This window comes from Variovorax saccharolyticus (assembly GCF_030316765.1).
Classification (GTDB): Bacteria; Pseudomonadota; Gammaproteobacteria; order Burkholderiales; family Burkholderiaceae_C; genus Variovorax; species Variovorax saccharolyticus.
Genome location: NZ_JASZYT010000006.1, coordinates 113,092 through 166,908 on the forward strand (window position 1 = coordinate 113,092; position 53,817 = coordinate 166,908).

Sequence of the window (53,817 nt, forward strand, 5' to 3'; positions counted from 1 at the left end):
AAACCGCGCCGTTGACGATGCCGTCCTGCCCGAGCAACAGGGCAATCTGCAAGTCCATTGAAGTCTTTCCAAAATCGAGACGCCGATTCGCCTTGGCAACCTCGAGGCCGGCGAAGCCAGGCCCCTTGGTGGAACACCGCGGAACCGGCTTTGCCGGGCCGCTGGTGTTGCCCCCGGCAGGGGGTGGGCGGCTACACGAAGTGAGCCAACCTGGGGGCGAGCGTCAATTCGCGGGAGGGATGTACTTCCAGGCGCCGTTCTCGATCTTGACCATCACGCGTGCGCGCTGGTCCAGGCCCAGGTGGTCGTTGGCCGTCATGTTGAACACGCCATGCGCACCCGGCAGTTCCTTGACCTGCTCCAGCGCATCGCGCAGTGCGGCGCGGAACTCGGGCGTGCCCGGCTGCGCCTTCTTGAGCGCGACCGGCACCGCGGCGGCCATCAGCAGGCCGGTGTCCCAGGCGTGGGCGCCGAAGGTCGACACCGAGCCCTTGCCATTGGCAGCCTCGTAGGCGGCGACATAGGCCAGCGCCGACTTCTTCACGGGGTTGCCCGCAGGCAGTTGCTCCGCCACCAGCACCGGGCCGGCCGGCAGCAGGGTGCCTTCGACGTCTTTGCCGCCGACGCGCAGGAAGTCGGCGTTGGCGACGCCGTGGGTCTGGTAGACCTTGCCCGTGTAGCCGCGCTCCTTGAGGCTCTTCTGCGGCAGTGCGGCCGGCGTGCCCGAGCCGGCGACCAGCACCGCATCGGGCTTGGCCGACATCAGCTTGAGCGTCTGGCCCGTGACCGAGGTGTCGGTGCGCGAATAGCGCTCGTTGGCGACGATCTTGATCTTCTTCAGGTCGGCGGCCTTGCTGAACTCCTGGAACCAGCCTTCGCCGTAGGCATCGGAGAAGCCGACGAAGCCGACCGTCTTGACGCCGCTGGAAGCCATGTGTTCGGCGATCGCGAGCGACATCATGATGTCGTTCTGCGGCGTCTTGAAGACCCAGCGCTTCTTGGCATCCATCGGCTCGATGATGCGGGCCGAGGCAGCCATCGAGATCATCGGCGTCTGGCTCTCGGCGGCGACGTCGATCATGGCCAGCGAGTTCGGCGTGGTCGTCGAGCCGAGGATCACGTCGACCTTGTTCTCGGAGATCAGCTTGCGCGTGTTGTTGACCGCGGCCGTGGTGTCGCTGGCGTCGTCGAGCACGATGTAATTGACCTTCTGGCCGCCGATGGTCTTGGGCATCAGCGCGATGGTGTTCTTCTCGGGAATGCCGAGCGACGCGGCCGGGCCGGTGGCCGACACGGTGACGCCGACATTGATGTCGGCCTGGGCCAGCGCCGCGGCCAGCAGCATGGCTGCGAAGGCAATGGGTTTCAGAAGCTTCATACGGGTGTCTCCGGTTTTTCGAGGGGGTTGATGAAAGGGTTGAATGGATGCGCCATGCGGCTGCTCAGCCGTCGAAGGCGGACACCCGAAGCGGCAGCTGCACCGCCGGCAGTCCGCCGAGGAACAGGTCGGCCACCACGGGCGCCATCGTCTCGTAGTCGAGTTCGCCGTCCGGTCGCATCCAGATGAACATCCAGTTGATCATGCCGAACAGCAGCATGGTCAGCGGCTTGGCCAGCGCGGCCTGCTCGAGGTCGGGCCGCAGTTCGGCAACCACGCGCGCGAAGCCGGCGACCACGGTGCGCTGGGTGCCGAGCACGCGCTCGCGGTCGTCTTCTTCGAGGAACTTGACGTCCTCGGTGAGCACGCGGTGCGCATGCTTGGCGCCGGCGTATTCCTCGACGAAGCGGCGGATCAGCTCGCGCAGCCGCACGTCGGGCGCCAGGCCTTGCTGCTCGACATCGGCCACCAGGTCTTCGAGGCGCGAGACATGGTTCTCGGCGATGCTCACCAGCAGGCTGTATTTGTCGCGGTAGTAGTGATAGAGCAGGGCCTTGGAAAAGCCGCAGGCCTCGGCCACCTGGTTCATGGAGGTGGCCGAATAGCCGCGGTTGGCGAACAGCAGCGCCGCATGCGCGAGGATCATCTCGCGTTGATCGTCGTATCCGGCAGAGCGTCCGCGGGCCATGGCTTCCTTGGGGTGGGTTTCAGCGTTCGTCGAACGAGAGCACCACGCGCTCGGTCAGCGGATGCGCCTGGCAGGTCAGCACGAAACCGGCCGCCACCTCGTTCTTGTCGAGTGCGAAGTTTCGCTCCATTCGCACCTTGCCCTCGACCACCTTGGCGCGGCAGGTGCCGCAGACGCCCGAGGTGCACGAGAAAGGCACTTCCATGCCGGCCGCCGAGGCGCAGTCGAGGATGCTCGGCTGGTCGCGGCGGAACTCGATCTCGCGCTGCAGGCCGTCGCGCACGATGACGATCTTCGCCACCTCGGCGTCGCCGGGCTTCGCCTCGTGGATCACGGCGCCCACCGGCGCGCCCTCGGGCGCGGCGACGCCGAAGCGCTCGATGTGGATGCGCTCCTCGGGCACGCCGGCTGCGAGCAGCGCGGCCTCGGCCTCGTCGTTCATCTGGAACGGGCCGCAGATGTAGGCGTGGTCGATGGCGCCGGCCGGCACCACGCTCGACAGGAAGTCGCCGAGCTTGGCGCGGTCCATGCGGCCCATGTTGAGCGGCGCGTCGGTCGGCTCGCCCGAGAACACGTGGTGCAGCACCAGCCGCGTCATGTAGCGGTTCTTCAGGTCCTCGAGCTCTTCCTTGAACATCGTGGACTGCAGCTTGCGGTTGCCGTAGATGAGCGTGAAGCGCGACTGCGGCTCGCGCGCCAGCACCGTCTTCATGATCGACAGGATCGGCGTGATGCCGCTGCCGCCGACGATGCCCACGTGCTGGCGCTTCGATTGCGGCTCGATCGGCACGAAGAAGCGGCCCTGCGGCGCCATCACGTTGATCGTGTCGCCGGGCTGCAGCTGCTCGTTGATCCAGTTCGAGAAGGTGCCGCCCTTGACCTTGCGCACGCCGACGCGGAGCTCGCCGTCGTCGACGCCGGCACAGATCGAATAGGAGCGGCGCAGGTCCTGGCCGTCGATGTCCTTGCGCAAGGTGAGGTACTGGCCCTGGGTGAAGCCGAAGGCCTCGCGCAGATCGGTCGGGACGTCGAAGGAGACGATGACGGCTTCGTCGGTGTCGGGCTCGACGGCGCGGACGCGAAGCGGGTGGAAGATGACGCTCATTTTGTTGCTCCCCCCCAGTCTTGCTCGCTTCGCGTAGCCGCCCACCCCCTACCGGGGGCGCCGCCAGCGGCCCGGCAAAGCCGGTTCCGCGGCAGCTCCCGACCAGGAGCAGCCGCCATGCGGCGCTCCCATCCAGGAATACCGCGGAACCGGCTTCGCCGGGCCGCTGGTATTGCCCCCTGCAAGGGGGTGGGAAGCCACACGAAGTGGGCCGACATGGGGGTGTTTTTCATATGGGCTTGAAGTGCTCGAAGGGTTCGCGGCAGCTCACGCAGCGGTACATCGCCTTGCAGGCGGTGGAGCCGAAGGCCGACAGCCGCTCGGTGTTGCTGCTGCCGCAGCGCGGACAGGCGATCGCGTCGACGCGGCGGCCGAAGAAGCGGATCGGCACCGTGCCGTCGGTCGAGGCCGGCCCGGGGGGCGCGATGCCGTAGTCGGACAGCTTCTGGCGGCCGTCGGCGCTGATCCAGTCGGTGGTCCAGGCCGGCGCGCGCTGCAAGGTGACATAGGCCGGGCCGAGGCCGGCCTTGGCAATCGCCTCGAGCACGTCGTGCTCGATCACCTCGGTGGCAGGGCAGCCCGAGTAGGTCGGCGTCAGCACGACCTCGAGCGCGTCGCCGTGCTCGATCACGTCGCGCACGATGCCGAGGTCGCGCACCGACAGCGCCGGCACCTCGGGGTCGAGCACGGTCCCGAGCACGTCCCAGGCCTGCGCGCAGCGCGTGTCGAGCGCGGCGGGGGCAGTCACCAGACGCCTCCGGGGAACGAGCGCTGCAGGTGCTGCATCTCGGCCAGGATGTAGCCCATGTGCTCGCTGTGGACGCCGTGCTTGCCGGTGCTGCGGAAGGCGGCTTCCTTGGGCTCGGCCAGCGCGGCTTCGCCGAGGATCGTGCGCATCTCGGCGCGCCAGGGCGCCTCCAGTTCCGACCAGCGCGGGCCCAGGCCGGCGGCGGCCGCGGCCTCGTCGACCGCGTCGGACTCGAACATCTCCGGCGCATAGAGCCAGAGGTCGGCCAGCGCGCGCTCGACGCGGCGGCGGGATTCTTCCGTGCCGTCGCCCAGCCGCACCACCCAGTCGGCCGCATGCTGCTGGTGATAGCGCGCTTCCTTGACCGCCTTGCCGGCGATGCCCGCGAGCTCGGCATCGGCCGAGTCGCGCAGGCGCTCCCACAGCAGCTTCATGAGCGTCGCGACCATCGCGTTGCGCAGCACCGTGAAGGCGAAGTCGCCGCGCGGCAGCTCGACCAGGGTCAGGTTGCGGTAGTCCTTCTCGTCGCGCAGGAAGGCCAGCTGGTCCTCGTCGTGGCCGAGGCCTTCGATGCGGCCCGCGTGCGTCAGCACGGCGCGGGCCTGGCCGATCAGGTCGAGCGCCATGTTCGACAGCGCGATGTCTTCCTCGAGGATCGGTGCGTGGCCCGACCATTCGGCGATGCGCTGGCCGAGGATCAGGCAGGTGTCGCCGAGGCGCAGCAGGTACTGCACGGCGGGCGTGGATTCGATGGCGATGGAGGCTTGCATGGTCGGACGCTCACATGTGGTCGACGGAACCGGGGAGCTTGTAGAAGGTCGGATGGCGGTAGACCTTGTCTTCCATCGGATCGAAGTACATGTCCTTGTCGGCCGGGTCGCTGGCGACGATCTGGTCGGAGCGCACCACCCACACGCTGGTGCCTTCCTGGCGCCGCGTGTAGACGTCGCGCGCCATCTGGATCGCCATCTTCGGGTCGGCCGCGTGCAGGCTGCCGCAATGCTTGTGGTCGAGGCCCGAGCGGCTGCGCACGAAGACCTCCCAGAGGGGCCATTCGGCGGCGGAGGCGGGAGTCGGATTCGTCATGGGGTCGTTCCTTGATTCGGGTTCGTTGGCAGCGCGGCTCAGGCCGCCAGGGGGGCGGGCTCGGCGCGCTTGGCGGCATGGGCGAGCGCGGCATCGCGCACCCAGGCGCCGTCTTCCCAGGCCTTGACGCGGGCGCCCAGGCGCTCGCGGTTGCAGGGGCCGTCGCCGCCGACGACGCGCCAGAATTCGCTCCAGTCGATGGCGCCGTGGTCGTGGTGCTGGCGCTCCTCGTTCCACTTGAGCTCGGGGTCGGGCAAGCTCACGCCGAGCACCTTGGCCTGCTCGACCGCAGCATCGATGAACTTGGCACGCAGGTCGTCGTTGCTGAAGCGCTTGATGCCCCAGCGCATCGACTGCGCCGAGTTGGGCGACTGGTCGTCGGGCGGCCCGAACATCATGATCGAGGGCCACCACCAGCGGTTGACCGCATCCTGGACCATCGCCTTCTGTGCCTCGGTGCCGTGCTGCATCATGGTCAGCAGCGCCTCGAAGCCCTGGCGCTGGTGGAAGCTCTCCTCGCGGCAGATGCGGATCATGGCGCGCGCATAGGGCGCGTACGAGCAGCGGCAGATCGGCACCTGGTTCATGATCGCGGCGCCGTCGACCAGCCAGCCGATGGTGCCCATGTCGGCCCAGGTCAGGGTCGGGTAGTTGAAGATCGAGCTGTACTTGGCGCGGCCCGAATGCAGCGCATCGACCATCTGGTCGCGCGAAGTGCCGAGGGTCTCGGCAGCCGAATACAGGTACAGGCCGTGGCCTGCCTCGTCCTGCACCTTGGCCAGCAGGATCGCCTTGCGCTTGAGCGTGGGCGCGCGCGTGATCCAGTTGCCTTCGGGCAGCATGCCGACGATCTCGGAGTGCGCGTGCTGGCTGATCTGGCGCACCAGCGTCTTGCGGTAGTGCTCGGGCATCCAGTCCTTGGCTTCGATGAAGCCGCCCTCGTCGATGCGGGCGTCGAAGCGCTGCTCGAGCTGCATCTCCTCGGCAGAGCGCACCGGCTTCTTGCCGTCGCCGGGCTCCTTGCCCATCGTGTCCATCGCTTGCGTGTACATGGTGTGTGTCCTTTCGGAGGGCTTATTTGGGACGGGAATCGACCACGCGCCTGGCCTTGCCGGTGAGCGTGCGTTCGATCGAATCGGGAACCAGCACTTCCACCTGCGTGGAGATGCCGACCAGGGTCTTGATGCGCGACTGCAGCCACTGCGTGATCTCGCGCCGCTCGGCCTCGCCGGTGGCGGACGCCGCCTGCGGCTGCAGCTCGCACTGCACCTGCACCGTGTCGAGCAGGCCGTCGCGGCTGACGTTGATGCGGTACTGGCCCGAGAGCTTGGCGTGCTGCAGCACGATCTCCTCGATCTGGGTCGGGAAGACGTTGACGCCGCGGATGATCAGCATGTCGTCGGAGCGGCCGACGATCTTGCCCATGCGGCGGAACGAGCGCGCCGTGGGCGGCAGGAGCCGCGTGAGATCGCGCGTGCGGTAGCGGATGATCGGCAGCGCCTCCTTGGTGAGCGAGGTGAAGACCAGCTCGCCCTCCTCGCCGTCGGGCAGCACTTCGCCGGTCTCGGGGTCGACGATCTCGGGGTAGAAGTGGTCTTCCCAGATCACCGGACCGTCCTTGGTCTCGATGCATTCGCTGGCCACGCCCGGGCCCATCACTTCGGACAGGCCGTAGATGTCGACCGCGTCGATGCCGGCCTTGCCTTCGATCTCGCGCCGCATCGCCTCGGTCCAGGGCTCGGCGCCGAAGATGCCGACCTTGAGCGAGCACTCGCGCGGATCGAGGCCCTGGCGCACGAACTCCTCGACGATCACCTGCATGTAGCTCGGCGTGACCATGATGAGATCGGGCTTGAAGTCGCGGATCAGCTGCACCTGCTTTTCGGTCTGGCCGCCCGACATCGGGATCACGGTGCAGCCGGCGCGCTCGGCGCCGTAGTGCGCGCCGAGGCCGCCGGTGAACAGGCCGTAGCCGTAGGCCACGTGCACGATGTCGCCGCGGCGGCCGCCGGCAGCGCGGATCGAGCGCGCCACGAGGTCGGCCCAGTGGTCGATGTCCTGCTGCGTGTAGCCGACCACGGTCGGCTTGCCGGTGGTGCCCGACGATGCATGGATGCGCGAGACCTTCTCGCGCGGCACCGCGAACATGCCGAAGGGGTAGTTGTCGCGCAGGTCCTTCTTGGCCGTGAAGGGAAACTTCGCGAGGTCGCTCAGCTGCTTCAGGTCCGACGGGTGCACGCCCTTGGCATCGAAGGCCTGGCGGTAATGCGGCACGTTGTCGTAGGCGTGCTGCAGGGTCCAGCGCAGGCGCTGGATCTGCAGGGCCTGGATTTCGTCGCGGCTGGCGGTCTCGATGGCGTCGAGGTCGCCGGGTTGGGGTTGCTTGACGGGCATTTGATGTATCTCCATCTAGTCAGTTGAGGACAGAGCAAAAACTGCTGCGCAGTTTCTTGGTCTGTCCCGCAAGGTCTCACGCAGCGACCGCCGGCTTGCCCTTGATGGTGTAAGAGCGGCCGCGAAACATCGCGATGCGCTCGCCGTGCTGATTGGTGATCTCGCTGTCGTAGACGCCGGTGCGCCCGGCCTTGGACAGCTCGACGCTGCGGGCGGTGAGCAGGTCGCCCTCGCGTGCCGGCGCCACCAGGTCGATCGAGAAGCCCGAGGCCACGGTGAGTTCGTTGTACGAATTGCAGGCGTAGGCGAAGGCGGTGTCGGCCAGAGCGGCGAGGAAGCCGCCGTGGCAGGTGGCGTGGCCGTTGAGCATGTCGGCGCGCACGGTCATCGTGACCGTGGCCTGGCCCGGCGCGACCTCGGTCACGTCGATGCCCAGGCCGCGCACGGCGGGATCGTTCGCATACATGCGCTCGCGCACCAGATCGGCGGTTTGCTGCGGTGTCGCTTCGGCGGCGATGGTCGGCATGGGTTCTCTCTCGGTTCAGCGGTCGGTGAAGACGGGCGCGCGCTTGGCGCCGAAGGCGGCGACGCCCTCGAGGTAGTCGTGGGCGCTGCCAAGTTGCGCCTGCACCGCGGCTTCGGCGTCGAGCGCCTGGTCGAGCGTCAGGTGCTGGGCGCCGTCGATCGCGGCGCGGGTCTGGGCCAGCGCCTTCACGGGCATCGCGGCCAGGCGCTCGGCGAGCTTGCCGGCCTCGTCGGCCAGTGCGGCATCGGCCACGCATTTCCAGATCAGGCCGATGCGCTCGGCCTCGGCGGCGGGCAGCTTGTCGCCCAGCATGGCGAGACCCAGCGCACGTGCGCGGCCGACGATGCGCGGCAGCAGCCAGGTGCCGCCGGTGTCGGGGACCAGGCCGATCTTGGCGAAGGCCTGGATGAAGCTGGCCGACTCGCCGGCCAGCACGAAGTCGCAGTTCAGCGCCAGGTTGGCACCGGCGCCGGCCGCCACGCCGTTGACAGCGGCGACCACGGGCACCGGCATCGACTTGAGGCGCTGCACCAGCGGCTTGTAGAGCGTGTTGATCGCCAGCGCGAGGTCCTTGGGCGGCTCGCCGGGCGCCGAGGGCGCGACCATCGGGTCGGAGAGATCCTGGCCGGCGCAGAAGCCGCGGCCGGCGCCGGTGAGCACCACGCAGCGCACTTCGGGATTCGCCGCGGCGGTGTCGAGCGCGGCGCGCAGCGCCTGGTGCATGGCTTCGGTGAAGCTGTTGAGGGCGGTGGGCCGGTTCAGCGTCAACGTCAGCACCGGGCCCTGCTGGCGGGCAAGCACGAGTGATTCGGACAAGCTGTGTCTCCAGTCTTGAGTCTTGGCGTGGGGGCGGGGTCTTGACCGGCGTCAAAAGTATCGTTGACCGACCGGTCGGTTAATCATAGGATCGACCCCGGCTTGACGCAAGTCAAAAGTGCCAAGGGATTACCCTGATTCCAGATTCCAACCAGAAAACGGAGATAGCCGTGCCTTGTTATTCCATCGAAGGGGTGGTGCCGGTCGTCGACCCGAGCGCCTATGTGCACCCGACCGCCGTGCTGATCGGCGACGTGATCGTCGGGCCGGACTGCTATGTCGGGCCCTGCGCCGTGCTGCGCGGCGACTTCGGCCGCATCGTGCTGGAGCGCGGCTCCAACGTGCAGGACACCTGCGTCGTGCACGGCTTTCCGGCGCAGGACACGGTGGTCGAGGAAAACGGCCACATCGGCCACGGCGCGGTGCTGCACAGCTGCATCGTGCGGCGCGACGCGCTGGTCGGCATGAACGCGGTCGTCATGGACGAGGCCGAGATCGGCGAGGCGGCGATCCTCGCGGCCTGCGCCTTCGTGCCGGCCGGCAAGAAGATTCCCGCGCGATCGCTCGCCGCCGGCATGCCCGCGAAGGTGCTGCGCGAGCTCAGCGACCAGGAAGTGGCCTGGAAGCTCGAAGGCACCCGCACCTACCAGGACCTCACGCGGCGCAGCCTGGCGAGCCTGCGGGAAGTCGACCCGCTGGCGGCGGTCGAGGCCGACCGGCCGCGCGTGCAGGCGCCGGACGTGAAACCGCTGATCGCGACCCGGCGGGGCTGATCAGGCCGGGCGCGTCAGGTCCCGCTCGCTCTCGACCGCGAAATAGAACCACTCGGTGCCCGGCAGCGCCTCGGCGTTCGGGAACACGATGAAGCCGTCGCGGTCGGCATGCAGCATGCCGCCGTCCGCGCGCAGGCCGATGGGCTCGCCGCGCGCCACGCGATCGAAGGTGGCCCACTCGCGCACGAAGTGGTCCTCCTCGTGCAGCCGGTCGGTGACGCTGACCAGCCGCAGCAGCGAAGGCGCCGACGGCGGCGCCGCGGCCGGGTCGGGCTCGATCATCCCGAGCAGGCGCAGCGCCGAGAGGATCGCCCGGTACGCGACCTCCGGCGCCGCCGGGTCCTCGTGCTGCCCGCATTCGAGCGTCACGCCATAGCCGCCGCGGCTGCGCATGTATTCGTTCGTGCCCCAGCCGAAGGCCAGCGCCGCCTCGTCGGCGGCCTGGCCGCGCTGCGCCAGGCCGGCGGCGTAGATGTCGAGCCAGCCTTCGACCACCCGCGGCGTGCCCAGGTGCAGCGCCAGCTGCCCTTCCTCGAAGGCGCGCGCGAAAGGCTCCAGCGCGCCCTGGTTGTCGCGCGGGCCGATCATCGCGAAGGCCTCGCCCGCGCTCTGGAACGAATGCAGGTCGAGCAGCACCTCGTGGCGTTCGAGCAGCGGGCACAGCTGGTCGGTGATGCGGGCCTCGTAGTCGGCCGGCTCGGCGCCGCTCGCGGTCGGACGGAACAGGCGGTTGAGGTTGCGTTCGCCCTCGCGCCGCAGCCGGCGCCGCGCCAGCGGATTGGCCACCGGCACCAGCGTGAGCTGGCCGCACACGAGTTGCAGCGAGCCGCCATCGAGGGCGGCCACCACGCGCTCGATGCCCGCCGTGCCGCAGGTCTCGTCGCCGTGCACGCCGCCCAGCACGATCAGGCGCGGCCCGGGCTGCAGGCTCGCGTAGCCATGGATGCGAAGGAAGTCGGGCGGCGCGGTCATTTCGCCGCCCATCCTACAGCGCGGCGAAAGCCGGTCCTACCGCCTTCGGCGCCCCGGCGTGCGACAAATGCCGCTTGTCACAGGAGCACATCATGGCCAGCCAGAAGAAGGAAGCCGCGAAGACCGACGGTCTGAAGGATGCGGGCGGAGGCGACACCAAGGTCGCGCAGGGCGGGGAATCGGCGCCCCGGCTGCCGCACGAGCACGACCAGTCGTCCGACAGCCAGGCGAACCAGGATGGCGGCCCGCCGCGCGTCGGCCGTCAGGCGCACGAGGACATCGAGCGCGGCCTGGTCGACACCGACAAGGGCCCGGTGACCGACCGGGTCTACAACGACAAGCTCAAGCCTTGACTGCGGTGGCCAGTTGCTCGCGCATCGCCCGCACCACGCTTGCGTAGTCCTTCGCATTGAAGATCGCGCTGCCCGCCACGAAGGTGTCGGCGCCGGCGCTCGCCACGCGCGCGATGTTGTCGGCCTTGATGCCGCCGTCGACCTCGAGCCGGATGTCGCGGCCGGTCTCGTCGATGCGCTTGCGCGCCAGCTCGATCTTGCGCAGCGCCGAGTCGATGAAGCTCTGGCCGCCGAAGCCGGGGTTCACGCTCATGATCAGGATCAGGTCGATGTCGTCGATCACCCAGTCGAGCGCCTCCAGGCCCAGGCCCGGGTTGAACACCAGCCCGGCCTTGCAGCCGGCGGCCTTGATCGCCTGGATGCTGCGATGCATGTGCGGCGAGGCGTCCGGATGAAAGCTGATGTAGTCGGCGCCGGCCTGCGCGAAGGCCGCGGCCAGGGCATCGACCGGCTGGATCATGAGGTGGACGTCGATCGGCACCGGCTGGCCGTCGGGCGTCTTCGCATGCGGCTTGAGCGCCTGGCAGACCATCGGGCCGAAGGTCAGGTTCGGCACGTAATGGTTGTCCATCACGTCGAAATGGATCCAGTCGGCGCCGGCGGCGATCACGTCGCGGACTTCGTCGCCGAGGCGGGCGAAGTCGGCCGAGAGGATGGAGGGGGCGATTCTGAAGGGGCTGCTCATGGGTCCGGATTGTCGCAGCAGGGGCGGCAGCTTGCAGCGCCGCCGGAGCCTTCCGTTAGTATCCCTGCGATGTCCACGCTACCGATCAGCGTCCAGGTCGAGCCCCGCTACCTGCCAGACCAGTCCTCGCCCGAGGACCGGGTCCACACCTTCGCCTATGCCGTCACGGTGACCAACCACGGCAAGGTGGCGGCGCAGCTCATCGCGCGCCACTGGATCTTCGCCGACGCCTCCGGCCACACGCAGGAGGTCGATGGCCTCGGCGTGATCGGCCAGCAGCCCCTGCTGGCGCCAGGGGAATCGTTCCGCTACACCAGCGGCTGCCGGCTGCAGGCGCCCAGCGGTACCATGCACGGCAGCTTCTTCTTCGTCACCGAGCGCGGCGAACGTTTCGACATTCCGATTCCCACGCTGGTCCTGGAAGCCGACGCGGGCGACATGCCCACCTCGCGCGTGCTGCACTGAGCACGCATTTCTCCCTCGAACCATGAACGCTTCGCGCGCTCTGGATGTTCCGCGAGGCCGACGCCTCGCACGCTGAATCGATGACGTCATTCCTTCCCAATGATCTGCTGGGCTTCTGGTCGGAGTGGGTGCGGCCCTCGGCCGGCCTGCCGACCGTGCTGTGGTCGCTGCTGCTGGCCACCGCGGCCGCGGCCGGCCACCTGGTGCAACGCTACATGGGCCTGCCCAAGGTGGTGGGCTATTCGATCGTCGGCACCGTCGTCGGCTTCGCCGGCTTCGAGGGCGCGATCTGGCCGCTGCAGGGCATCAGCCTGTTCCTGCTCGAGCTCGGCGTCGCCATCGTGCTGTTCGAGGCCGGCGGCCGCTTGCCGCTGCGCTGGTTCCGCCACAACCCGATGGTGCTGGTGCAGAGCCTGCTCGAGTCGACGCTCACCTACTTCGGCGTCTTCTGGACCCTGCACTGGCTCGGCATCCCCGATCCGGTCGCGAACCCGATCGCGCTGATGGCGATCGTCGCCTCGCCGGCGGTGCTGAGCCGGGTCGTGATGGACACCCGCGCCTCCGGCCCGGTGACCGAGCGCGCCATGACGCTCGCCACCCTCAACACCTTCTACGCGCTGGCGCTGGGCTATGCACAGGCCGGATTGATCGAGCATGCGCCCACCGGGCTGCTCGAGAAGCTCAACCCGGTCGGCGTGGTGCTGGGCCTCTCGTTCGTGGTCGGCGCGCTGATGGCGCTGTCGCTGCGCTCGGCGCTGCGCGTCATGAGCCCGACCAGCGAGAACACCTCGATCCTGCTGCTGGCGATCATCGCCGCCGGGGCCGCGCTGGCCGCGCACTTCGGCGGCTCGGCGCCGCTCGCGGCCCTGATCGGCGGCGTGTTGCTGAAGGCGCTCAACCCGAAGCCCTGGGCCTGGCCCCGGCAGCTCGGCACCGCGGCCTCGCTGCTCACGATGCTGATGTTCGTGCTGGTCTCGATCGTCGCCGCCCAGGCCGACTGGAGCCTGCCGGTGGCCAGCGTGGTGCTGAGCGTGATCGGCGTGCGCGCGGTCGCCAAGATCGCCGGCGTCGCGATCGCCAACCCGGGCAGCGGCGCGAGCTGGAAGCAGGCTTTCTGGGTCGGCTGCGCGATGTCGCCGCTGTCGTCGATCGCGATGCTGATCACCTCGGCCTTCGTCACCGCCTCGCCGCTCTTGGGCGCGATGATCACGCAGATCGCCCTGCCCGCGATCCTGCTGATGGAAGTGCTCGGCGCGGTGCTCGCCACGGTCGCGATCCATGCCGCCGGCGAGAGCTCCAAGCCCTGGACGCCGGAGGCCTTCGGCACCGTGGAGGATACGCAAAGATGAGCCATCGCACGATCGATCCCGCCACCGGCGCGCCGGCCAACACCCCTGCCAGCCGGGTGGTGCCGCTCGAGCCCTTCAACAAGTCGGTGGCGCTGTCGCTCGGCGTCGAGCTGGAGCTGCAGCTGGTCAACACCCACGACTACGACCTCGCGCCCTATGCCGAGGACATGCTGCGCCTGATGGCGCAGACCCCGCTGCCCGGCAGCGTGGTGCCCGAGATGACCTCGAGCATGATCGAGATCTCGACCGACGTCTGCCATTCGGCACTCGACGTGATCGCGCAGCTGACGCCGATCCGCGACGCGCTCGTCCGGAACGCCGACAAGCTCAACATCGCGGTGGTCGGCGGCGGCACCCACGCCTTCCAGCAGTGGCACGAGCGGCGCATCTACGACAAGCCGCGCTTCCGCGAGCTGTCCGAGCTGTACGGCTACCTGTCCAAGCAGTTCACGATCTTCGGCCAGCACGTGCACATCGGCTGCCCCGACGCCGATGCGGCGCTCCTGATGCTGCACCGCATGTCGCGCTACATCCCGCACTTCATCGCGCTGTCGGCGTCGTCGCCCTTCGTGCAGGGGCAGGACACGCAGTTCGATTCGGCCCGGCTCAACTCGGTGTTCGCCTTCCCGCTGTCGGGGCGCGCACCGTTCACGCTGAGCTGGAAGGAGTTCGAGAACTACTTCATGCGCATGACCCGCACCGGCGTGGTCCGCAGCATGAAGGACTTCTACTGGGACATCCGGCCCAAGCCCGAGTTCGGGACCATCGAGATCCGCGTCTTCGACACGCCGCTGACGGTCGAGCGGGCCGCCGCGCTGGCCGGCTACGTGCAGTCGCTGGCAGCCTGGTTCCTGCAGGAGCAGCCTTTCACGCCGACCGAGGACGACTACCTGGTCTACACCTACAACCGCTTCCAGGCCTGCCGCTTCGGGCTCGATGCGCTGTACGTGGACCCGGCCAGCGGCGAGCACATGCCGCTGCGCGACCACATCCTCATGACCATGACCCAGCTCGAATGGCACAGCGAGGCGCTCAACGCCACGCAGGCGCTCGGCGAGCTGCGCACCAGCGTCGAGGCGAACCGCAACGACGCCCGCTGGCTGCGCGAGAAGCAGGGCAAGGAGCGCCTGCTGGCCGAGGTGATCCGGCAGGCCGCGCTGCGCTTCCGAAGCGCGACGGTGTGAGCATGGCATGAGCGGCACCGGCGAATTCGATCTCATCGCGCGCTACTTCACGCGTCCGGCGCAGCGCTCGCCGCTCGGCGTCGGCGACGACTGCGCCCTGCTCGCGCCGGCGCCCGGCATGCAGCTGGCGGTGTCCTCCGACATGCTGGTCGAGGGGCGGCACTTCCTGTCGACGGTCGACCCCGAGCGGCTCGGCCACAAGGCGCTGGCGGTCAACCTCAGCGATCTCGCCGCCTGCGGTGCGAAGCCGCTGGCCTTCACGCTGGCGCTCTCGCTGCCGGCGGTCGACGAGACCTGGCTGGCCGGCTTCTCGCGCGGCCTGTTCGCACTGGCCGACGTCCACGGCTGCGATCTGGTCGGCGGCGACACCACGCGCGGCCCGCTCAATCTCTGCATCACGGTGTTCGGCGAAGTGCCTGCCGGCGCGGCGCTGCTGCGCTCGGGTGCGCGGGCCGGAGACGATGTCTGGGTCAGCGGCACGCTGGGCGATGCGCGGCTGGCGCTCGAAGTCTTTCGCGGCACGCTGGCGCTGCCGGCCGACTCGTTCGAGCTGGCGCGCGGCCGGATGGAGCGGCCCACGCCGCGGGTCGCGCTGGGCCTGGCGCTGCGCGGCATCGCGACGGCGGCGGTCGACATCAGCGACGGGCTGGTCGGCGACCTCGGCCACGTGCTGCGCGCCAGCGGCGTCGGCGCGCGACTCGATGCCGATGCCGCCGCGAAGCTGCTGGCGACCGGCGATGCGGCGGGGCTGGACACCGGGCTGCGGCGCGCCTGCACCCTGGCCGGCGGCGACGACTACGAGCTCGCGTTCACCGCGCCGGCATCGGCGCGTGCGGCCGTCGAGCAGGCGGGCCGCGCGAGCGCGACGCCGGTCGCACGCATCGGCGCCATCGAGGCCGAAGCGGGCCTGCGGCTGGTCGATGCCCAAGGCGCCGCCGTGGCGCAGGGCTTCGCGTCCTTCGACCACTTCGCCTGAGCGGGTTCAGGGGGATCAGGCCCGGCGCCTGTTCTCCACCGGCACCGCCTCCAGCACCGCAAAAGCCGAATCGATCTCCAGGTCGTTCAAGACGCAGGTCAGGCCCCGATACAGCTCGTTCGGCGACACCGGCTTGTGCAGCAGCGGCACGCCGCTGGCACGGGCTTCGCGCAGCCGCTGGGGCGCGGTGTCGCCGGTGATCAGCAGCGCCGGCAACCGGGCGCCGAACTCGGCGCGCAGTGCCGCGATCGCCTCGGCGCCGGTGCGCAGTTCGCGCAGCCGGTAGTCGCTGATGACCAGGCCCGGCGGATGGGCGCGGGCCAGCGCCTGGGCCTCCTCGATCGAATCGGCGACGTCGCATTCGCAGCCCCAGGCGGTCAGCAGCTGCTGCATGCCGGCGCGCACCGCTTCGTCGTCGTCGATCACCAGCACCCGCACGTCGAACACGCGCGCATGCCCGGCCGCCGCCTCCAGGCCGCCGCTGGCCACGCCCGCCTGCGCCATCGGCAGCGCCAGCCTGAAGACGCTGCCGCGCCCGGGCTCCGACACCAGCGACAGCGGATGGCCCAGCGCGCGCGCCAGGCCCTGCGCGATCGCCAGGCCCAGCCCCAGTCCCTTGCGCCGGTCGCGCTCGGCGTTGCCGAGCTGATGGAACTCCCGAAAGATCTCGCTGTGCTGCGTCGGCGCGATGCCGATGCCGGTGTCCCAGACCTCCAGCAGCAGCTCGCGGCCGCGCGCGCGGCAGGCCACCAGCACGCCGCCGCTGTCGGTGTAGCGGATCGCGTTCGACACCAGGTTGCGCAGGATCAGCGCCACCAGCGCCGGGTCGGAGCGCACCGCCCCATGGGTTTCGCGCGAGCGGTAGACGATCCCCTTGGCATCGGCCTGGGGCGCGAGCTCGTTCTCGATCCGGTTCAGCAGCGGCTGCAGCTGGAAGTCCTGCAGCTGCGGCTCGACCACGCCGGCCTCGATGCGCGAGAAGTCGAGCAGCGTGTCGAGCATCTCGGCCGAGGCCTGCCAGGTGGAGCGGGCATTGGCCAGGGCGTCGTACTGCGAGGCCGACAGCTTGCTGCGGGCCAGCACCTCGAGGAACAGGCCCTGCGCATGGATCGGCTGGCGCAGGTCGTGGCTGGCGGCGGCGAGGAACTTGGACTTGGCCAGGTTGGCCTGGTCGGCCTTGAGCTGCGCCGCCTGCGCATGGCCGGTCTCGACGCGCAGACGCTCGATCAGCTCGAGGTTCTCGAAGCGCAGGTCGATCGCCGCGCGCGCGGCCCGGGCGCTGTTGCGCGCCTGGCCGAGCAAGGTGGCGATGTACAGGAGCCCGGCCACGCCGAGCGCGTTGTAGGCCGGGTCGCCCAGCAGCACCAGCTTGGCCGCCACCACCGCCAGCTCGACCGCGCCGAAGACCACGAACACCGGCAGCACCGGCGACAGCGAGGACATCGAGCTGCCGGCCACGCCCGCCAGCACCGCGATCACGAGGATGCTGCCGGCGACCGAGGCGCCGCCGAGCGCGACCCAGGCCAGCGCCCCCCAGACGGCCGCATCGATGGCATTGAGGACGATCTGCCGCCACACCAGCCGCGGCGCGCGCTCGAACGAGATCCCGGAGGCCAGCGTGCGGCGCGCATCGCGGGCGCAATACAGCTTCATCAGGATCACGCTGCCGGCCCAGAGCCGCAGCGCCAGCGCATTGCTGTCGTTGGCGAGCACCCAGACCAGCAGCAGCGCGACGCCGATCGTCGGGCCCACCGAGCTGCCGACGTTGCCGAGCTGCAGCCGCAGCTGCTCGACCAGCGTGCGCCCATCGGCCAGGCGCAGGAGCTTGTGCATCAGGCGACCAGCCCCCTGCGGCGCGCCGCGAAGCCGGCCTCCGAGCGGCTGGACACCTGGAGCGCCGCCAGCACCGCCTGCACGTGGCCCCGCACCGTGTTCTCCGACAGCCCCAGGCGGCGGCCGATGACCTTGTTGGGCAGCCCCTGGCACAGCAGGTCCAGCACCTCGAACTGGCGCGGCGTCAGCAGCTGGGGGGCCGCGACACCCTCGGCGTCCGGTGCCTGGCCGGCAGGGCTGGCGGGCTCGCCACGGCGCAGCCGCTCGATCAGGGCCAGGATGTTGTCGGCGCTGTCCGCCTTCGAGACGAAGGCCGCGGCGCCGCGCTCCAGCGCCATGCGCACGTTGTGCGGCGTGGCGTCGGACGACAGGATGACCACCACCGCATCGGGCCACTTGCGCCTGACCAGCGCGATGCCCTCGAGGCCGTTGAGCCCGTGGAGCTGGATGTCGAGCAGCACCAGCGCGGGCGAATCCATGCCGGCGCGCAGGCCTTCCTCGAGCGAACCCGCCTCCGCCACCTCGAGCTCGGGAATGCCCGAGGCGAGCACCATGCGCAGGCCGCAGCGGAACAGCACATGGTCGTCGATGAGGAGAATTCGGGCCGGCAACATATGGCAACAATTCTGCGCGAAGTCGGACCGGTCCAAATGGACTATTTACCCCACCCGGGCTTGGCGCGACCATGCAGGGATTCAAGCTGTTTCTTGACGATCCACCGACCCTGTCCGCCGAATGAAGCCCCTGATCGACATCCAACGCGTCGGACCGAACGCGTACTGCCACCGCATCAGCGCCCAGGGCGGCTCGGTGCAGGAGGAAAGCCGCAGCTTCGCCGCGCTGGACCATTGCCTGCGCGATGCGGGCGAGTCGCTGGGCCGCTATTTCGCCCAGGTGGAACTCAAGTTCGACGGCCTGTTCCTGGGCGCCTGCGCGGTCGATGCGCTGCGCAACACGCCCCAGGCCGTGGCCCGCCGCATCAGCCAGCATTTCCAGCCGGCCTGAGCCTTCGACGGCCCGCGCGGCTCAGCGCCGCGCCGCAACGTAGCGCCGGGCCAGCACGGCCGCCAGCGCCGGCGCCAGCGCAAAGCTGCCGAACAGCCAGGTCGCCGCCGACTCGGCGCCGGCCAGTCCGCCAGGCTCGGTCAAGCCCGCCGCATTCGCCACCAGGCCCGCGACAGCAGCACCGATCGCCATGCCGTAGAGCTGCACGGTCGTGATCGAGGCCGAGGCCAGATTCTCTTCACCGGCCGGCGCCAGCGTCAGCACCCGGGTCAGCAGATGCGGCCAGCCCATGCCGACGCCGAAGCCCGTGCAGGCCAGCGCGAGGCCGATCCCGAGCGTCTGCATGGCCGGCGTGAAACGCAGCACCGGCACCAGCAGCAGCAGTCCGATCAGGCCGGCCATGCTGATCACCGGCCCCAGCCGCAGCATGCGATCGGCGCCCGGCCCGGTGCGGCCTGCTGACAGCAGCGACGCGATGCTCCAGCCGCCGGCCATCGCGGCCGTGAGGTAGCCGGCAGCCAAGGGCGAGTGGCCGTGCAGCGTCTGCAGGAAATAGGGCACGAAGATTTCCGTGTCGGTGCCGATCAGCAGCAGCGCCACGCTGGCATAGATCGCACCGAAGGCGGTGAAGGGTGCACAGGCGCCGGTGGGCAGCAGGCGGACGGCGGCCCGGCGGTCGATCCGGGCCAGCAGCAGGCCCAGTGCGAGGCCGAAGACCACCATGCCGAGCTGCGCCGCCAGCGTGTCGAACAGGCTCGCGGTCGCCACGCTGAGGGCCGAGGCGATCAGCAGCAGGATCTGGCCGATCGGCAGGGCCACGCGGGGCGCATCCTGTTCAGCGCGGCTCCGGGCCGGCAGCTGGACGCTGACGATCAGCGCCTGCGCCAGGGCCACCGGGAGCAGCGTCCAGAAGGCGAAGCGCCAGTGTCCGAGCTGGGCGAAGACGCCGCCGACCGCCGGCCCGCACAGCGTGGCGACGCCCCACATGCCCGACACCAGCGCGACCGCGCGCGGCCACAGGCGGGCCTCGAACATCAGGCGGATCAGCGCATAGCCCAAGGCCGCCAGCACGCCGCCGCCGAGCCCTTGCACGGTGCGCCCGGCCAGCATCCAGCCCATGGCCGGCGCCGTCGCGCAGCCGATGCTGCCCAGCACGAAGACGCCCAGCGCCGCAAGGTAGGTGGGTCGCGGACCGAACTGCTGCAGCAGGCGCACCGACAGCGACGCGCCGAGGATCGAGGCCGCCACGAACAGCGTCGTGTTCCACGCATACCAGGCAACGCCGCCGATGTCCTGCACCACGGAAGGCAGCACCGTGGTGACGATGTGCACGTTGATCGCGTGCAGCGCCACGCCCCCGGTCACCGCGATGGCCCGCCAGGCGTTGCGCCCCGAGAAGAGTTCGCCCCAGGAGGCGGGGCGAAGCGGGACGGCAGCGGAAGAAAGGGCGGTCATCGGATGGGCTGGCTCCAGGCAGCAATTTATCAAAGCAATCGCTTGCATATTAACAGCGCAACGCAATTAGACAAGTAAACTCTTGGAAATGACGCCGAGTTCCACCGCCGATCGCATCCTGCTGCTGCTCAAGAGCCGCGGCCCGATGCCGACCGCCGCGCTGGCCGCCTCGCTGCACACCACCACGGAAGCGGTGCGCCAGCAGGTGCACAAGCTGCTCGAGGCCGGGCTGGTGCGCGGAACGGTCGAGAGCTCCTCGGGCGTCGGGCGGCCGAGCCAGGCCTGGACGCTGAGCGCCAGCGGCCATGCGCGCTTTCCCGATCGGCACGCCGAACTCACGCGCGCCCTGATCGACACGGTGCGCGAGGTGTTCGGCGAAGCCGGGCTCGAGCAGCTGATCGCCCGGCGCGAGGACACCGCCCGCAGCGCCTACCTGGCGGCCTGCCGCGACTTGCCGGAGCTGGAGCCGCGCCTGCGCAAGCTCGCGGCGCTGCGCGACGAGGAAGGCTACATGGCGCGGCTCGAGGCGGACGGCACGGACTGGCTCCTGATCGAGGACCACTGCCCGATCTGCGCCGCCGCCGAGGCCTGTCAGGGCTTCTGCCGCTCCGAACTCGAGGTCTTCCGCGAAGTCGCCGGCCCGGCGGGCCGGCTGCGCCGCGAGGAGCACCTGATCGCCGGCGCCCGCCGCTGCGTCTATCGCATCACGCCGGTCGCCGAAGCGGCGCCGAAGATGCGCGACACTGCGGTCTGATGCAAGCCGACCCCGCTCCTCCCTTCCCCGCCGTCCCGTTCCGCCCCACGCTGCGCTTCCTGTTCGCGCATCCGGCGCACCTGATCGCCCTGGGCTTCGGCTCCGGGCTGCCGCGCCGCGCGCCCGGCACCGTCGGCACGCTCTGGGCCTGGGTCGCGTTCCTCGTGATGGAGCGCTGGCTGTCGAGCGCCACGATCGGCTGGGTGATCCTCGCCTCGCTCCCGATCGGCTGGTGGGCCTGCACCGTGACCGCCCGCCACATGCGGGTGGCCGATCCCGGCGCCATCGTCTGGGACGAGGTGGTCGCCTTCTGGATCGTGCTCTGGCTGGTGCTGCCGGGCGGCCTGCTGGCGCAGCTCGTCGCCTTCGGCCTGTTCCGCTTCTTCGATGCCGCCAAGCCGGGCCCGGTGGGCTGGGCAGACCGGCTCTTCAAGCCGCGCGAGGAACCCGACGGCACGGTACGCTGGCGCGCGGCGGGCTTCGGCATCCTGTTCGACGACTTGGTGGCGGCCTTCTGTACGCTGCTGGTGATCGCCGCCTGGCGCGCATGGTGAACCCGATGAACGACAACCCGCCTCCTCTTTCCGACCTCGACGTTCCAGCGCTGGTGCTTCAGCTGGCCGAGTCGCTGCCGCAGAAGGGCTGGATGATGGCCACGGCCGAAAGCTGCACCGGCGGCCTGATCGCCGGCGCCTGCACCGACCTCGCGGGCTCCAGCGTCTGGTTCGAGCGCGGCTTCGTGACCTATTCGAACGAAGCCAAGAGCGAGCTGCTCGGCGTCGACGCCACGCTGATCGAGGCCCATGGCGCGGTCAGCGAGCCGGTGGCCCGGGCGATGGCCGAAGGCGCGGTCGCCCGCTCGCGGGCCCAGGCCTCGGTCGCGGTCACCGGCGTCGCCGGGCCTGCGGGCGGGTCGGCCGAGAAACCGGTCGGCACCGTCTGGTTCGGCTGGTCGGTCGATGGCCGCACACGCACCGAGCGCCGGCGCTTCGACGGCGACCGCGCCGCGGTGCGCGCGGCCACGGTCCACTACGCGCTGCAGGCGCTGGTCGAGATGGTGCGCGGGGCCTGAGCCATTAGGATGCCGCATGCAAAATGAACAGACCTTGCGGCGCTTCTACGACGCCTTCGCCCGGCTCGACGCCGACACCATGGCCGCCTGCTATGCGCCGGATGCGAGCTTCGACGACGAGGCCTTCTCGCTGCGCGGCGCGCGCGAAGTCGGCGGCATGTGGAAGATGCTTTGCAGCGGCACCCGGGCCAAGGGCGCCTCGGTCTGGAAGCTCAGCTACCGCGACGTCGAGGCCGATGCCGCCAGCGGCAAGGCGCACTGGGACGCGCACTATCTCTTCAGCGCCACGGGCCGCATCGTCGACAACGCGATCGACTCGCGCTTCACCTTCACACCCGAAGGCCTGATCGCCACCCAGCGCGACCGCTTCGACTTCTGGCGCTGGTCGCGCCAGGCCCTGGGCGCGCCCGGCCTGCTGCTGGGCTGGTCGCCGATCCTCAAGAACAAGGTGCGCGCCACCGCGGCGGCGAACCTCCAGGCTTTTCTTGCCCGCAACCCCTGAACCCCGACGGACCCCAATCCATGACCGACATCACGATCGCCAACAACCCAGCCGAGCACCGCTATGAGGCACGCATCGAGGGCCAGCTCGCGGGCTACTGCGAATACAACCTGCTGAGCGAGGCCATCATGTTCACCCACACCGAGGTGCTCGAGGCCTTCGAAGGCAAGGGCGTGGGATCGGCGCTTGCCCGGCACGTGCTCGACGAGGCCCGGACCGACGGCAAGCACGTGATCCCGGTCTGCCAGTTCATCGCCGGCTACATCCGCAAGCACCGCGACTACGCCGACCTGGTGCGCCCGGACGTGCAACGGGCATTCAAGATCTGACGAGGCCGGGCGGTCAATCGCAGCGGTAGCTGAGCTCGCCCGTCGGAGCGCCCGCTCCCGCGCCGTCCAGGAAGCGCATCGGGGCGCCGAAGCTGCGGCAGTAGGCCTCGGCATCCTGCACGGTGGGCGACTTGAAGACGCCATCGCCGAGCCGGGTCACGCGCGGCACCGGGCGCGACACACAGCCGACGGCGAGCAGCGCCAGGGCCAGGGCGCAGAGCTCAGTCCTGATAGAAGACCTCGACCTTGCCCTTGAGCTTGATCAGCAGCGGCTTGCCCTTGCGGTCCAGCGTGCGGCCCGCGGGCACCTTGATCCAGCCTTCGCTGATGCAGTATTCCTCGACGTCGGAACGGTCCTTGCCGTTGAAGCGGATGCCGATGTCGCGCTCGAAGACGGCGGCGACGTGGTGCGGGCTGCGCGGGTCGATCGACAGGTGGTCGGGCAGCGGGGGAAGGGGCGTGTTTTCGGTCATGTCTTGAATTTTGCCTCGTCGTTCTTTCGCTCCAGCAGCCTGACCAGCGTGTGCAGCACGCGGTTGACCGGCGTCGCCACGCCCAGCAGCGCGCCGCGCTGGAGGATGTAGCCGTTCAGGTGGTCGATCTCGCTCGCCCGGCCGCGCGCCAGGTCCTGCGCCGTGGACGAATACTGCGTCGGCATGGTCTCGGCGATGCGGCGCACCGCGATGTCCAGACCGGCCGGCAGCCGCACGCCATCGGCCTCGGCGACCGCGACGCACTCGGCCACGATGTCGCGCAGCACCTCGGCCACGCCGACCCCGGCGACGATCCTGCCGTAGGGCAGTTGCGTGATGGCCGACAGGGCGTTGTAGGCGCAATTGAGGATCAGCTTGGCCCACAGCGCGCCGCGCACGTTGTCCGAGATCTCGACCGGGACCCCGGCCTCGGCCAGCGCCTGCGCCAGCGCGCCGCTGCCGGACGACGGCTCGATCACGAGTTCGCCGCGCCCGTGATGCTTCACGTGGCCCGGCCCGGCCATCTCGGTCGCAACGTAGACCACCGCCGCCGCCACCTCCTGCGGCAGCACGCCGCGCAGGCGGTCGGCGTTGTCGACCCCGTTCTGCAGGCACAGCACCAGCGTCTGCGGCGCGAGCCACGGCGCGAGCAGTGCGCCGGCGGCCTCGGTGTCGGTCGACTTGACGCAGAACAGCACCAGTTCGGCGCCCTTCGCCGCGCTCGCCTCGGTGCTGGCCGCCAGCTTGATCCGTTGGTCGAAGTCCGCGGTCTCGAGCCGCAGCCCCTGGCCCAGCACGGCATCGACATGCAGCGCACGCCCGATCAGCACGACCTCATGGCCCTGCCGCGCGAGCATCGCGCCGTAGTAGCAGCCGACCGCGCCGGCGCCCATGACTGCAATCTTCATCACCCCCTCCGATCGATCACCGCTACGAAGACACCCGCTCCGGCCGCGGCGCGGGTGCCGGTGCCGGAAGCATCGCGAAGCCGACGGTCGCAGCCAGCAACAGGGCGGCGATGGTCCCCAGCACCGCGGTGAAGGGCTCCGCGCCATGCGCCACCGCGATGGATGCCGCGACGCCCGTGACCCACTGCATCAGGGCCACGCCGAGGAACATGGCCATCGTGAAGACCGCCATCGCACGGCCCGTGATCGCCGCTGGATAGGCGGCCCGCACGTCGGCGTACTGCCAGACGATGAAGCCCGAAAGCAGCCCGATCGCGATCGTGCCGCCGACGTCGACCCAGGCCTCGGTGAAGAAGCCGATCGCGGCGAACAGCGCAGCGTAGGCCAGGCTGCAGCCGATGATGCGGCGCCGCCGCACCGGGCCCTCGCGGTCGAGCCGGCCGAACAGCGGCGGGCCGACCAGCGAGATCACCGAGACGATCAGCGCGACGTTGCCGCTTTGCACCAGCGTGTAGCCGTGGCGCTCGATCAGCAGCGGCCCGAGCCAGAGCCCGCGCAGCGAGATGAAGGCCGCGTAGGTCACGGCCCCGAGCACCAGGATGCCGAGCGTGTGCGGCAGCGCGAACAGCGCGCCGAACTGGCGCAGCGCCGCGAGCGCCGACTCGCGCGGCTGGCCGCCCGGGCGCGCCGGCTCGCGCACCCAGTGCCAGATCGCCAGCCAGGCCAGCACCGAGACCGCGGCGAGCACGACGAAGCCCATGCGCCAGGAGTGCTCCTGCACCAGCCATGCGAGCGGCGTGCCGGTGATCAGCATGCCGACGCCGCCGATGCCCAGCACCAGGCCCGACACCGAAGCGAAGCGCGCGGCCGGGAAATGGCGCGCGATGAACACCGTGCAGACCAGGAAGGCCGGCGCGCAGCCGACGCCGATCAGCACCTGGCCGGCCACCAGCAGCGTGTAGTCCTTGGAGGCCGCGGACAGCAGGGCGCCGACGATCGCGAGCGGAAAGGCGGTCAGCACGGTGCGGCGCACGCCGTGCAGGTCGATGCCGATGCCCATGAAGAGCTGCATCGCACCGAAGGAGAAATGGAAGGCGGCCGAGAAGATGCCAAGCGCCTGGGCCGAGAGCCTGAACTCGGCCTGCAGCTGGCTGGCCATGATCGCCCCGACGGTGCGGTAGGCCTGGCTGAGCGCGAAGGCGGTGCACAGGGCCAGCACCATGGCCCAGGCGGCGCGCGCCGACAACGCCGACGATCCGGTGCTCAAGCCGCTGGCCCCGCAGATCGAAGGCGATGCCAGCACCAGGAACGGCGACAAACGGCCCCGGCCGGCGCAGCCAGGCCCGTTGGTGGAACACCGCGGAACTGGCTTCGCCAGGCCGCTGGTGTTGCCCCCGGCAGGGGGTGGGCGGCTACACGAAGTGAGCCAACCTGGGGGCGAGCCATCAGATCCCGTGGCACTTCTTGTACTTCTTGCCGCTGCCGCAGGGGCAGGGGTCGTTGCGGCCCGGCGTCGCTTCCTTGCGGATCGTCTCGACGCGCGGCCCCATGCTGCGCCACAACTGGCGCAGGTCGTACACGGCCCAGATCGCGGCGCCGAAGTCGTCCACGCGCTGCTGGCTGACGCTGGGCGGGCCGTCCTCGGCGTACATCGAGAGCGCCGGCTTGCCGGTGTCGTCCTCGGTCAGCGTGACGATGGCGTCGAGCGCCTCGTCGAGCATCTGCGCCGCCTCCTTGTCGCGCGGCGGCGCCCAGTCGTCGGGCCAATTCTCGACCGCATACATGAAGCCCAGCGCCCAGACCTGGGCGAAGGAGGGGATCGCCTCGCCGGCCATCTCGGCGCGCTCCTCTTCGGGCAGCGCCGCGATCGCGCCGCGGGTGTCGAGCACCTCGGGCTGCCAGGTGCGCTCGTCGTCGAGCGACTCCACGTCGGCGTCGAGGCCGGTCTCGATCTCGTGCCAGCGCCGCTTCCAGCGCCAGACGAATTCCATGTGCTGCGCCGGCACGAAGCCCTCGCCCAGCAGCACCGGCCAGTATTCGGCCGGCTCGATCGGCCGCCGGGTGCAGACCAGCGCGGCCATGAAGCCCTCGCAGAATTCCCACTGCGGCGTCTCGTCGTCCTGCTCGCGCAGGGCGTCGAGGACCTGGTCCTGGGCGTCGAAATCGTCGGGGCCGAGCGGGGCCTGCTCGGGCTGTGCGGGGGTCGGGGTGGCGGGCGGAGTGGTCATGGGGTTTAAAGGGCAGCCCTCTATGATGCAGCAAGCTTCCCGGAGACTCACCATTTCGATTTCGACGTTTGCGCCGTTCCCGGCGCGCTACACCGCGTTCGCGCTGTCGGTGGCCGCCCTGGCCGCGAGCCTGGCGGCGGTCCTGGCGGCGCCGGAACGCTGGAGCGGGTGGATCGCCCTGGCCGTCTTCGGCCTGCTCGCCGGTACCGGCGTCCACGATCTGCGGCAAACCCGCCATGCCATCCTGCGCAACTACCCGGTCATCGGTCATCTGCGCTTCCTGCTCGAATACATCCGCCCCGAACTGCGCCAGTACTTCATCGAGAGCGACGCCGAGGCGGCGCCGTTCTCGCGCGCCCAGCGCTCGCTGGTCTACCAGCGCAGCAAGGGCGAGCCCGACAACCGGCCCTTCGGCACCCAGCTCGACGTCTCGCTGTCGGGCTACGAGTGGATCAACCACTCGATGCGCCCGACCCGGCTGGCCGACCACGATTTCCGCATCGTGATCGGCGGCACGCCGAATCCGGCCTCGCCCGCCGGCGAGATCTGCACCCAGCCCTACAGCGCCAGCGTGTTCAACATCTCGGCGATGAGCTTCGGCGCACTGTCGGCCAACGCGATCCTGGCCTTGAACCAGGGCGCCCGCCTCGGCGGCTTCGCGCACGACACCGGCGAGGGCTCGATCTCCTCGCACCACCGCGTGCACGGCGGCGACCTGATCTGGGAGATCGGCTCGGGCTATTTCGGCTGCCGCAACGACGACGGCTCCTTCAGCGAGGAGCGCTTCATCGCCAACGCGCGCGACCCGCAGGTGAAGATGATCGAGATCAAGCTGAGCCAGGGCGCCAAGCCCGGCCACGGCGGCGTGCTGCCGGCGCCCAAGGTGACGGCCGAGATCGCCGCCGCGCGCGGCGTGCCGGTGGGCGTGGACTGCATCTCGCCGTCCTCCCACAGCGCCTTCTCGACGCCGGTCGAGATGATGCATTTCATCGCCCGGCTGCGCGTGCTGTCCGGCGGCAAGCCCTGCGGCTTCAAGTTCTGCCTCGGCCACCCCTGGGAATGGTTCGCGATCGTCAAGGCGATGCAGCAGACCGGCCTGACGCCCGACTTCATCGTGATCGACGGCGCCGAGGGCGGCACCGGCGCGGCGCCGGTGGAGTTCAGCGACCACGTCGGCGCGCCGCTGCAGGAGGGCCTGCTGCTGGTGCACAACACGCTGATCGGCGTCGGCCTGCGCGAGCGCATCAAGATCGGCTGCGCCGGCAAGGTGATCACCGCCTTCGACCTGGCACGCATGATGGCGCTGGGCGCCGACTGGTGCAACGCGGCGCGCGGCTTCATGATGTCGCTGGGCTGCATCCAGGCCCAGGCCTGCCACACCGGCTTCTGCCCGACCGGCGTGACCACCCAGGACCCGGTGCGCCAGCAGGCGCTGGTGGTGCCGACCAAGGCCGACCGGGTGCGCAACTTCCACCGCAGCACGCTGCACGCGCTGCAGGAACTGGTGCAGGCCGCCGGGCTCGACCATCCGCAGCAGATCACGGCCCACCACATCGTGCGGCGCATCTCCGACACCGAGGTGCGGCTGCTCAGCAACCTGGTGATGCAGGTGCAGCCCGGCGCCCTGCTCGGGCCGCTCGACGACCAGCACAACGTCTTCCGCACCTACTGGCCGCTGGCCAGCGCGCGAAGCTTCCAGCCCCTGGCCCTATGAATCCAGCCCGACGAGGCGCCTCCACGCGCGTCCAGATGCGAAAAGGCCTGGCGTCGGCACCGGCGCCGCTGGAGCCGGGCACGCCCGCCCAGCCGGCCGACTACGCCGACTTCCTGCGCGTCACGCTGCCGCAGCAGAGCAAGGCGGTGGCCAGCCATCGCTTCGGCAGCGAGCGCGTCTGGCTCAAGAAGGCCGGGCCGCGCCACGGCAAGCTGCGCTACCACCTGCTGGCGGCGATCGCCGGCACCCTGCGGCTGGACGTGCTGAAGCCGGTGCCGAATCCGGGTGGCGAGGCGGCGATCGCGATCGAGGCCGAGCGGCTGCGGCAGCTCGGCGCCGCCGGCCTGCGCGTGCCGGTGGTGCTGGCCCAGCAGGCCGACGGGCTGCTGATCTCCGACCTCGGGCAGAGCGGGCGGCCCCCGGTGGTGCTGCAGGAGCGGCTCGACCAGGCGGCGGCCGCCGGCCCGGTCGCGCTGCTGGCGACCTGGCGCGAAGGCCTGGCCGCGATCGCGCTCGTGCATGCGCGCCAGACCTACCTGAGCCAGGCCTTCGACCGCAATCTCGTGCAGTGCCCCGACGGCAGCATCGGCTACATCGATTTCGAGGACGACCCGGGCGAGACCCTGCCGCTGGCCGAATGCCAGGCGCGCGACTGGCTCAGCTACCTGCACTCCACCGCGATGCTGGTCGACGCCGCCTCGCCGCATGCGGCCGCCGCGCACTGGCACGAGGCGCTGGACCAGGCCAGCGACGACGTGCGCGACCGGCTGGCGGTCGCGGCGCGGCGCATGCGCTGGCTGCGCCACCTGCCCTCGGGCCGGCGCTGGGGCCGCGACACGCAGCGCGTGCGGGCGGTGGCCAGCCTGCTCGGGCGCTGGTACGGGAACTAGGGGCCAGGCGCGGCCCAGCCCTTCGACACCGGCACGCCGCAGGACGCCAGCCGCTTGCGCATCGCCAGCACCGCGCGGTCCTTGCTCAGCAACCGGGCACCGTGCGCCACCGCGAGGTCGATGAAGACCTGGTCGTCGGGGTCCTTGCAGACGAAGCGCGCTCGCGGCGGAACACCCTCGACCCGACGGGTGCGGGCATCCCAGGCCGCCAGCACGACGTCCGGCTGCAGGCCCCTGGACTGCAGCCGCCGGGCGATCAGCGGGTAGCCGAGCACGCGCGCGAGTTCGTCGCGCATCGCCGCGGTGGCGATCCACTCCAGCTCGCCGTTCGCCAGCGCCGCGGTCAGCGCTTCCTGGCCGGGATCCTCGAACACCAGCAGGTCGAGCGCGATGTTGGTGTCGATGACGACGCCGGCCCGGCCCCGGACCGCTTCAGCCACGCTTCGGGATGCCGAGGCCCGCCACCACCGCGGGCCGCTTCACGAAGGCCTCGAGCACGCGCCTGACGTTCGGGAAATCGGCGATGCCCACCAGGTCGCCGGCCTCGTAGAAGCCGATCAGGTTGCGCACCCACGGGAAGGTCGCGATGTCGGCGATCGTGTAGGCATCGCCCATCAGCCAGGCGCGCCCGGCGAGGCGCTGCTCGAGCACGCCGAGCAGGCGCCGCGATTCGGCCACGTAGCGGTCGCGCGGTCGCTTGTCCTCGTAGTCCTTGCCGGCGAACTTGTTGAAGAAACCGAGCTGGCCGAACATCGGGCCGATGCCGCCCATCTGGAACATCAGCCACTGGATCGTCTCGTAGCGGCCCGCGGCGTCCTGCGGAATGAACTTGCCGGTCTTGTCGGCCAGGTAGATCAGGATGGCGCCCGACTCGAACAAGGCCAGCGGCTCGCCGCCGGGACCGTTCGGGTCGAGGATGGCCGGGATCTTGTTGTTCGGATTGAGCGACAGGAATTCCGGCGAGGTCTGGTCGCCCGATTCGAAGCTGACCAGGTGCGGCTCGTAGGCGAGACCGGTCTCTTCGAGCAGGATCGAGACCTTCACCCCATTGGGCGTCGGCAGCGAATACAGCTGCAGCCGGTCGGGATGGACTGCGGGCCACTTCTTGGTGATCGGGAAGGCGGAGAGGTCTGCCATGTGCGTGCTCGATTGGGAATGACGAAAGCGCGCATTCTCTGCCAGAGCCGGAAAGGGCGTTGTTGGCGTACGCTCGCGACCTGGTTTCGCGGAGGTTTTGCGCATGACCCACCCACTTTTCAGTTCGACCATCGCCGGCAGCCTGCCCAAGCCCGCCTGGCTGGCCGAGACCCGCAAGCTGTGGCCGCAATGGAAGTCCGAGGGCGCCGAGCTCGCGCAGGCCAAGGCCGACGCCACGCTGCTGTGGATCAAGGCGCAGGAGGACGCGGGCCTGGACGTGATCGGCGATGGCGAGCAGTCGCGCCAGCATTTCGTGCACGGCTTCCTGGAGCAGGTCGAAGGCATCGACTTCGAGCACAAGGTGAAGATGGGCATCCGCGACAACCGCTACGACGCGATGGTGCCGCAGGTGGTGTCCGCGCTGCGCCTGAAGGGCCGCGTGCACGCGGCCGAGGCGCGGCTGCTGCGCGCCCACACCGCGCGCCGCATCAAGTTCACCTTGCCCGGCCCGATGACGATCGTCGACACCGTGGCCGACCGCCACTACGGCGACCGCGTGAAGCTGGCGATGGCCTTCGCCGAGCTGCTCAACCGGGAGGCGCTGGCGCTGCAGGCCGACGGCGTCGACATCATCCAGTTCGACGAACCGGCCTTCAACGTCTACATGAAGGACGCCGCCGACTGGGGCGTGCGGGCGCTGGAGCGCGCGGCGCAGGGCCTGGGCTGCACCACGGCCGTCCACATCTGCTATGGCTACGGCATCCAGGCCAACGTGGACTGGAAGGCGACGCTCGGCGAGCAATGGCGGCAGTACGAAGAGGTGTTTCCCGCCCTCGCGAAGAGCCGCATCGACCAGGTCAGCCTGGAATGCTTCCACTCGCACGTGCCGCCGGAACTGATGAAGCTGCTGGACGGCAAGGACGTGATGGTCGGCGTGATCGACGTGGCGAGCGATGTGGTCGAAACGCCCGAGCAGGTCGCCGAGACCATCGGGCAGGCCTTGCAGTACGTGCCCAGGCAGCGCCTGCTGCCCTGCACCAACTGCGGCATGGCGCCGATGGACCGCGACATCGCGCTGAAGAAGCTGCAGGCGCTGGCCGAAGGCGCCGCGCTGGCGCGCAAGCGCTACGGCTGACCCGGCGCCGCCGCCTGCGGCGTGCGTTCGCGCGCCGAGCCGGCCACCATGTCGAAGCGGAACAGGCGGCATTCGATCGGGCCGTTCCACATCGGCACGCGGCGCGATTCCTTCAGCCGCATGCGCTTGGGCAGTTGCAGGTCGGGCGTGAGCATCCAGGCCGTCCAGCCGGCGAAGTTCTTCTTCCAGTGGGAGGCCAGCTGGACGAAGAACTGGCCGCCGTCCTCGGTCTGCGCCTCCTCGCGGCCGCGCGCCACGCCGCCGACCTCGATGCGCTCGCCATAGGGCGGGTTCAGCATGATCACGCCGGATTCCGCCGGCGGCATGCGCTGCAGGGCATCGCCGCCGCGGAACTGGATCGCGGCCGCAACGCCCGCGCGCTCGGCATTCCGCTCGGCGAAATCGACCATGCGGTGCGACACGTCGGAGCCGAAGATCACCGGCGCCCGCTCCACCGCAGGCGGCACGGCCTCGGCTTTCAGCGCCGACCACACATGGGCCTGGAAGGGCAGCAGCTTCTCGAAGCCGAAGCGCCGCAGCGACCCGGCCGCGATGCCGGCGGCGATCTGCGCCGCCTCGATCGCGATCGTGCCGCTGCCGCAGCAGGGGTCGTACAGCGGCGCGTCCGACACCGCGCCGGTCTCGGGGTTCCACCAGCCGCTGGCCGCCAGCATTGCCGCGGCCAGGGTTTCCTTCAAGGGCGCATCGCCCTTGTCCTGCCGCCAGCCGCGCTTGAACAGCGGCTCGCCCGAGGTGTCGATGTAGAGCGTGCAGGTGTCGGTCGTGAGGTGCGCGAAGACGCGGCAGTCGGGCCACTGCGTCTCGATGCTGGGCCGAACGCCGCCCGCCTTGGCGCGGAAGCGGTCGGCGATCGCGTCCTTGATGCGCAGGGTGGCGAAGTTGAGGCTCTGCAGCGGGCTGTGCTGGGCCGTGGTCTCGATCTTGAAGGTCTGCTTCGGGGTGAACCAGATCTCCCAGGCCACACCGCTGGCGATGGCGTAGAGATCGTTCTCGCTGCGGTACGGCGCGTGCGCCAGTTCGATCAGCACGCGCTGGGCCAGCCGGCTGTGGAGATTGAGCTTGAGCGCGTCGCGCCAGTCGGCGCGCACCCGCACGCCGCCGCGCAAGGTGAGCAGGTCCTGCCCCACGCGGCCGGTCAGCGCATGCACTTCCTGCGCCAGGAAATCCTCGACGCCGGCGGCGCAAGGGAGAAAAAGCGAGAGATCGTTCACCCCGCGATTGTCGCCCCGACAAGGCCCCCGGCGGCGGCTTGCTGTTCTATAGTGGACCGGCCGATGAGCCCACCGCCCACACCCGCAAGCCCCCAGGCCTCCGGCCGACGCAGGGCCGCCCCAAGTCGGCCTGCTCCCCCTCAGGGGGCAGCGACACACGAAGCGAGGAGCGTGGGGGCCCAGGCCGACGCCGGGCCGCCCCAAGGCGGCCTGCAACCCCCTCGGGGGGCAGCGACACACGAAGTGAGGAGCGTGGGGGCCACGACCACCGACGGGTTCGCCATCCGCTGCGAGGTGCTGCGGCTCAGCGCCCAGCCCAGCGGACCGGTGCTGCTGTTCCAGTTCCTGCTCGACTGCGGCGTGGCGGGCCTGTTCGCCTGGCGCTATTCGGTGCCGCACGCGCTGGCCTGGATCGCACTGATCGCCGCGACCACCGCCTACCGCGGCTTCTTCCCGCAGCGTCTGCCGACGCCGCTGACCCCCGACAACCTGCAGCCCGCGCTGCGCGAGCACACGCTGCGCATCGCGCTGCACGAAGGGGCCCATGGCCTGGCCGGCATCCTGCTGTTCGATCCGGCGGATTCGACCTCCCAGCTGCTGATCGGGCTGGTGGTGATGGCGATGACCTTGTCCTCGGCCTTCTCGGTGTCCTACTACACGCCGGCCATGCGGCTCGCGATCACGCTGCTGCTGGCGCCGACCATCGCCATGGGCCTGACCGTCGGCGCGCCGCTCATGACGGTGCTGTCGCTGCTGGGCATCGGCCTGCTGGCGATGGTCTGGAAGCTGGTGGCGGAGCGCGCGCGCCAGCTCGAGGAGAACATCGGGCTGCGCCACAACGAGAGCGCCCTGCGCGAGCAGGCGCTGGCCGGCCTGCACGAATCGCAGCAGGCCCAGGCCGAGCGGCTGCGCTTCTTCTCGGCCGCCAACCACGACCTGCGCCAGCCGGTGATGGCGATGGGCCTGCAGGCCGAGGTGCTGCGCCAGCAGCTCAGCGCCGGCGAGGACATGGTCACGGTGCTGGGCACGGTCGCCGCGCTGTCCAGGGCCCAGCAGGCGCTCGAAGGGCTCACCAACCAGCTGCTCGAGATCGGACGCATCGAGGCCGCGGCCGACCCGATCTCGCCGGTGGCGGTCGCCCTGGCGCCGCTGCTGTCCGAATTCGCGCGGCAGGCCGGCAGCGGCCGGGTGCGGGTGCGCTGCCCGGCCGACGCCGTGGTCTGGACCGACCTGGTCGCGCTGCGCCGGATCCTCGGCAACCTGGTCGACAACGCGCTCAAGTTCACGCCCCGGGGCCGCGTGCTGCTGGCCTGCCGCCGGCGCGGCGAGGCCTGGCGGATCGAGGTCCGCGACGCCGGCATCGGCATCGCACCGGAAGCGCAGGAGCGCGTGTTCGGCGACTTCGAGCAGGTCGGCAACATCGAGCGCAACCTGCAGCGCGGCCACGGGCTGGGGCTGGCGATCGTGCGGCGGCTGGCCCTGCGCCTGGGCGTCCAGATGTCGCTGCGCTCGGCGCCGGGACGCGGCTCGGTGTTCGCCTTCGAGCTGCCGGCGGCGCCGCAGGGCGTGCCGCTGGCGCCGGTGCCGGGGGCCGGCGCCGAGACCGCGCCGGAGCCGCAGACGCTGCGCCCGGGCCTGGTCGTGCTGGTGGTCGAGGACAACGCCGTGGTGGCCGACAGCATCTCCGCGCTGCTGCGCCTGTGGGGCGCGCGGCCGCGGGTTTGCGGCAGTGCCGCCGAGGCGCTGGCACTGCCCGACCTGGCAGCCTTCGACATCGCGCTGTGCGACATCCGCCTGCCGGGCCACATCGACGGCATCGCGCTGGCGAAGGAGCTCCAGCGCCGGCGGCCGTCGCTGGCCATCGCGCTGGTCTCGGCCGACATCGACGACGCGACGCAGAAGCTGGCGCTCGATCGCGGCTGGCAGGCGCTGCGCAAGCCCGTGCAGCCGGCCACGCTGCGCGCCCTGCTGCTGCGGTTGCAGCGCTGAAGCGCCTATGCTCTGAGCATGCCCGCCGTGCCCCAGCCCCCCCTGGCCGACGCCCCCGATGCGCCCCGCTACGGGAGGGTGGCGATCGCGCTGCATTGGCTGCTGGCGCTGATGATCCTGGCCTCTTTCGGCGTCGGCCTGTCGATGACCGGGCTGCCTTTCTCGCCGCTGCGCCTCAAGCTCTACAACTGGCACAAGTGGGCCGGCATCACGATCCTGGCGCTGTCGGCGCTGCGCTTGCTGTGGCGGCTGTCGCACGCGCCGCCGCCGCTGCCCGAGCGCATCCGGTCGGCGATGCCCGGCTGGCAGCTGAAAGCGCACCGCGGACTGCACCTGCTGCTCTACCTGCTGTTCTTCGCCGTGCCGCTGCTGGGCTGGGCCTACAGCTCGGCACTGGGCTTCCCGATCGCCTGGCTCGGCCTGCTGCCGCTGCCGGACTTCGTGCCGGTCGACAAGGAGTTCGCCGAGTCGGTGCTGAAGCCGCTGCACCGCGCGGGGGCCTTCAGCCTCGCCGCTGCGGCGGCGGTCCATGCGGCCGCCGCCTTGAAGCATCAGGTGGTCGATCGCGACGGCCTGCTCGACCGCATGTCGCCCTTCACCCGCCGAAATCGCTTCCCATGAATTTCCACTCCCTGGGCCGCCACCTGCTGTGCGCGGCCATGCTCCTGGCCGCCGGCGCCGCGGGCGCCGAACCGGTCCCGGCCGCAAAGCTGCTGCCGGCCCTGTGCCAGATCGTCTTCGTGACCCGGCAGATGGGCGTGCCGGTGGAGGGCTCGTTCAAGAAGTTCGATGCCCAGGTGGCCTTCGATCCGCGCAAGCCCGAAGGCGGCAGCGTGGCACTGCAGATCGACGTCGGCAGCGCCAGCCTGGGCATCCCGCAGAGCGACGCCGAACTGCCCAAGCCGGCCTGGTTCGACAGCCACCGCTTCCCGAAGGCCGAGTTCCAGTCGAACACGATCAAGGCGCTCGGCGGCGGCCGCTTCGAGATCGCAGGCCGGCTGACGATCAAGGGCAGCACGACGGACCTGCTGGTGCCGGTCGAGATCGCGCAGTCCAATGGCCAGTCGACCGCCACCGGAAGCTTTACGATCCAGCGCCTCGCCTACAAGATCGGCGACGGCGAATGGACCGACACCTCGATGGTCGCCGACGACGTCCAGGTCCGCTTCAAGCTGGTGCTGGCCGGGCTCGGTCCGCTGTGAATCCGCCGCTGTCTCCCCACGTTCATCCGAAAGCCTCGTCATGAAAAAACTGCTCACACTCGCCGCGCTGACGACCGCGGCGGCACTGGCCGGCGCCCAGCAGGCGCCCGAAGCGGCGGCCAAGCCGGCCGGCGGCCCGGTCAAGGGTGCCAGCTACGTGGTCGACCCGACCCACACCTTCGTCAACTACGAGATGGGCCACTACGGCACCACCACCAACCGCGGCCGCTTCAGCACCAAGGACGGCATGGTCAAGATCGACCCGTCGGGCACCGGCGCCAGCATCGACATCACGATGGACATCAGCTCCATCAACACCGGCGTCGATCTGCTCAACCGGCACCTGCTGAGCAAGGACTTCTTCAACGTCGCCGAGTTTCCGACCGCGCGCTTCGTCGCCGACAAGGTCGACTTCAGCGGCGACAAGATCACGCAGGTCAACGGCACGCTGACCCTGATGGGGCAGTCACGGCCCGTGCTGCTCAAGGCCAACCGCTTCAACTGCTACCTGAGCCCGCTGATCAACCGCCAGATCTGCGGCGGCGACTTCGAGACCACCGTGGAGCGCAGCCAGTGGGGCATCAGCTGGGGGCTGGCCTTCGGCTTCGAGGACAAGGTCCGGCTGCTGGTGCAGGTCGAGGCGGTCAATATCCAGTGAAGCGGCGGGCAGCGCGATCGACGTTTGCATTCGCGTTGCATTCACCCATGGTTTTCCTTTGGTCGCAGGCGCCGGATCGCTTGATTTGAATCAAGGCGACCGGTTCACGCGGGGAAGTGGCAAACGTACGCTACACCGTAGTCGATCCTCTGCGGATCGGCTGCAGGGAGGCAGAGGCGCGATCCGGTCACGGATCCATCGCCCCGCCGGTATCGTCACACAGCCATAAAAAGGGATTGATCATGAGCGTTGTATTCACCCGCATCGGAACCCCGCTGCCCGGCAAGCAGGCCGAGGCTTTCGAATTCGTCAAGGGCCGCGCCGCCGCAGTCAACAAGGCCTACGGCACCAATGCCGAGGTCCATGTCCGCATCGGCGGCCCGATCGGCCAGATGGTCATGGTGTCCTACCACAAGAGCATCCAGGAACTCGAGGACATCAAGCGCCGCGTCATCGAGGACTCCTCCAGCGGCAAGATCCCGGTGGCACCCGAAGGCATCTTCTCGAGCGTCGAAGACGCCATCTGGCTGACCAAGTAGGCGAGCCCGCCAGCGCGGTCCCGATTCGCCGGCCCGGCTTCCACCGAAGCGCCGGCGAATCTTCGTTTCGAGCCCACGCGGCCGATCCGGGTCAAGAACAAAACCAGCAGGCCACCGAGGCCACTGCCACCATTGAGGCGGGGAGACACATGAAATCACAGAGTTCCATGCGGTGGTACGGCATCACCACGCTGTTCGTCGTCGTTGCCATCTCCTACATCGACCGCATCAACATCGCCATCCTGTTCAACAACGCCGACTTCCTGGAGCACATCGGACTGACGCTCGACGACAAGGGCAGGCAGGGCTTCCTGGCCACCGCCTTCATGCTGGGCTACGGCACCTCGGCCTTCATCTTCACGCCCTTCTGCGCCGCGCTCTTCGGCGTGCGCAACAGCCTGCTCGGCGGACTCCTGATCTGGGGCGGGGTCACGGCGATGTCGCCCTGGTTCGACAGCTACGGCAGCCTGCTGGCGTCGCGGGTCCTGCTCGGCGTCTCCGAAGGCCCGCTCTTCTCGCTCGCCTCCGCCTACATCAAGGCGCATTTCGAAGACCGCGAGAACGGCAAGCCGAATGCCTTCGTGAACATGGGCACCGGCCTCGGCCTGGCCGTCGGCTTCCCGCTGATCAGCCTGATGCTGGTGCACTTCCAGTGGCAGACCTCGTTCTACCTGCTGGGCCTGATGAACGTCGCGCTGGGCATCCCGCTCGTCTTCGCCTTCATCCACATGCCCAAGACCATCGGCAACCAGGCCCGGCCGGAATCCGTCGGCGCCGCCCTCGGCCAGATCCAGGGCATCGTCAAGGGCGCCCTCCAGACGCGCCACCTGCTGCTGATCACGGTGCTCACCTCGGCGGCGCTGGCCTACCTGTGGGGCGCCAGCAACTGGCTGCCCGCCTACCTGGAGCAGGCACGCGGCTTCAGCCGCGCGGAAATGGGCTGGCTCGCCTCCCTGCCGCAATACGCCACGGTGCTGGCGGTCCTGCTCGGAGGCATCCTGCTCGACAGGATCGACCGCCCGCAGGTGCCGCTGGTCTTCATGGCCGCCAGCGTCGGCGTCGCGCTGTCGGTGCTGCTGGCCATCAACGTCGAGGACGGCTACTCGGCCACCTACTGCCTGATCGCCGCCAGCTTCTGCTGGGGCCTGCTGAGCCCGGCCATTCCGAGCACGGTGCAGTACTTCTCACGGCCGGAACACGTTGCCAGCGCCTTCGGCGTGGTCAATGGCACGGGCAGCCTGGTGGCCGGCTTCATGCCGGCGCTGATGGGCATCGTGATCGGCTCGGTTTCCGCCAACACCGACGGATCGGGCGGTGCGGCCGCCGGATTCTTCGCCGGCTTCGCGCTGCTCATCGGCACGCAGGCGATCGTCTTCGCCTGTGGCGGCATCCTCTGGTGGCGCGAACGCAAGAGAAGCCTTCCGCCCGGTGTCGTGCTGGGCGCATCCGGCTGATGGTCGCCAGGTCCCTGGAACCCGCTCGAGTGACAGCCCCCACACAACGCTACCTTGAAATTCTCCGCAACCTGCCTCTGTTCCAGGAGGTCAGGCAGGCGGACCTCGACGCGCTCGCGCCATCGGTTCGAACCGTGCACGCCGAACGCCGGAAGGTGCTCTTCAAGCGAGGCGACCCCTGCGAGGGCTTCCACATGCTGGTATCGGGCAAGGTCAAGCTGTCGCTGGTGTCTTCGCAGGGTGTCGACAAGCCATTGGACATCGTCACTTCCGGCGGCAGCTTCGGAGACATCACGATGCTGCTGGAGCGCCCGTACTACCTGACTGCGCAGGCGCTCGAAGACAGCCTGCTGCTCTACCTTCCGCGCAATGCGATCGTGCGGTTGATCGAGAGCGACAGCCGCTTCGCGATGCGCATGCTCGCCAGCCTGTCGATGCGGATGCGCAACGTGGTCGACGACATCGAATGCTTCTCGCTGCAGCCCCCCGCCGCGCGGCTGGTGACCTACCTGCTGCGCCTGCTGCCACCGGGCAGCATGACGCCCGCCAAGATCGAGCTGTCGATGCACAAGAACGTGGTCGCGGCGCAGCTCAACCTCACGCCGGAGACCCTGTCGCGCTACTTCCGCGAACTGGCCGACCGCGGGCTGCTCAGCCTGGAGGGGCGCACGATCGTGGTCAACGACATCGACCGGCTTGGCGAGTACGTGGCGGATCGAACCAAGCTTTGAGCCGCCGGTCCGGTGGGATCGCCTCGAGGCAGATCCCGCGTTTTTTTATTCCACAGGAGATCATCGAGTGAACTTCTTCAGCGTCTTCTTGCTTGCTGCGTCATTGACGGGTGCAGGCGTTGCCATTGCATCGGACGATTCGCAGACCCAACACGCGAGTACGACGGGCTCGCCGTGGCTGTCTTCCCGGCTGATCACGCCCCACCTGACAGTCAAGAACGTCGCCGCCAGCAAGCAGTTCTACACGCAGACCTTCGGCTTCAAGCTGCGCTACGAAAACCTCAAGGATGGCCTTCCCGTGCACGTCGAGATGGACTATCACGGCGAACTGGCGCTCATGTTCGTGCCGGAGAACGTCGGTGGCCGCCCGACATTGGCGCCGATCTCTTTCGCCGACCCCAGGCAGCACACAGCCTACTTCTACATCTACGTAGACGACGTGGATGCGGTGGCTGCACGTGCGAAGGCTGCGGGGGGAGTGGTGCTCGAGCCGCCCCGCGACGCCCCCTGGGGGGATCGGTTCGCCCTCATCGCGGACATCAACGGTTACCACTGGGGCCTGGCGCAGACCCGAGAACCGGGCTTCCCCACATTCGACCCGCGCAAACGGTCGTCGAAGTGAGTCAAGTCCGCAGCGCCGCCACCTCGGCTCGACGGCCGGCCCGGTGCACTTCTACAGCAGGCTCTCCGGCGCCAGCGGCGCGAGCAGCTCCAGCATCAGGCGGTCCCACAGGTCCGAGTCGGGCTCGACCGTCAGCACCTGGTCAGCCCCGTCTTCCGACGTGACCCATTCGAGTTTTTCGCCGCCTTCGGCGAAACGCACCCGGTAGGCGCCCTGCTGCTTGAGCACGTCGAGCAGCTTCAGGATCTGCTGCGCCAGCTCGGGGCTGGCGATGAAGAGCCCGATCTCGGTGTTGTGGGTGTCCGAGCGCGGATCGAAGTTCATCGAGCCCAGGAACAGCGAGCGCCGATCGAAGATCGCCGCCTTCGCATGCAGGCGGCCGACCTGCGAGCCGAACAGCCCGAGCCGCACGCTGCGCTTGGTGCGCACCGAGCTCAGCTCGTGGATCTCGACGCCCAGCCTCAGCATGTCTGGCCGGTAGCGCCGGTAGCCGGTATGGACCACGGGCTCGTCGGTGGCCGCCAGCGAGTTGGTGACGACGCTGATCCGCACCCCGCGCCCGCGGACCTCGCGCATCACCTCCAGGCCGGCCTTGCCCGGGATCAGGTAGGGCGACACCAGCGTGACTTCGGAGCGCGAGCGCCGCATCTGCTCGATCACGTTGTAGCGCACGCTGTCGACGTCCAGCAGCGGCACACCACCATAGGACGCGGTCTTGCCGATGACGCGGTCGGGCGAGTCGGCATAGGCCTCGGCCACGGTCCAGATCAGGTCGAGCCGGGCGCCGTCCTTGAGCTCCGGCCCGAGCGGCGCGTAGCCCAGCACGTCGTTCGGCGCCGGCGGCCGCGGCGCGATCGTGGTGGCGGGTCCGGTGGCCTGCTCGAAGCGCCGCTGCAGTTCCTCGCGCGGCAGCGAAGAGCTGACCACGCTGCCGATCGGCCGCACGTAGGGGCTGTTCCAGTAGAGGTCGAAGAGGCTGCCCAGGCGCTTAACGAGGGCGCCGGCGACGAAGGTGTCGATGTCGAGGAAGTTGGCGCCCGCGGTCTGCGTGAAGTACTGGCTGCCGATGTTGCGCCCGCCCGCCACCGCCATCGCGCCGTCGGCGATGAAGAGCTTGTTGTGCATCCGCCGGTTCACCCGATCGAAATCGAACAGCGAGCTCGAGAAGCGCTTCAGCATGCTGTCGCGGCCGGCCGGGAAGGGGTTGAACAGCCGCAGCTCGAGGTTCGGCGTCGCGGCCAGCGCCATCAGCAGCTCGTCCTCGCCGGAGGTGTAGAGATCGTCCATCAGCAGCCGCACGCGCACGCCGCGCAGCGCCGCATCACGCAGGTTGCGCAGGAAGTAGCGGCCGGTGTCGTCGTTCTCGATCTGGTAGTACTGGACATCGAGCGTGCGCTCGGCGCGGCGCGCGAGCTGCAGCCGCGTGTCGAGCGCGAAGTCGCCGCCCGCCATGAGCCGGAAGCCGCTCAGATCCGGGTCGGGCGAGGAGGCCTTGACGATGCGCCCCAGCGTGGTCTCGGCCGAGGCCGCGATCGCGCTCGAGGGCTGGCGCTCGAAGTCGGCCGGCAGCATCGCGCAGCCGCTGGCCATGAGGGTCGCGACCACCAGCGCCGCACCGAGCCGCCACCGGCGCGCCAGCAGGCCCGGGGCGCCGCTCATGCTAGAGCGCCTTGCGCAGATTGGCCGGCGCGATGCGCAGCGCCTCGCGGTACTTCGCCACCGTGCGGCGCGCGCATTCGATGCCCTGCTCCTTGAGCATCTCGGAGATCTGGCTGTCCGACAGCGGCTTCTTCAGGTCTTCGGCGCTCACGAACTGCTTGATCAGCGCCCGCACCGCGGTGCTGGAGGCGTTGCCGCCGGTCTCGGTGCCGAGCGCCGAGCCGAAGAAGTACTTGAGCTCGACCGTGCCGTAGGGCGTCGCCATGTACTTGGCGGTGGTCACGCGGCTGATGGTGGATTCGTGCAGGCCGAGCTCGTCGGCGATCTCGCGCAGCACCAGCGGCCGCATCGCGAGCTCGCCGTGCACGAAGAAGCTCTTCTGGCGCTCGACGATCGCGTTCGACACCCTGAGGATGGTGTCGAAGCGCTGCTGGATGTTCTTGATGAACCAGCGCGCCTCCTGCAGCCGCTGCGACAGGGCCTGGCTGCCCTCGCCCTTGTGCTGCTTGAGCGCGCCGGCGTAGATGTCGTGCACCCGCAGCCGCGGCATCACCTCGGGGTTCAGCATGACGCGGAACTTGATGTTGCTGCCGTTGCCGATGCGCGTGACGATCACGTCGGGGATCACCACGTTGCGCTCGACATCGACAAAGCGGCGGCCGGGCTTGGGTTCGAGCCTGGCGATCAGCTGCAGCGCAGCGCGCACTTCTTCCTCGTTGCTGCGCGTGAGGGTCGCCAGCCGCTTGAAGTCGCGCCGCGCCAGCAGCTCCATCGGCTGCTTGCAGATCGCGATCGCGGTCTCGCGCACCTGCGCCTCGTCGGCGTCCTCGTCCGGCCGGGCCAGGGCCCGCAGCTGGATCGTCAGGCACTCGCCAAGGTTGCGCGCGCCCACGCCGACCGGCTCCAGGCTCTGCAGCAGGCCGAGCGCGACCTGGAAGTGATGCACCAGGTCGTCGAACTGGTCGTTGTCGTCGCCGGCCAGGCCCGAAGCCAGCGCCGGCAGCGAATCCTCCAGGTAGCCATCGTCGTTGAGCGACTCGATCAGGAAGCGCAGCGCCGCGCGGTCGGTCTCGCTGAGCCGCAGGCCCAGCGCCTGCCGGTGCAGGAAGGATTGCAGCGACTCCTGGCTGCGCGCCAGCTCGGTGGCGTCGGTGCGCTCGTCGTCGCCCAGGTTGTTGGTGCGCGCGGGGGCATCGCTGCCCCATTCGCTGTCGTCGGGCGCCAGGTCGACTGTGCCGTCGCCCTCCCAGTCGGGCTCGCCGTCGGGCGCATCGGCGGCGGCGGTCTCGGTGTCCGGGCTGGCGACCGCGACTTCGGCCGGGGCCGAGGGGCCGGGCGTGAAGTCGCTGTCGCCTTCGGCCTGCCGGTCCTCGTCGCGCACCGGCGCATCCGCGGTCTCGAGGCCGAACTCCTCGCGCGCCGCCTCCTCGGCGGTGCGCTCGAGGAAGGGGTTGTCGTCGAGCATCTGCTCGACTTCCTGGCTCAGCTCGAGCGTGGAGAGCTGCAGCAGCCGGATCGACTGCTGAAGCTGCGGCGTGAGCGCCAGATGCTGGGAGACGCGAAGCGAAAGCCCCTGCTTCATCGAGATTGGGCTCCTACATCCGGAAATGTTCGCCCAGGTACACGCGTCGTACCTCGGCGTTGTCGACGATCTCCGAAGGCGTGCCTTGTGCCAGCACATGCCCGTCGCTGATGATGAAAGCGTGATCGCAGATGCCCAGCGTTTCGCGCACGTTGTGGTCGGTGATGAGCACGCCGATGCCGCGCTCTTTCAGGAAGCTGATGATCCGCTGGATCTCGATCACCGCGATCGGGTCGATGCCGGCGAAGGGTTCGTCCAGCAGGATGAAGCGCGGCTGGGTCGCCAGCGCACGCGCGATCTCGACCCGGCGGCGCTCGCCGCCCGACAGCGACAGCGCCGGCGAATCGCGCAGGTGGTCGACCCGCAGGTCGGCCAGCAGTTCGGTGAGGCGCTCCTCGATGCGCGCCTTGCCGAGCGAGACCATCCGACCCCGCTCGTCGGGCTCGCTCTGGAGCTCGAGCACGGCGCGCACGTTTTCCTCGACCGTCAGCTTGCGGAAGATCGAGGCCTCCTGCGGCAGGTAGCTCAGGCCCATGCGGGCGCGGCGGTGGATCGGCATGTGGGCGATCGGCTCGCCGTCGATCGTGATCTCGCCGGCGTCGGCCCGCACCAGCCCGACGATCATGTAGAAGGAGGTGGTCTTGCCGGCGCCGTTCGGGCCCAGCAGGCCGACCACTTCGCCCTTTTGCACCGCCAGCGACACGTCCTTGACGACCTTGCGGCTGCCGTAGCTCTTCTGCAGGCTGCGCGCCTCCAGCCGGCTGCCCGGCTGGCCGTCGCTCGCACTCATCCCGGCTGCTTCGATCACTTCTTGGTGTCTCCGCCGAGCGTGGTGGTGGAACGCAGGCTGTTGCCCGGCGCCGGCGTGGCGGCGGGCTTGGCGGCGCCGGCCGGCGGGGTGGCCGGCTTGGGCGTCAGGATCGCCTTCACGCGGCCGCCCGGCTGGGTCGCCACGCCGGCGTTCGGCGGCAGCGACGAGCCATTGACCGTGAAGGTGTCGTTGCTCTGGTCGTAGACGATCAGCGGACCGCTGCTCTCGTCGTTGGGCGTGGCGCCGATCAGGCGCCGCATGACCGCGCGGCGGATGAACTTCACGTTGTCGGCGCGGCTGTCGTACTCGATGACCTCGCCCTCGCCCTCGATCCACTCGTCGGTGCCGGCATTGCGCTTCTGCTTGAAGTAGGCCAGCTTGCCCGGCTCGGCCGTGACGACGCCGTACTGGTAGCCCTCGGGGTCCTGGCGAACGTCGATGCGGGTGCCGCGGATCTGGATCGTGCCCTTGTTCACCACCACGTTGCCGGTGAACACGCTGGTCTGCTTGAGGTCGTCATAGCGCATCGCGTCGGCCTCGATGTTCATCGGCTTGCTCCGGTCGGCCTGCTCGGCCTGGGCCAGCGATGCGGCACCGGCCAGCGCCAGGGCGAGGATCAGCACGCGCGCGGGGCGGCGGGGGGAGTGGGAAGAGGGAGTTGTCATAGAGGCACGAAACTTGCTCTGCATTGTATGCGTCCCAGGGACGCCACTCGCGCGGCCTTGAGCGAAAAAGCCCGCGGAAGCGGGCTTCGTTGACGGGAATCGGGTCGGCCAGGCCGCCCGGGCGCTCTCAACCCTTGCGGGCTTCGGCGACCAGGAAGTCGACCACCTGCAGGGCGCGGTCGAGCGAGCCGGCGGTGTCGCCATCGACATACCAGCGGCCGGCGACGCCCAGGGCCGGCACGCCCGCCACCTGGTAGTCGTTCGTGAGCTGCGCGGCGCGCTTGGCCTTGCCGGCGACCGAGAAGGACTTGAACAGTTCGGCGAACTTCTTCGCATCGAGGCCCGGCTGCTTCTCGACCCAGGCGAGGATCGCGGCATCGCCGGTCAGGTTCAGGCGCTGCTGGTGGATGGCCTGGAAGATCTTGATCTGGAACTCGTCGACCTTGCCCATGGCTTCGAGCGCATAGTAGAAGCGCTGCTTGGCTTCGGTGTCGTTGCCGACGAAGGGCACGGGGATGCGGCGGAACGCGACATGCGGCGGCAGTTGCTTGACCCAGGCCTCGAGCTTCGGCTCGAAGGCGGCGCAGTGCGGGCAGTTGTACGAGAAGAACTCGACCACCTCCACCTTGCCCGCGGGCGCGTCGACCGGCGCCGGCTTGCCGAGCACGATGTAGTCGGTGCCGGCCTTGAACGCGCGCGCCTGCGCATGCGAGGGTGCAGCCAGCGGAAGAAGGGCCACCGAAGCGGCGGCCAAAGAAAAATCTCGACGTTGCATTTAGAAGTTCTCCTGTCGCCTGAAAGAGCCCGCGGACCGGGATGGAGTTCCCCGCGCGCTCAAAGTAAAGATCGGTGAAGTATCAGGGCGAGGCCGGCGCCGGGCCGCCCCAAGGCGGCCTGCACCCCCTCGGGGGGCAGCGACCCACACGCAGTGGGGGAGCGTGGGGGCCATGACTTCAACGCTGGACGCGCACCAGGGCGGACTCCAGGCCGCCGTCGTCCAGCCGTTCCTTGAGGCGGTCGGCATCGTCCTTCTTGTTGAAAGGACCCGCGCGCACGCGATAGACGGTGCGACCGGCCTGCTCGCGCTCGGTCACGCGGGCTTCGACACCCATGAGCGAGAGCTTGGCCCGCTGCGCGTCGGCGTCTTCCTGGGTCCGGAAGGCACCGGCCTGGACGAAATACATGAAGGGATCGGTGCTGGCGGCGGCCGGCGCCGCGGCGCTGGTGCCCGAGCCGCTGCGCGCCTTCGCGAAATCGCCGATCGGGTCGTTCGAGGGCGGCAGCGCGTTGGCTTCGGCCGGCACCGGCGCGGTGCGTGGTGCGCGCGGCGCGGCGGCGCTGCCGGGAGCCACCACCACGGGCACCGGACCGGCAGGCGGCGTGGCCGCGGCCGCGGGAGCGGTGGCCGGCGTCGGCGGCGCGGTCGCCGGCGCGCGGGCTGCGGCCCCGGCCTTGCCGGCCAGCGGCGCGTTCGGGTCCCAATCGCGGTTCTTGCGCGCCTCGGCCTCGTCCTGCTCGGCGCCGCCGCGCTGGGTCTTGGTCATGAACGGGATCGGCACCTTGGTCACGTAGACCGCGATCCCGAGGGCGATGCCGAGCCCGAGCACCAGGCCGACGATCAGCCCGATGACGATATTGCCGCTTTGTCTTGTCTTCATGGTGGAGGAGGGAATCACATCTTTTGCGGCGCGCTGACGCCCAGAACAGCGAGGCCATTGTGCAGCACCCGCGCGGTCGCCGCGACCAGCGCCAGGCGGGCCAGCTTGACCGGTTCGTCGTCGACCAGGATGCGCTCCGCGTCGTAGTAGCTGTGGTAGCTGGCAGCCAGCTCGCGCAGGTAGAAAGTGACGTCGTGGGGCGCGAAGTCCTTGGCCGCCGCGGTCAGCATCGCGGGGTACTTGGCCAGCTGCAGCAGCAGCGCCTGCGAGGCCGGGCTCTCGAGCGGCGACAGGTCGACGCCCTCGAGGCTCGCGGCGTCGCCGCCCCAGGCCGCCAGCACCGAGCAGATGCGCGCGTGGGCGTACTGCACGTAGTACACCGGGTTGTCGTTGTTCTGCGCCAGCGCGAGGTCGATGTCGAAGGTGTACTCGGTGTCGGGCTTGCGGCTCAGCAGGAAGAAGCGCACCGCGTCGGTGCTGGTCCATTCGATCAGGTCGCGCAAGGTGACGTAGCTGCCGGCGCGCTTGCTGATCTTGACCTCTTCTCCGCCGCGCACCACGCGCACCATGGTGTGCAGCACGTAGTCGGGGTAGCCGGCCGGAATGCCGACCCCGGCCGCCTGCAGGCCGGCACGCACGCGCGCGATCGTGCCGTGGTGGTCGGTGCCCTGGATGTTGACCACCTGGTGGAAGCCGCGCTCCCACTTGGCGATGTGATAGGCGACGTCGGGCACGAAGTAGGTGTAGGTGCCGTCGCCCTTGCGCATCACGCGGTCCTTGTCGTCGCCGTAGTCGGTCGACTTGAGCCACAGCGCGCCGTCCAGCTCGTAGGTCTTGCCGGCGTCGATCAGCTTCTGCACCGTGGCCGCGACCCGGCCGCTGGTGTACAGGCTGGATTCGAGGTAGTAGTTGTCGAACTTCACCTGGAAGGCCTTGAGGTCCAGGTCCTGCTCGTGGCGCAGGTAGGCCACCGCGAACTGGCGGATCGAGTCGATGTCCTCGACATCGCCGCTGGCGGTGTATTCGCGGTCGTCCGAACGGACGGTCTTCTTCGCCTTGAAGTCGGCCGCGATGTCGGCGATGTACTCGCCGTTGTAGGCCTGCTCGGGCCACTCGGGGTCGCCCGGCTTGAAACCCTTGGCGCGCAGCTGGGTGCTGGTGGCCAGCGTCTGGATCTGCACGCCGGCGTCGTTGTAATAGAACTCGCGCCAGACCTTGTCGCCCTGGGTCGCGAGCAGATTGCAGATGGCGTCGCCGAGCGCCGCCTGGCGGCCGTGGCCGACGTGCAGCGGGCCGGTCGGGTTGGCCGACACGAACTCGACCAGCACCCGGTCCTCGCGCGCGGGCTGGCTGCCGAAGGCGGGGCCGGCCTCCAGGACCTCGCGCACCACCTGCTGGCGAGCGGCGGTCTTCAGGCGGATGTTGAGGAAGCCGGGGCCGGCGATCTCGATCGCGTCGACCCAGCGGGCGAAGGCGGGCGTGGCCTGCAGCGCGGCGGCCAGCTGTTCGGCCAGTTCGCGCGGCTTGCGCTGCAGCGGCTTGGCCAGCTGCATGGCGGCGGTGCTGGCGAAATCGCCATGGGCCGCCACCTTGGGCGACTCGAACGCGGCTTTGCTGCCGGCGCCGGGCGAGAGGGATTCGAGCGTGTTCGCGAGCGCCGCGAGCAGCTCCTGTTTGACCAATAGCATCTGGGAATTTTACCGGGGGCAAAAGGCACCCCCGTAACGAACGTCATCCAAGAGTGAACTTCGGCCGTTAGGATGAACAGCCCCGAGGCGGGGAACACCGTCTCAACCCCAACCCAAGGACTCCTACATCATGAAAAAGCTCCTTTCCCTGCTGGCTCTGGGCGCCTCCCTGTCCTTCGGCATCGCCCACGCGTCCCCCTGCGACACCCAGGCGGCGGACAAGAAGCTGAGCGGCGCGGCCAAGACCAGCTTCGTCAAGAAGTGCGAGAAGGACGCCGCGGCCGCCGCCGCACCGGCTTGCGCCGCGAAGGCGATCGACAAGAACGGCAAGGCCCTGGCCGGCGCCGCCAAGACCAGCTTCATGAAGAAGTGCGAGGCGGACGCCAAGGGCTGATCCGCTACTTCAAGACGCCGAACAGGTTGTTGTAGTCGTCGGTCCAGGGCTCCAGACCGGCGATCTGCTCGATTCGCGAGCGGGCCCGGCCGATGGCGCCTTCGGCGAGTCGGTCCGGCTCGCGCGCGACCAGCACCCAGTCGGTGTTGCGCAGGCCCTCGTCGCTCGGCTCGTCGTGCACCAGCGCGACGTGCAGCCCCTTCGCCAGCGCGATCTTCTCGACCACCGGCGCCAGCGCCAGGAAGCGGTTGGTGACGTGGAAGGCGACGATGCCGCCGGGGCGCATGTGGCCGAGGTACAGGTCCATCGCCTCCGAGGTGATCAGGTGGACCGGCACCGAATCGCCTGAAAAGGCATCCACCGCCAGCACGTCGAAGCCCTGCGCCGACTCGCGCTCGAGTGCCAGCCGGGCATCGCCCAGCACCCGCTCGATCCGCGCGCGGCTGTCGGCCAGGAAGCTGAACTCGGTGTCGGCCAGCTCGAAGACCTGCGGGTTGATCTCGTAGACCCGGTAGGTGTCGCCGGGCCGGCCGTAGGTCGCCAGCGTGCCGGCCCCGAGCCCGATCAGCCCGACGCGGCGCGGCGTCTCCGGTGCCGCCGCGATGGCCAGGCCGACGCCGGAGTTCGGGCCGTAGTAGGAGGTGGGCTCGCGCCGCCTGGAAGGCGACAGGTACTGCTCGCCGTGCTTGACCGAGCCGTGGTACATCTTGCGCACCCGCTCGCGCGCATCGCCGCGCTCGGCATCGAGCGTCACCAGCGTGCCGTAGAAGTTGCGCTGCATCCGGCGCACCCCGGCCGCGTCGTCCTCGATCTGCAGCGCGAGGAACCAGGCACAGGCCCCCGCCAGCGCCAGCGAGGCCGCGAGGCCGACGCGCCGCCGGCGCCACAGCACGGCCGCGATCAGCGCGCACAGCATCAGGCCGACGCCCAGCTCGTAGTAGGCCGGCAGCACGTGCGGCGCCACCAGCCCGACGCTGACGCCACCGAGCGCGCCGCCCAGCGAGAGCATCAGGTAGAAGCGGGTCAGGTAGGCGCCGGCGGGGCGCAGGCGCGCCATCTCGCCGTGCAGGAACATGCACAGCGCGAACAGGCCGACGATGTAGATCGGCAGTGCCGTGCGCAGCTCGGAACCCAGGCTGTGCTGCAGCCCGAAGGCGCACAGCGCCAGCATCGCGGCGGCCAGCGGCACGAACACCGGGCGCCGGTACCAGCGGTCGCTCTCGAAGGTCAGCACGAAGGTCAGCAGGTAGACCGACAGCGGCAGCACCCACAGGAAGGGAATGGCGGCCACGTTCTGCGTGATGTGATTGGTGATCGCCAGCAGCAGCCAGGAGCCGAGGGCCGGCAGGGCGAGCCACATCAGGTGGTCGGCCAGCCGCGGCCTGGCCGCCGGCATCGCGGCGGCGGGCTGCAGGCCGGCGGCGGGCGGCGGCAGCGCAGGCCAGTGGCGCGACACATGCAGCGTGGTGCCGGCGCACAGCAGCACGAAGACGCCGTAGGCGATCGACCAGCCCCAGGCCTGCTGCAGCAGCGAGCTGCGCGGCTCGATCAGCACCGGGTAGCTCAGCAGCGACACCAGCGAGGCCAGGTTCGAGAGCGAGAAGTAGCGATACACCTGCGCGCCCCAGGGCGTGCGCGCGACCCACGACTGCACCAGCGGCCCGGTGGTCGAGAGCAGGAAATAAGGCAGGCCGATGGTGCCGACCAGCAGGCCGAGGATCCACAGCGTCGGGTCTTCGGCACCGGTTGGCTTCCAGCGCTCGCTGGTCACGATCGGCAGGAAGGCCAGGCTCGCGAGCAGCAGCGCGACGTGCAGCCGCGCCTGCGCGCGGGCGCCGAGCCGCCGCGTGATCCAGTCCGAATACGCATAGCCGGCCAGCAGCACGACCTGGAAGAACACCATGCAGATCGACCACACCGCCGCCGAGCCGCCGAACCAGGGCAGGATCTGCTTGGCAATGAGCGGCTGCACCAGGAACAGCAGGAAGGCGCTGGTGAAGATGGTGCCGGCGAACAGCGCCTTGACCTGCGCCGGCTTCATCGGGCTAGTGCCTCGCGCCGAAGCCGCGGGCCAGGAAGACCGCCAGCAGCGGAATCACCGCGATGATGTGCGCCTGGACCATCACCAGCTTGCGGGTCTTGCGGACCTCGGCCTCCGCCGGCAGCGCGCCGGTGGCGCGCAGCGCCTTGCGCCAGCGCAGGTAGCGCAGCGTCGGAAAGACCGAGATCAGGCCGACGACCACGAACAGCGTGAGCTTGAGGTGCAGCAGCGGATTGGTCCAGTACCAGGCCGTGCCCTTCATGCCCCACCAGGTGCGCGCCACGCCGGTGGCGATCACCGCCACGGCGGCGATGCCGTAGACCCTGTCGACCTTCGCCAGCCGCTCGACCACCGCCGCATTGAGCCACTCGATGCGGCACAGCGCGGCCTCGCTGGCGATGAAGACCACCATCGTCAGGATGGCCAGCAGGTGCAGGTAGGCGAGGATGGCTTCGAGCGTCATCGGGCGGATTCCTTGGGTTTCCCGGGCGCTGCGATTGTGCCTCCCCAGAACTCCGGCCGCGCATAGTTCGACTTCAGGAAGTCCAGCCACAGCCGCACCCGCAGCGGCAGGTGCTTGCGCTGCGGGAACACGGCGTAGATGCCGTTGGGCGGCGCGGCGAACTCGTCGAGCAGCGGCACCAGCAGGCCGGCGTCGATCTCGGCCTCGACCTCCCAGGTGCTGCGCCAGGCGATGCCGTGGCCGGCCAGGCACCAGTCGTGCAGCACCTGGCCGTCGGAGCAGTCGAGCGGCCCGCTCGGCTTCAGGTAGATGACCTCGTGCTCGCCGCCGGCGGCCGGCACCCGGAAGGCCCAGCCGCGGGTCTGCGAGGCATCGCTCGACAGGCTCAGGCAGGCGAAGCGCGACAGCTCGCCCGGATGGCGCGGGGCGCCATGCCGGCGCACGAACGCGGGCGTGGCGACGCAGCGGCGCCGGTTGTCCGCCAGCCTGAGGCTGACCAGCGAGGAGTCGGGAAGGTCGCCGACGCGCACCGCGCAATCGAAGCTCTCGCCGGCCATGTCGACCAGCCGGTCGCTGAGGTTCAGCGAGATCGTGACCTCGGGATGCAGCTCGTGGAAGCGCGGCACCAGCGGCGCCACGTGGCGGCGCCCGAACCCGGCCGGCGCCGTGACGCGCAGGTGGCCGCTGGCCTTGACGCCACCGGCGCTGACGCTGGCCTCGGCATTGGCCAGCTCGACCAGCAGGCGCTGGCAGTCCTCGAGGAAGGCGCTGCCCTCGTGGGTCAGCGCGATCCGGCGCGTGGTGCGCAGCAGCAGCTTGACGCCCAGCCGCTCTTCGAGCGCGTCGATGCGGCGGCCGATGATGGCCGGCGCCACGCCCTCCGCCTTGGCCGCGGCCGTGAGGCTGCCGCGGGCGGCGATAGCGACAAAGGATTCGAGCTGCTTCAGGCGGTCCATCGCCGGCGATTATCACGAGCGGCCGGCGCCCTGCAGGAGTTTCTTATTTTCGATACACTATCGTTTCGAAACTACATAGTTCCATAAATAGCCATGTCGTCCACCCCCGCCACCCCGACCGTCGGCCGCCCGCGCGACGCCGCCCTCGACGCCAACGTCCTGCGCGCCGCCATGGAGCTGCTCGGCGAAGGCGGCATCGCCGCGGTCACGATGGACGCCGTGGCCCAGCGCGCGGGCGCTGGCAAGGCCTCGCTCTACCGGCGCTGGAAGTCGAAGGACGAACTGCTGGCCGATGCGCTGACATTGCACTCCCCGATCGACGTCGAAGTCGACACCGGCACCCTGCGCGGCGACCTGGTCAAGCTCTACGAGCACTACTACGGCATCGGCAACCACGTGATGCAGGCCGCCATGCAGGAGATGCTGGGCAACGTGCGCCAGCACCTGGCCTGGACCGAGAAAGTGGCGCCGGAACGCCTCACCGCGCGCCGCGCCAAGGTGCGCGCGCTGTTCGAGCGCGCCGTGGCGCGCGGCGAGATCGCGCCGCCGGCCGACATCGACCTGCTGCTGGACCTGGTGCCGGCGATGGTGCTGTACCGCTACAACACGCGCAACCAGAAGGTCTCGCGGGCATCGATCGCGCGCTTCGTCGACGCTGCCGTGCTGCCGCTCGCCGGCCTCGCGGCCAGGGAAGCGCGGCCGTGAGCGAAACCGCTGCCACCACGCCGGCCGCGGCACCGGCGCCCGCTCCCGCCGCGCCGCCGCCGGAGCCCTACGACCTTCGCCAGGGCCTGCTGTTCGCCTCGGTGTCGCTGCTGCTGGGCATCACGCAGGGCCTGGGCGTGAACCTGGTCAACTCGAACCTCACCGGCATCCAGGGCTCGCTCGGCGCCACCGCGGCCGAGGCCAGCTGGCTCACCACCGCCTACTTCGCCACCAACATCTCGGCCTCGCTGCTGCTCACCAAGGTGCGCTACCAGTACGGCCTGCGCTGGTTCGCCGACATCGCGATCGGCGTCTTCCTGCTGCTGTCGCTGGCCCACCTGTTCACCCAGCACCTGGCCTCGGCCGTCATCGTGCGCGCGGCGCTGGGCCTCGCAGCGGCACCGATCAGCAGCCTCACGGTGCTCTACATGGCGCAGGCCTTTCCGCCGGCGCGCGCCCTGACCGGCTTCATGCTGGGCTTCGCCACGCTGCAGATCGGCATGCCGCTGTCGCGCATCATCTCGGGCGACCTGCTGCAGAACGGCCAGTGGCACGGGCTGCACTTCGTCGATGCCGGGCTGGCGCTGGTCTCGGTCGCGGCGATCAACGTGGTGCGGCTGCGGCCGATGCCGACGCAGCCGATGTTCGCGCGCGGCGACGGCCTGGCCTTCACGCTCTACGCGAGCGCGCTGGCGCTGTTCTGCGTGGTGCTGACCCAGGGCCGGCTGCACTGGTGGACCGACACGCCGTGGATCGGACTCTGCCTGGCGGCTGCGATCGTGCTGCTCGGGCTCTACGTGATGCTCGAGCTGCAGCGCGACAAGCCGCTGGTCGACCTGCGCTGGCTGGCCAGCCCCTTCATGCTGCGCTTCATCGGCGCGACGCTGCTGTTCCGCATCGTGCTGTCGGAACAGACCGTGGGCGCGGTCGGGCTCATGAACCAGCTCGGCTTCACCAACGACCAGATGCACCTGCTCTTCATGTGCGTCACGGCCGGCACCATCGCCGGCTTCCTGGCGGTGCTGCCGGTGCTGCCCTCGCGCAAGTTCGGCCGCCTCGGCACGGTCGCGCTGGTGCTGATCATGGCGGCGGCCTGGATGGACGGGCAGTCGACCGTGCTGACCCGCCCGCACGATCTGATCCTGTCGCAGACCCTGCTGGCGGCCGCGAGCGCGATGTTCCTGGCCTCGGCGATGCTCGAGGGCTTCCTGCACGTGATCGCCGGCGGCCTCAAGAACCTGATCAGCTTCATTGCGGTCTTCAGCGGCGGCCAGGCGCTGGCCAGCCTGATCGGCCAGGCCTGGCTCACCACCCTGCTGGCCGAACGCCAGCGGCTGCACTACGCGCACCTGGCCGACGGACTGCAGCTGGCCGACCCGCTGGTGGTGCAGCGCCTCGCGCAGCTCGGCGGCGCCTATGCGGCCAGCCTCAACGACGGCACGGCACGCGCCGGCCAGGCGCTGGCGCTCCTGGGCCAGCAGCTGACGCAGCAATCCTGGGTGCTGGCCTACGACGACCTGTTCCACCTGATCGCCGCGGTCTCGGCCCTGGGCTTTCTGGTCTTCGCCGGCACCCACACGCACCGCTGGCACCGCGCGCGGCGGGCCGCGCCCGCCAGCCTCGTTCCTTCTTCTTCCTGATTTCTTCCTGATCGCTGGATTCACCATGTCCCCCCTGCCCAAAGCCCTCCGCTCGCGCGGCACCTGGATCGTGCTCGCGGCCACCCTCGCCTGCCTGGCGATGGTGCTCCACGCCTGGCGTTTGCCGCCGTTCCAGGACGGCACCGAAAGCACCGAGAACGCCTACGTGCGCGGCATGGTGACGATCGTCGCGCC

61 protein-coding genes (2 of these 61 cut by a window edge) are annotated in these 53,817 nt (G+C 69.7%); 27 read left to right on the plus strand and 34 right to left on the minus strand.

Translation table 11 applies throughout. The features are described 5' to 3' along the window. The 11 genes from QTI45_RS19040 to QTI45_RS19090 form a co-directional block, all read right to left on the minus strand. Positions 1-58: the 5' portion of a branched-chain amino acid ABC transporter permease gene (locus tag QTI45_RS19040; RefSeq protein ID WP_286372001.1), read on the minus strand. Its footprint begins 971 nt before the window's first position; 58 of the gene's 1,029 nt are visible here — the first part of the coding sequence; the start codon lies at positions 56-58; its stop codon lies off the left edge, out of view. A gap of 165 nt (positions 59-223) precedes the next feature. Next, positions 224-1,378: an ABC transporter substrate-binding protein gene (locus QTI45_RS19045; protein ID WP_286372002.1), complete on the minus strand. Its 1,155-nt coding sequence runs from the start codon at positions 1,376-1,378 to the stop codon at positions 224-226. A 64-nt stretch (positions 1,379-1,442) separates the two neighbouring features. After that, positions 1,443-2,066, minus strand: coding sequence for a TetR/AcrR family transcriptional regulator (locus tag QTI45_RS19050; protein ID WP_286372003.1), 624 nt, complete (start codon positions 2,064-2,066; stop codon positions 1,443-1,445). Between the two features lie 19 nt (positions 2,067-2,085). Then, a complete protein-coding gene (gene paaE, locus QTI45_RS19055) occupies positions 2,086-3,171 on the minus strand; it encodes a 1,2-phenylacetyl-CoA epoxidase subunit PaaE (RefSeq protein ID WP_286372004.1) in 1,086 nt (361 codons plus the stop codon). Positions 3,172-3,400: 229 nt separating this feature from the next. After that, positions 3,401-3,922 carry a 1,2-phenylacetyl-CoA epoxidase subunit PaaD gene (gene paaD / locus QTI45_RS19060; RefSeq protein ID WP_444813189.1) on the minus strand — a complete coding sequence of 174 codons (522 nt, stop codon included), beginning with the start codon at positions 3,920-3,922 and terminating at the stop codon, positions 3,401-3,403. Beyond that, positions 3,916-4,689, minus strand: a complete 774-nt coding sequence (gene paaC / locus QTI45_RS19065) for a 1,2-phenylacetyl-CoA epoxidase subunit PaaC (RefSeq protein ID WP_286372006.1) — start codon at positions 4,687-4,689, stop codon at positions 3,916-3,918. Before paaC ends, paaD begins: the two co-directional genes overlap by 7 nt. A 10-nt stretch (positions 4,690-4,699) precedes the next feature. Continuing rightward, positions 4,700-5,005: a 1,2-phenylacetyl-CoA epoxidase subunit PaaB gene (gene paaB, locus QTI45_RS19070; RefSeq protein WP_286372007.1), complete on the minus strand. Its 306-nt coding sequence runs from the start codon at positions 5,003-5,005 to the stop codon at positions 4,700-4,702. Positions 5,006-5,043: 38 nt separating this feature from the next. Further along, positions 5,044-6,057 carry a 1,2-phenylacetyl-CoA epoxidase subunit PaaA gene (gene paaA, locus QTI45_RS19075; protein WP_286372008.1) on the minus strand — a complete coding sequence of 338 codons (1,014 nt, stop codon included), beginning with the start codon at positions 6,055-6,057 and terminating at the stop codon, positions 5,044-5,046. A gap of 22 nt (positions 6,058-6,079) precedes the next feature. Continuing rightward, on the minus strand, positions 6,080-7,399 hold the full coding sequence (gene paaK / locus QTI45_RS19080) for a phenylacetate--CoA ligase PaaK (protein ID WP_286372009.1): 1,320 nt from the start codon (positions 7,397-7,399) through the stop codon (positions 6,080-6,082). A gap of 76 nt (positions 7,400-7,475) precedes the next feature. Next, the gene (gene paaI, locus QTI45_RS19085) at positions 7,476-7,925 is read right to left on the minus strand and encodes a hydroxyphenylacetyl-CoA thioesterase PaaI (RefSeq protein ID WP_286372010.1); all 450 of its coding nucleotides are present in this window, start codon (positions 7,923-7,925) and stop codon (positions 7,476-7,478) included. 15 nt (positions 7,926-7,940) lie between these two features. Then, positions 7,941-8,741, minus strand: coding sequence for an enoyl-CoA hydratase-related protein (locus QTI45_RS19090; RefSeq protein ID WP_286372011.1), 801 nt, complete (start codon positions 8,739-8,741; stop codon positions 7,941-7,943). Positions 8,742-8,911: 170 nt separating this feature from the next. Between QTI45_RS19090 and QTI45_RS19095 the strand changes: the two genes are divergently transcribed. Further along, a complete protein-coding gene (locus QTI45_RS19095) occupies positions 8,912-9,514 on the plus strand; it encodes a phenylacetic acid degradation protein PaaY (protein WP_286372012.1) in 603 nt (200 codons plus the stop codon). On the opposite strand, the gene QTI45_RS19100 is transcribed toward QTI45_RS19095, so the two are convergent. Next, positions 9,515-10,486, minus strand: coding sequence for a M14 family metallopeptidase (locus QTI45_RS19100; RefSeq protein WP_286655527.1), 972 nt, complete (start codon positions 10,484-10,486; stop codon positions 9,515-9,517). 92 nt (positions 10,487-10,578) lie between these two features. Between QTI45_RS19100 and QTI45_RS19105 the strand changes: the two genes are divergently transcribed. After that, the gene (locus QTI45_RS19105; RefSeq protein WP_286655528.1) at positions 10,579-10,839 is read left to right on the plus strand and encodes a hypothetical protein; all 261 of its coding nucleotides are present in this window, start codon (positions 10,579-10,581) and stop codon (positions 10,837-10,839) included. Here the strand turns inward: QTI45_RS19105 and rpe are convergent. Further along, positions 10,829-11,524, minus strand: a complete 696-nt coding sequence (rpe, locus tag QTI45_RS19110; RefSeq protein ID WP_286372015.1) for a ribulose-phosphate 3-epimerase — start codon at positions 11,522-11,524, stop codon at positions 10,829-10,831. The genes QTI45_RS19105 and rpe overlap by 11 nt on opposite strands. 69 nt (positions 11,525-11,593) lie before the next feature. Here rpe and apaG point away from each other — a divergent pair, with 69 nt between their 5' ends. From apaG to thiL, 4 genes are all read left to right on the plus strand, one after another. Then, positions 11,594-11,989 carry a Co2+/Mg2+ efflux facilitator ApaG/CorD gene (gene apaG / locus QTI45_RS19115; protein WP_286655529.1) on the plus strand — a complete coding sequence of 132 codons (396 nt, stop codon included), beginning with the start codon at positions 11,594-11,596 and terminating at the stop codon, positions 11,987-11,989. Between the two features lie 80 nt (positions 11,990-12,069). Next, positions 12,070-13,338, plus strand: coding sequence for a cation:proton antiporter (locus QTI45_RS19120; RefSeq protein ID WP_286372017.1), 1,269 nt, complete (start codon positions 12,070-12,072; stop codon positions 13,336-13,338). Positions 13,339-13,397: 59 nt separating this feature from the next. Beyond that, complete coding sequence (locus QTI45_RS19125) at positions 13,398-14,522, plus strand: YbdK family carboxylate-amine ligase (RefSeq protein WP_286372114.1); 1,125 nt, start codon at positions 13,398-13,400, stop codon at positions 14,520-14,522. 7 nt (positions 14,523-14,529) lie between these two features. Next, a complete protein-coding gene (thiL, locus tag QTI45_RS19130; RefSeq protein ID WP_286372018.1) occupies positions 14,530-15,498 on the plus strand; it encodes a thiamine-phosphate kinase in 969 nt (322 codons plus the stop codon). Between the two features lie 15 nt (positions 15,499-15,513). On the opposite strand, the gene QTI45_RS19135 is transcribed toward thiL, so the two are convergent. Both QTI45_RS19135 and QTI45_RS19140 read right to left on the minus strand, forming a co-directional pair. Beyond that, a complete protein-coding gene (locus QTI45_RS19135; RefSeq protein ID WP_286372019.1) occupies positions 15,514-17,331 on the minus strand; it encodes an ATP-binding protein in 1,818 nt (605 codons plus the stop codon). After that, on the minus strand, positions 17,331-17,945 hold the full coding sequence (locus QTI45_RS19140) for a response regulator (RefSeq protein WP_286372020.1): 615 nt from the start codon (positions 17,943-17,945) through the stop codon (positions 17,331-17,333). Before QTI45_RS19140 ends, QTI45_RS19135 begins: the two co-directional genes overlap by 1 nt. 121 nt (positions 17,946-18,066) lie before the next feature. Between QTI45_RS19140 and QTI45_RS19145 the strand changes: the two genes are divergently transcribed. After that, positions 18,067-18,336 carry a hypothetical protein gene (locus tag QTI45_RS19145; RefSeq protein WP_286372021.1) on the plus strand — a complete coding sequence of 90 codons (270 nt, stop codon included), beginning with the start codon at positions 18,067-18,069 and terminating at the stop codon, positions 18,334-18,336. A 21-nt stretch (positions 18,337-18,357) separates the two neighbouring features. Here the strand turns inward: QTI45_RS19145 and QTI45_RS19150 are convergent, their stop codons facing one another. Beyond that, entirely contained in the window at positions 18,358-19,791 is a 1,434-nt protein-coding gene (locus tag QTI45_RS19150) for an MFS transporter (protein ID WP_286372022.1), read from the minus strand. Between the two features lie 88 nt (positions 19,792-19,879). Between QTI45_RS19150 and QTI45_RS19155 the strand changes: the two genes are divergently transcribed. The 5 genes from QTI45_RS19155 to QTI45_RS19175 are packed head-to-tail and all read left to right on the plus strand — an operon-like array spanning position 19,880 to position 22,448. Then, positions 19,880-20,545, plus strand: a complete 666-nt coding sequence (locus QTI45_RS19155) for a helix-turn-helix transcriptional regulator (protein ID WP_286655530.1) — start codon at positions 19,880-19,882, stop codon at positions 20,543-20,545. Continuing rightward, the gene (locus tag QTI45_RS19160; RefSeq protein ID WP_286372024.1) at positions 20,545-21,099 is read left to right on the plus strand and encodes a phosphatidylglycerophosphatase A family protein; all 555 of its coding nucleotides are present in this window, start codon (positions 20,545-20,547) and stop codon (positions 21,097-21,099) included. Before QTI45_RS19155 ends, QTI45_RS19160 begins: the two co-directional genes overlap by 1 nt. 5 nt (positions 21,100-21,104) lie before the next feature. After that, positions 21,105-21,617, plus strand: a complete 513-nt coding sequence (locus QTI45_RS19165; protein ID WP_286655531.1) for a CinA family protein — start codon at positions 21,105-21,107, stop codon at positions 21,615-21,617. A gap of 16 nt (positions 21,618-21,633) precedes the next feature. Next, a complete protein-coding gene (locus QTI45_RS19170) occupies positions 21,634-22,119 on the plus strand; it encodes a nuclear transport factor 2 family protein (RefSeq protein ID WP_286372026.1) in 486 nt (161 codons plus the stop codon). A gap of 20 nt (positions 22,120-22,139) precedes the next feature. Then, positions 22,140-22,448, plus strand: a complete 309-nt coding sequence (locus QTI45_RS19175; RefSeq protein ID WP_286372027.1) for a GNAT family N-acetyltransferase — start codon at positions 22,140-22,142, stop codon at positions 22,446-22,448. Positions 22,449-22,461: 13 nt separating this feature from the next. Here QTI45_RS19175 and QTI45_RS19180 read toward each other — a convergent pair whose 3' ends face one another. From QTI45_RS19180 to QTI45_RS19200, 5 genes are all read right to left on the minus strand, one after another. Beyond that, positions 22,462-22,608: a hypothetical protein gene (locus QTI45_RS19180; protein WP_286372028.1), complete on the minus strand. Its 147-nt coding sequence runs from the start codon at positions 22,606-22,608 to the stop codon at positions 22,462-22,464. 61 nt (positions 22,609-22,669) lie between these two features. Then, on the minus strand, positions 22,670-22,921 hold the full coding sequence (locus tag QTI45_RS19185; protein WP_286372029.1) for a DUF3297 family protein: 252 nt from the start codon (positions 22,919-22,921) through the stop codon (positions 22,670-22,672). Then, complete coding sequence (locus QTI45_RS19190) at positions 22,918-23,829, minus strand: ketopantoate reductase family protein (protein WP_286372030.1); 912 nt, start codon at positions 23,827-23,829, stop codon at positions 22,918-22,920. The genes QTI45_RS19185 and QTI45_RS19190 overlap by 4 nt, the downstream gene beginning before the upstream one ends. A 22-nt stretch (positions 23,830-23,851) precedes the next feature. Then, positions 23,852-25,051 (minus strand): MFS transporter, encoded by a 1,200-nt coding sequence (locus QTI45_RS19195; protein ID WP_286372115.1) that lies wholly within the window; start codon positions 25,049-25,051, stop codon positions 23,852-23,854. A 223-nt stretch (positions 25,052-25,274) separates the two neighbouring features. Further along, complete coding sequence (locus QTI45_RS19200) at positions 25,275-26,057, minus strand: UPF0149 family protein (RefSeq protein WP_286372031.1); 783 nt, start codon at positions 26,055-26,057, stop codon at positions 25,275-25,277. Positions 26,058-26,082: 25 nt separating this feature from the next. Here QTI45_RS19200 and QTI45_RS19205 point away from each other — a divergent pair, with 25 nt between their 5' ends. Continuing rightward, a complete protein-coding gene (locus QTI45_RS19205; RefSeq protein WP_286372032.1) occupies positions 26,083-27,771 on the plus strand; it encodes an FMN-binding glutamate synthase family protein in 1,689 nt (562 codons plus the stop codon). Then, positions 27,768-28,661, plus strand: a complete 894-nt coding sequence (locus tag QTI45_RS19210) for a BUD32 family EKC/KEOPS complex subunit (protein ID WP_444813184.1) — start codon at positions 27,768-27,770, stop codon at positions 28,659-28,661. Before QTI45_RS19205 ends, QTI45_RS19210 begins: the two co-directional genes overlap by 4 nt. Here the strand turns inward: QTI45_RS19210 and QTI45_RS19215 are convergent. Beyond that, entirely contained in the window at positions 28,658-29,101 is a 444-nt protein-coding gene (locus QTI45_RS19215) for a putative toxin-antitoxin system toxin component, PIN family (protein WP_286372034.1), read from the minus strand. The two genes, QTI45_RS19210 and QTI45_RS19215, sit on opposite strands and share 4 nt — an antisense overlap. Further along, positions 29,094-29,798, minus strand: a complete 705-nt coding sequence (locus tag QTI45_RS19220) for a glutathione S-transferase N-terminal domain-containing protein (protein ID WP_286372035.1) — start codon at positions 29,796-29,798, stop codon at positions 29,094-29,096. The genes QTI45_RS19215 and QTI45_RS19220 overlap by 8 nt, the downstream gene beginning before the upstream one ends. Positions 29,799-29,901: 103 nt before the next feature. Between QTI45_RS19220 and QTI45_RS19225 the strand changes: the two genes are divergently transcribed. Then, a complete protein-coding gene (locus tag QTI45_RS19225; RefSeq protein ID WP_286372036.1) occupies positions 29,902-30,933 on the plus strand; it encodes a methionine synthase in 1,032 nt (343 codons plus the stop codon). Here QTI45_RS19225 and QTI45_RS19230 read toward each other — a convergent pair. Then, a complete protein-coding gene (locus QTI45_RS19230; RefSeq protein WP_286372037.1) occupies positions 30,924-32,165 on the minus strand; it encodes a THUMP domain-containing class I SAM-dependent RNA methyltransferase in 1,242 nt (413 codons plus the stop codon). The two genes, QTI45_RS19225 and QTI45_RS19230, sit on opposite strands and share 10 nt — an antisense overlap. A 252-nt stretch (positions 32,166-32,417) precedes the next feature. On the opposite strand from QTI45_RS19230, the gene QTI45_RS19235 reads away from it, so the two are divergent. The 8 genes from QTI45_RS19235 (at position 32,418) to QTI45_RS19270 (ending at position 39,360) form a co-directional block, all read left to right on the plus strand. After that, complete coding sequence (locus tag QTI45_RS19235) at positions 32,418-34,154, plus strand: ATP-binding response regulator (protein WP_286372038.1); 1,737 nt, start codon at positions 32,418-32,420, stop codon at positions 34,152-34,154. Between the two features lie 18 nt (positions 34,155-34,172). Continuing rightward, positions 34,173-34,775, plus strand: a complete 603-nt coding sequence (locus tag QTI45_RS19240; protein WP_444813291.1) for a cytochrome b — start codon at positions 34,173-34,175, stop codon at positions 34,773-34,775. Continuing rightward, entirely contained in the window at positions 34,772-35,356 is a 585-nt protein-coding gene (locus QTI45_RS19245) for a YceI family protein (RefSeq protein ID WP_286655533.1), read from the plus strand. The genes QTI45_RS19240 and QTI45_RS19245 overlap by 4 nt, the downstream gene beginning before the upstream one ends. Positions 35,357-35,396: 40 nt before the next feature. Beyond that, positions 35,397-36,014, plus strand: coding sequence for a YceI family protein (locus tag QTI45_RS19250; protein ID WP_286372041.1), 618 nt, complete (start codon positions 35,397-35,399; stop codon positions 36,012-36,014). A 242-nt stretch (positions 36,015-36,256) separates the two neighbouring features. Next, positions 36,257-36,553 (plus strand): hypothetical protein, encoded by a 297-nt coding sequence (locus QTI45_RS19255; RefSeq protein WP_286372042.1) that lies wholly within the window; start codon positions 36,257-36,259, stop codon positions 36,551-36,553. A 149-nt stretch (positions 36,554-36,702) separates the two neighbouring features. After that, a complete protein-coding gene (locus QTI45_RS19260) occupies positions 36,703-38,007 on the plus strand; it encodes an MFS transporter (RefSeq protein ID WP_286372043.1) in 1,305 nt (434 codons plus the stop codon). Positions 38,008-38,036: 29 nt separating this feature from the next. Continuing rightward, the gene (locus QTI45_RS19265) at positions 38,037-38,738 is read left to right on the plus strand and encodes a Crp/Fnr family transcriptional regulator (protein WP_286372044.1); all 702 of its coding nucleotides are present in this window, start codon (positions 38,037-38,039) and stop codon (positions 38,736-38,738) included. A gap of 67 nt (positions 38,739-38,805) precedes the next feature. Then, a complete protein-coding gene (locus QTI45_RS19270) occupies positions 38,806-39,360 on the plus strand; it encodes a VOC family protein (RefSeq protein ID WP_286372045.1) in 555 nt (184 codons plus the stop codon). A gap of 51 nt (positions 39,361-39,411) precedes the next feature. On the opposite strand, the gene QTI45_RS19275 is transcribed toward QTI45_RS19270, so the two are convergent. The 7 genes from QTI45_RS19275 to argS all read right to left on the minus strand — a co-directional run bounded on the left by QTI45_RS19275 (position 39,412) and on the right by argS (position 47,423). Continuing rightward, positions 39,412-40,950, minus strand: a complete 1,539-nt coding sequence (locus QTI45_RS19275) for a phospholipase D family protein (RefSeq protein WP_444813190.1) — start codon at positions 40,948-40,950, stop codon at positions 39,412-39,414. A 70-nt stretch (positions 40,951-41,020) separates the two neighbouring features. Further along, a complete protein-coding gene (locus tag QTI45_RS19280) occupies positions 41,021-42,601 on the minus strand; it encodes an RNA polymerase factor sigma-54 (RefSeq protein ID WP_286372047.1) in 1,581 nt (526 codons plus the stop codon). 13 nt (positions 42,602-42,614) lie between these two features. Next, positions 42,615-43,391, minus strand: a complete 777-nt coding sequence (gene lptB / locus QTI45_RS19285; RefSeq protein WP_286372048.1) for an LPS export ABC transporter ATP-binding protein — start codon at positions 43,389-43,391, stop codon at positions 42,615-42,617. A 14-nt stretch (positions 43,392-43,405) separates the two neighbouring features. After that, positions 43,406-44,077 (minus strand): lipopolysaccharide transport periplasmic protein LptA, encoded by a 672-nt coding sequence (gene lptA / locus QTI45_RS19290; RefSeq protein ID WP_286372049.1) that lies wholly within the window; start codon positions 44,075-44,077, stop codon positions 43,406-43,408. Between the two features lie 127 nt (positions 44,078-44,204). Beyond that, positions 44,205-44,852 (minus strand): thiol:disulfide interchange protein DsbA/DsbL, encoded by a 648-nt coding sequence (locus tag QTI45_RS19295; protein ID WP_286372050.1) that lies wholly within the window; start codon positions 44,850-44,852, stop codon positions 44,205-44,207. A gap of 178 nt (positions 44,853-45,030) precedes the next feature. Then, on the minus strand, positions 45,031-45,735 hold the full coding sequence (locus QTI45_RS19300) for an SPOR domain-containing protein (protein WP_286372051.1): 705 nt from the start codon (positions 45,733-45,735) through the stop codon (positions 45,031-45,033). Between the two features lie 14 nt (positions 45,736-45,749). After that, a complete protein-coding gene (argS, locus tag QTI45_RS19305; protein WP_286655534.1) occupies positions 45,750-47,423 on the minus strand; it encodes an arginine--tRNA ligase in 1,674 nt (557 codons plus the stop codon). 130 nt (positions 47,424-47,553) lie between these two features. Between argS and QTI45_RS19310 the strand changes: the two genes are divergently transcribed. Further along, a complete protein-coding gene (locus QTI45_RS19310; RefSeq protein WP_286372053.1) occupies positions 47,554-47,817 on the plus strand; it encodes a hypothetical protein in 264 nt (87 codons plus the stop codon). Between the two features lie 4 nt (positions 47,818-47,821). On the opposite strand, the gene QTI45_RS19315 is transcribed toward QTI45_RS19310, so the two are convergent. From QTI45_RS19315 to QTI45_RS19325, 3 genes are read right to left on the minus strand one after another with little or no spacing between them, the layout of a single operon-like run. After that, entirely contained in the window at positions 47,822-49,858 is a 2,037-nt protein-coding gene (locus tag QTI45_RS19315; protein ID WP_286372054.1) for a spermidine synthase, read from the minus strand. Positions 49,859-49,862: 4 nt separating this feature from the next. Then, positions 49,863-50,321 (minus strand): DUF2214 family protein, encoded by a 459-nt coding sequence (locus QTI45_RS19320; RefSeq protein ID WP_286655535.1) that lies wholly within the window; start codon positions 50,319-50,321, stop codon positions 49,863-49,865. Next, positions 50,318-51,277 carry a LysR family transcriptional regulator gene (locus QTI45_RS19325; RefSeq protein WP_286655536.1) on the minus strand — a complete coding sequence of 320 codons (960 nt, stop codon included), beginning with the start codon at positions 51,275-51,277 and terminating at the stop codon, positions 50,318-50,320. Before QTI45_RS19325 ends, QTI45_RS19320 begins: the two co-directional genes overlap by 4 nt. Positions 51,278-51,370: 93 nt before the next feature. Here QTI45_RS19325 and QTI45_RS19330 point away from each other — a divergent pair, with 93 nt between their 5' ends. The 3 genes in view from QTI45_RS19330 to QTI45_RS19340 are tightly spaced (at most 25 nt apart) and all read left to right on the plus strand, a layout consistent with a single transcriptional unit that may run on beyond the window. After that, complete coding sequence (locus QTI45_RS19330) at positions 51,371-51,982, plus strand: TetR/AcrR family transcriptional regulator (RefSeq protein WP_286372057.1); 612 nt, start codon at positions 51,371-51,373, stop codon at positions 51,980-51,982. Continuing rightward, complete coding sequence (locus tag QTI45_RS19335) at positions 51,979-53,622, plus strand: efflux MFS transporter permease (RefSeq protein ID WP_286655537.1); 1,644 nt, start codon at positions 51,979-51,981, stop codon at positions 53,620-53,622. Before QTI45_RS19330 ends, QTI45_RS19335 begins: the two co-directional genes overlap by 4 nt. 25 nt (positions 53,623-53,647) lie before the next feature. Next, positions 53,648-53,817 carry the 5' end (the start) of an HlyD family secretion protein gene (locus QTI45_RS19340; RefSeq protein WP_286655538.1) on the plus strand. The gene runs 964 nt beyond the window's last position, so the window shows 170 of its 1,134 coding nt (coding positions 1-170); its start codon is at positions 53,648-53,650; its stop codon lies off the right edge, out of view.

Bases quoted from the DNA above. Each gene is read 5' to 3' on its own strand.
- QTI45_RS19240 (WP_444813291.1), top strand. From the start codon at position 34,173: ATGCCCGCCGTGCCCCAGCCCCCCCTGGCCGACGCCCCCGATGCGCCC.
- QTI45_RS19050 (WP_286372003.1), bottom strand. From the start codon at position 2,066: ATGGCCCGCGGACGCTCTGCCGGATACGACGATCAACGCGAGATGATC.
- QTI45_RS19255 (WP_286372042.1), top strand. From the start codon at position 36,257: ATGAGCGTTGTATTCACCCGCATCGGAACCCCGCTGCCCGGCAAGCAG.
- QTI45_RS19225 (WP_286372036.1), top strand. From the start codon at position 29,902: ATGACCCACCCACTTTTCAGTTCGACCATCGCCGGCAGCCTGCCCAAG.
- QTI45_RS19260 (WP_286372043.1), top strand. From the start codon at position 36,703: ATGAAATCACAGAGTTCCATGCGGTGGTACGGCATCACCACGCTGTTC.
- QTI45_RS19245 (WP_286655533.1), top strand. From the start codon at position 34,772: ATGAATTTCCACTCCCTGGGCCGCCACCTGCTGTGCGCGGCCATGCTC.
- argS (WP_286655534.1), bottom strand. From the start codon at position 47,423: ATGCTATTGGTCAAACAGGAGCTGCTCGCGGCGCTCGCGAACACGCTC.
- paaE (WP_286372004.1), bottom strand. From the start codon at position 3,171: ATGAGCGTCATCTTCCACCCGCTTCGCGTCCGCGCCGTCGAGCCCGAC.
- thiL (WP_286372018.1), top strand. From the start codon at position 14,530: ATGAGCGGCACCGGCGAATTCGATCTCATCGCGCGCTACTTCACGCGT.
- paaK (WP_286372009.1), bottom strand. From the start codon at position 7,399: ATGCCCGTCAAGCAACCCCAACCCGGCGACCTCGACGCCATCGAGACC.
- QTI45_RS19195 (WP_286372115.1), bottom strand. From the start codon at position 25,051: ATGGTGCTGGCCCTGTGCACCGCCTTCGCGCTCAGCCAGGCCTACCGC.
- QTI45_RS19170 (WP_286372026.1), top strand. From the start codon at position 21,634: ATGCAAAATGAACAGACCTTGCGGCGCTTCTACGACGCCTTCGCCCGG.
- lptB (WP_286372048.1), bottom strand. From the start codon at position 43,391: ATGAGTGCGAGCGACGGCCAGCCGGGCAGCCGGCTGGAGGCGCGCAGC.
- QTI45_RS19160 (WP_286372024.1), top strand. From the start codon at position 20,545: ATGCAAGCCGACCCCGCTCCTCCCTTCCCCGCCGTCCCGTTCCGCCCC.
- QTI45_RS19140 (WP_286372020.1), bottom strand. From the start codon at position 17,945: ATGTTGCCGGCCCGAATTCTCCTCATCGACGACCATGTGCTGTTCCGC.
- QTI45_RS19295 (WP_286372050.1), bottom strand. From the start codon at position 44,852: ATGCAACGTCGAGATTTTTCTTTGGCCGCCGCTTCGGTGGCCCTTCTT.
- QTI45_RS19205 (WP_286372032.1), top strand. From the start codon at position 26,083: ATGCAGCAAGCTTCCCGGAGACTCACCATTTCGATTTCGACGTTTGCG.
- QTI45_RS19330 (WP_286372057.1), top strand. From the start codon at position 51,371: ATGTCGTCCACCCCCGCCACCCCGACCGTCGGCCGCCCGCGCGACGCC.
- QTI45_RS19155 (WP_286655530.1), top strand. From the start codon at position 19,880: ATGACGCCGAGTTCCACCGCCGATCGCATCCTGCTGCTGCTCAAGAGC.
- QTI45_RS19150 (WP_286372022.1), bottom strand. From the start codon at position 19,791: ATGACCGCCCTTTCTTCCGCTGCCGTCCCGCTTCGCCCCGCCTCCTGG.
- rpe (WP_286372015.1), bottom strand. From the start codon at position 11,524: ATGAGCAGCCCCTTCAGAATCGCCCCCTCCATCCTCTCGGCCGACTTC.
- QTI45_RS19200 (WP_286372031.1), bottom strand. From the start codon at position 26,057: ATGACCACTCCGCCCGCCACCCCGACCCCCGCACAGCCCGAGCAGGCC.
- paaC (WP_286372006.1), bottom strand. From the start codon at position 4,689: ATGCAAGCCTCCATCGCCATCGAATCCACGCCCGCCGTGCAGTACCTG.
- lptA (WP_286372049.1), bottom strand. From the start codon at position 44,077: ATGACAACTCCCTCTTCCCACTCCCCCCGCCGCCCCGCGCGCGTGCTG.
- QTI45_RS19165 (WP_286655531.1), top strand. From the start codon at position 21,105: ATGAACGACAACCCGCCTCCTCTTTCCGACCTCGACGTTCCAGCGCTG.
- QTI45_RS19325 (WP_286655536.1), bottom strand. From the start codon at position 51,277: ATGGACCGCCTGAAGCAGCTCGAATCCTTTGTCGCTATCGCCGCCCGC.
- QTI45_RS19175 (WP_286372027.1), top strand. From the start codon at position 22,140: ATGACCGACATCACGATCGCCAACAACCCAGCCGAGCACCGCTATGAG.
- QTI45_RS19145 (WP_286372021.1), top strand. From the start codon at position 18,067: ATGAAGCCCCTGATCGACATCCAACGCGTCGGACCGAACGCGTACTGC.
- QTI45_RS19220 (WP_286372035.1), bottom strand. From the start codon at position 29,798: ATGGCAGACCTCTCCGCCTTCCCGATCACCAAGAAGTGGCCCGCAGTC.
- paaI (WP_286372010.1), bottom strand. From the start codon at position 7,925: ATGCCGACCATCGCCGCCGAAGCGACACCGCAGCAAACCGCCGATCTG.
- QTI45_RS19250 (WP_286372041.1), top strand. From the start codon at position 35,397: ATGAAAAAACTGCTCACACTCGCCGCGCTGACGACCGCGGCGGCACTG.
- QTI45_RS19185 (WP_286372029.1), bottom strand. From the start codon at position 22,921: ATGACCGAAAACACGCCCCTTCCCCCGCTGCCCGACCACCTGTCGATC.
- QTI45_RS19300 (WP_286372051.1), bottom strand. From the start codon at position 45,735: ATGAAGACAAGACAAAGCGGCAATATCGTCATCGGGCTGATCGTCGGC.
- apaG (WP_286655529.1), top strand. From the start codon at position 11,594: ATGTCCACGCTACCGATCAGCGTCCAGGTCGAGCCCCGCTACCTGCCA.
- QTI45_RS19045 (WP_286372002.1), bottom strand. From the start codon at position 1,378: ATGAAGCTTCTGAAACCCATTGCCTTCGCAGCCATGCTGCTGGCCGCG.
- QTI45_RS19105 (WP_286655528.1), top strand. From the start codon at position 10,579: ATGGCCAGCCAGAAGAAGGAAGCCGCGAAGACCGACGGTCTGAAGGAT.
- paaB (WP_286372007.1), bottom strand. From the start codon at position 5,005: ATGACGAATCCGACTCCCGCCTCCGCCGCCGAATGGCCCCTCTGGGAG.
- QTI45_RS19280 (WP_286372047.1), bottom strand. From the start codon at position 42,601: ATGAAGCAGGGGCTTTCGCTTCGCGTCTCCCAGCATCTGGCGCTCACG.
- QTI45_RS19120 (WP_286372017.1), top strand. From the start codon at position 12,070: ATGACGTCATTCCTTCCCAATGATCTGCTGGGCTTCTGGTCGGAGTGG.
- QTI45_RS19135 (WP_286372019.1), bottom strand. From the start codon at position 17,331: ATGCACAAGCTCCTGCGCCTGGCCGATGGGCGCACGCTGGTCGAGCAG.
- QTI45_RS19100 (WP_286655527.1), bottom strand. From the start codon at position 10,486: ATGACCGCGCCGCCCGACTTCCTTCGCATCCATGGCTACGCGAGCCTG.
- QTI45_RS19210 (WP_444813184.1), top strand. From the start codon at position 27,768: ATGAATCCAGCCCGACGAGGCGCCTCCACGCGCGTCCAGATGCGAAAA.
- QTI45_RS19275 (WP_444813190.1), bottom strand. From the start codon at position 40,950: ATGGCCAGCGGCTGCGCGATGCTGCCGGCCGACTTCGAGCGCCAGCCC.
- QTI45_RS19320 (WP_286655535.1), bottom strand. From the start codon at position 50,321: ATGACGCTCGAAGCCATCCTCGCCTACCTGCACCTGCTGGCCATCCTG.
- QTI45_RS19315 (WP_286372054.1), bottom strand. From the start codon at position 49,858: ATGAAGCCGGCGCAGGTCAAGGCGCTGTTCGCCGGCACCATCTTCACC.
- QTI45_RS19190 (WP_286372030.1), bottom strand. From the start codon at position 23,829: ATGAAGATTGCAGTCATGGGCGCCGGCGCGGTCGGCTGCTACTACGGC.
- paaA (WP_286372008.1), bottom strand. From the start codon at position 6,057: ATGTACACGCAAGCGATGGACACGATGGGCAAGGAGCCCGGCGACGGC.
- QTI45_RS19310 (WP_286372053.1), top strand. From the start codon at position 47,554: ATGAAAAAGCTCCTTTCCCTGCTGGCTCTGGGCGCCTCCCTGTCCTTC.